Annotated in this window: 50 protein-coding genes; 16 read left to right on the top strand and 34 right to left on the bottom strand. The window is 73.0% G+C overall.

What is annotated here, in order from left to right; all coding sequences use genetic code 11:
- Positions 1-129 precede the first annotated feature (129 nt).
- From BBK14_RS23090 to BBK14_RS23065, 6 genes are all read right to left on the bottom strand, one after another.
- Complete coding sequence (locus BBK14_RS23090; RefSeq protein WP_241831776.1) at positions 130-2,085, bottom strand: putative bifunctional diguanylate cyclase/phosphodiesterase; 1,956 nt, start codon at positions 2,083-2,085, stop codon at positions 130-132.
- 802 nt (positions 2,086-2,887) lie between these two features.
- The gene (locus BBK14_RS23085; protein ID WP_071065354.1) at positions 2,888-3,988 is read right to left on the bottom strand and encodes a class E sortase; all 1,101 of its coding nucleotides are present in this window, start codon (positions 3,986-3,988) and stop codon (positions 2,888-2,890) included.
- 9 nt (positions 3,989-3,997) lie between these two features.
- Positions 3,998-4,753 (bottom strand): energy-coupling factor ABC transporter ATP-binding protein, encoded by a 756-nt coding sequence (locus BBK14_RS23080; protein ID WP_071065353.1) that lies wholly within the window; start codon positions 4,751-4,753, stop codon positions 3,998-4,000.
- Positions 4,750-5,532, bottom strand: a complete 783-nt coding sequence (cbiQ, locus tag BBK14_RS23075; protein ID WP_071065352.1) for a cobalt ECF transporter T component CbiQ — start codon at positions 5,530-5,532, stop codon at positions 4,750-4,752. The genes BBK14_RS23080 and cbiQ overlap by 4 nt, the downstream gene beginning before the upstream one ends.
- 26 nt (positions 5,533-5,558) lie before the next feature.
- The gene (locus tag BBK14_RS23070) at positions 5,559-5,990 is read right to left on the bottom strand and encodes a PDGLE domain-containing protein (RefSeq protein WP_071065351.1); all 432 of its coding nucleotides are present in this window, start codon (positions 5,988-5,990) and stop codon (positions 5,559-5,561) included.
- A complete protein-coding gene (locus BBK14_RS23065) occupies positions 5,987-6,775 on the bottom strand; it encodes an energy-coupling factor ABC transporter permease (protein WP_071065350.1) in 789 nt (262 codons plus the stop codon). The genes BBK14_RS23070 and BBK14_RS23065 overlap by 4 nt, the downstream gene beginning before the upstream one ends.
- Positions 6,776-7,086: 311 nt before the next feature.
- On the opposite strand from BBK14_RS23065, the gene BBK14_RS23060 reads away from it, so the two are divergent.
- A complete protein-coding gene (locus tag BBK14_RS23060) occupies positions 7,087-7,983 on the top strand; it encodes a glycosyltransferase family 2 protein (RefSeq protein WP_071065349.1) in 897 nt (298 codons plus the stop codon).
- Here the strand turns inward: BBK14_RS23060 and BBK14_RS23055 are convergent.
- Entirely contained in the window at positions 7,958-8,725 is a 768-nt protein-coding gene (locus tag BBK14_RS23055; RefSeq protein ID WP_241831775.1) for a class I SAM-dependent methyltransferase, read from the bottom strand. The two genes, BBK14_RS23060 and BBK14_RS23055, sit on opposite strands and share 26 nt — an antisense overlap.
- A 238-nt stretch (positions 8,726-8,963) precedes the next feature.
- Between BBK14_RS23055 and BBK14_RS23050 the strand changes: the two genes are divergently transcribed.
- Positions 8,964-10,178, top strand: coding sequence for a glycosyltransferase family 4 protein (locus BBK14_RS23050; RefSeq protein WP_241831774.1), 1,215 nt, complete (start codon positions 8,964-8,966; stop codon positions 10,176-10,178).
- Between the two features lie 45 nt (positions 10,179-10,223).
- On the opposite strand, the gene BBK14_RS23045 is transcribed toward BBK14_RS23050, so the two are convergent.
- The 4 genes from BBK14_RS23045 to BBK14_RS23030 form a co-directional block, all read right to left on the bottom strand.
- Positions 10,224-11,141 (bottom strand): class I SAM-dependent methyltransferase, encoded by a 918-nt coding sequence (locus BBK14_RS23045; protein ID WP_241831773.1) that lies wholly within the window; start codon positions 11,139-11,141, stop codon positions 10,224-10,226.
- A 151-nt stretch (positions 11,142-11,292) separates the two neighbouring features.
- Positions 11,293-12,471 (bottom strand): RNA polymerase sigma factor, encoded by a 1,179-nt coding sequence (locus tag BBK14_RS23040; protein WP_071065347.1) that lies wholly within the window; start codon positions 12,469-12,471, stop codon positions 11,293-11,295.
- 40 nt (positions 12,472-12,511) lie between these two features.
- Complete coding sequence (gene dnaG, locus BBK14_RS23035) at positions 12,512-14,386, bottom strand: DNA primase (RefSeq protein ID WP_071065346.1); 1,875 nt, start codon at positions 14,384-14,386, stop codon at positions 12,512-12,514.
- Positions 14,387-14,886: 500 nt separating this feature from the next.
- Positions 14,887-16,188, bottom strand: a complete 1,302-nt coding sequence (locus BBK14_RS23030; RefSeq protein ID WP_083391186.1) for a deoxyguanosinetriphosphate triphosphohydrolase — start codon at positions 16,186-16,188, stop codon at positions 14,887-14,889.
- Between the two features lie 71 nt (positions 16,189-16,259).
- On the opposite strand from BBK14_RS23030, the gene BBK14_RS39075 reads away from it, so the two are divergent.
- From BBK14_RS39075 to BBK14_RS22995, 8 genes are all read left to right on the top strand, one after another.
- On the top strand, positions 16,260-16,415 hold the full coding sequence (locus tag BBK14_RS39075; protein ID WP_198541402.1) for a hypothetical protein: 156 nt from the start codon (positions 16,260-16,262) through the stop codon (positions 16,413-16,415).
- A 40-nt stretch (positions 16,416-16,455) separates the two neighbouring features.
- A complete protein-coding gene (locus BBK14_RS23025; protein WP_020459727.1) occupies positions 16,456-16,995 on the top strand; it encodes a PH domain-containing protein in 540 nt (179 codons plus the stop codon).
- Positions 16,996-17,306: 311 nt separating this feature from the next.
- Positions 17,307-20,111, top strand: coding sequence for a non-ribosomal peptide synthetase (locus tag BBK14_RS23020; RefSeq protein ID WP_071065345.1), 2,805 nt, complete (start codon positions 17,307-17,309; stop codon positions 20,109-20,111).
- A 40-nt stretch (positions 20,112-20,151) separates the two neighbouring features.
- Entirely contained in the window at positions 20,152-20,649 is a 498-nt protein-coding gene (locus BBK14_RS23015) for a BlaI/MecI/CopY family transcriptional regulator (protein WP_241831772.1), read from the top strand.
- Entirely contained in the window at positions 20,642-21,658 is a 1,017-nt protein-coding gene (locus BBK14_RS23010; RefSeq protein WP_071065344.1) for a M48 family metalloprotease, read from the top strand. Before BBK14_RS23015 ends, BBK14_RS23010 begins: the two co-directional genes overlap by 8 nt.
- Before the next feature lie 204 nt (positions 21,659-21,862).
- Positions 21,863-22,984, top strand: a complete 1,122-nt coding sequence (locus tag BBK14_RS23005; RefSeq protein ID WP_241831771.1) for an iron ABC transporter substrate-binding protein — start codon at positions 21,863-21,865, stop codon at positions 22,982-22,984.
- A 5-nt stretch (positions 22,985-22,989) separates the two neighbouring features.
- Positions 22,990-24,561 carry an ABC transporter permease gene (locus BBK14_RS41390; protein WP_275078508.1) on the top strand — a complete coding sequence of 524 codons (1,572 nt, stop codon included), beginning with the start codon at positions 22,990-22,992 and terminating at the stop codon, positions 24,559-24,561.
- The gene (locus tag BBK14_RS22995) at positions 24,558-25,757 is read left to right on the top strand and encodes an ABC transporter ATP-binding protein (RefSeq protein WP_071065343.1); all 1,200 of its coding nucleotides are present in this window, start codon (positions 24,558-24,560) and stop codon (positions 25,755-25,757) included. The genes BBK14_RS41390 and BBK14_RS22995 overlap by 4 nt, the downstream gene beginning before the upstream one ends.
- Before the next feature lie 75 nt (positions 25,758-25,832).
- Here the strand turns inward: BBK14_RS22995 and BBK14_RS22990 are convergent, their stop codons facing one another.
- The 6 genes from BBK14_RS22990 to recO form a co-directional block, all read right to left on the bottom strand.
- Complete coding sequence (locus tag BBK14_RS22990) at positions 25,833-27,716, bottom strand: transketolase (RefSeq protein ID WP_071065342.1); 1,884 nt, start codon at positions 27,714-27,716, stop codon at positions 25,833-25,835.
- A gap of 358 nt (positions 27,717-28,074) precedes the next feature.
- The gene (locus BBK14_RS22985) at positions 28,075-28,761 is read right to left on the bottom strand and encodes a YdcF family protein (RefSeq protein WP_071065341.1); all 687 of its coding nucleotides are present in this window, start codon (positions 28,759-28,761) and stop codon (positions 28,075-28,077) included.
- A 71-nt stretch (positions 28,762-28,832) separates the two neighbouring features.
- Positions 28,833-31,892, bottom strand: a complete 3,060-nt coding sequence (locus BBK14_RS22980; RefSeq protein WP_071065359.1) for a glycine--tRNA ligase — start codon at positions 31,890-31,892, stop codon at positions 28,833-28,835.
- 113 nt (positions 31,893-32,005) lie between these two features.
- The gene (locus BBK14_RS22975; RefSeq protein WP_071065340.1) at positions 32,006-32,404 is read right to left on the bottom strand and encodes an antibiotic biosynthesis monooxygenase family protein; all 399 of its coding nucleotides are present in this window, start codon (positions 32,402-32,404) and stop codon (positions 32,006-32,008) included.
- Complete coding sequence (locus tag BBK14_RS22970; protein ID WP_071065339.1) at positions 32,397-33,194, bottom strand: isoprenyl transferase; 798 nt, start codon at positions 33,192-33,194, stop codon at positions 32,397-32,399. The genes BBK14_RS22975 and BBK14_RS22970 overlap by 8 nt, the downstream gene beginning before the upstream one ends.
- 234 nt (positions 33,195-33,428) lie before the next feature.
- Positions 33,429-34,154 carry a DNA repair protein RecO gene (recO, locus tag BBK14_RS22965; RefSeq protein WP_071065338.1) on the bottom strand — a complete coding sequence of 242 codons (726 nt, stop codon included), beginning with the start codon at positions 34,152-34,154 and terminating at the stop codon, positions 33,429-33,431.
- A 154-nt stretch (positions 34,155-34,308) separates the two neighbouring features.
- On the opposite strand from recO, the gene BBK14_RS22960 reads away from it, so the two are divergent.
- Positions 34,309-34,971 (top strand): NUDIX domain-containing protein, encoded by a 663-nt coding sequence (locus tag BBK14_RS22960; RefSeq protein ID WP_241831770.1) that lies wholly within the window; start codon positions 34,309-34,311, stop codon positions 34,969-34,971.
- A gap of 33 nt (positions 34,972-35,004) precedes the next feature.
- Here BBK14_RS22960 and era read toward each other — a convergent pair whose 3' ends face one another.
- The 9 genes from era to hemW all read right to left on the bottom strand — a co-directional run bounded on the left by era (position 35,005) and on the right by hemW (position 43,882).
- Positions 35,005-35,937: a GTPase Era gene (gene era / locus BBK14_RS22955; RefSeq protein ID WP_020459718.1), complete on the bottom strand. Its 933-nt coding sequence runs from the start codon at positions 35,935-35,937 to the stop codon at positions 35,005-35,007.
- Entirely contained in the window at positions 35,937-36,320 is a 384-nt protein-coding gene (locus BBK14_RS22950; protein WP_071065336.1) for a cytidine deaminase, read from the bottom strand. Before BBK14_RS22950 ends, era begins: the two co-directional genes overlap by 1 nt.
- Entirely contained in the window at positions 36,317-37,645 is a 1,329-nt protein-coding gene (locus BBK14_RS22945) for a hemolysin family protein (protein WP_071065335.1), read from the bottom strand. Before BBK14_RS22945 ends, BBK14_RS22950 begins: the two co-directional genes overlap by 4 nt.
- Positions 37,646-37,660: 15 nt before the next feature.
- Positions 37,661-38,140: an rRNA maturation RNase YbeY gene (gene ybeY / locus BBK14_RS22940; RefSeq protein WP_020459715.1), complete on the bottom strand. Its 480-nt coding sequence runs from the start codon at positions 38,138-38,140 to the stop codon at positions 37,661-37,663.
- 58 nt (positions 38,141-38,198) lie between these two features.
- On the bottom strand, positions 38,199-39,236 hold the full coding sequence (locus tag BBK14_RS22935) for a PhoH family protein (RefSeq protein WP_071065358.1): 1,038 nt from the start codon (positions 39,234-39,236) through the stop codon (positions 38,199-38,201).
- Between the two features lie 235 nt (positions 39,237-39,471).
- A complete protein-coding gene (locus BBK14_RS22930) occupies positions 39,472-40,251 on the bottom strand; it encodes a 16S rRNA (uracil(1498)-N(3))-methyltransferase (protein WP_083391184.1) in 780 nt (259 codons plus the stop codon).
- Positions 40,248-41,390 carry a molecular chaperone DnaJ gene (gene dnaJ / locus BBK14_RS22925; RefSeq protein WP_071065333.1) on the bottom strand — a complete coding sequence of 381 codons (1,143 nt, stop codon included), beginning with the start codon at positions 41,388-41,390 and terminating at the stop codon, positions 40,248-40,250. The genes BBK14_RS22930 and dnaJ overlap by 4 nt, the downstream gene beginning before the upstream one ends.
- A complete protein-coding gene (gene hrcA / locus BBK14_RS22920; protein WP_020459711.1) occupies positions 41,390-42,409 on the bottom strand; it encodes a heat-inducible transcriptional repressor HrcA in 1,020 nt (339 codons plus the stop codon). The genes dnaJ and hrcA overlap by 1 nt, the downstream gene beginning before the upstream one ends.
- Positions 42,410-42,652: 243 nt before the next feature.
- Positions 42,653-43,882, bottom strand: a complete 1,230-nt coding sequence (gene hemW, locus BBK14_RS22915; protein ID WP_071065332.1) for a radical SAM family heme chaperone HemW — start codon at positions 43,880-43,882, stop codon at positions 42,653-42,655.
- A 278-nt stretch (positions 43,883-44,160) separates the two neighbouring features.
- Here hemW and BBK14_RS39070 point away from each other — a divergent pair, with 278 nt between their 5' ends.
- Positions 44,161-44,328, top strand: coding sequence for a hypothetical protein (locus BBK14_RS39070; RefSeq protein ID WP_198541400.1), 168 nt, complete (start codon positions 44,161-44,163; stop codon positions 44,326-44,328).
- 79 nt (positions 44,329-44,407) lie between these two features.
- Here BBK14_RS39070 and lepA read toward each other — a convergent pair whose 3' ends face one another.
- The gene (gene lepA, locus BBK14_RS22910) at positions 44,408-46,267 is read right to left on the bottom strand and encodes a translation elongation factor 4 (RefSeq protein ID WP_071065331.1); all 1,860 of its coding nucleotides are present in this window, start codon (positions 46,265-46,267) and stop codon (positions 44,408-44,410) included.
- Between the two features lie 245 nt (positions 46,268-46,512).
- On the opposite strand from lepA, the gene rpsT reads away from it, so the two are divergent.
- Complete coding sequence (gene rpsT, locus BBK14_RS22905; protein ID WP_071065330.1) at positions 46,513-46,782, top strand: 30S ribosomal protein S20; 270 nt, start codon at positions 46,513-46,515, stop codon at positions 46,780-46,782.
- 139 nt (positions 46,783-46,921) lie between these two features.
- Here rpsT and BBK14_RS22900 read toward each other — a convergent pair whose 3' ends face one another.
- The 4 genes from BBK14_RS22900 to BBK14_RS22885 are packed head-to-tail and all read right to left on the bottom strand — an operon-like array spanning position 46,922 to position 51,606.
- Positions 46,922-47,224: a hypothetical protein gene (locus tag BBK14_RS22900; protein WP_071065329.1), complete on the bottom strand. Its 303-nt coding sequence runs from the start codon at positions 47,222-47,224 to the stop codon at positions 46,922-46,924.
- Positions 47,221-48,222 (bottom strand): DNA polymerase III subunit delta, encoded by a 1,002-nt coding sequence (gene holA, locus BBK14_RS22895; protein WP_071065357.1) that lies wholly within the window; start codon positions 48,220-48,222, stop codon positions 47,221-47,223. Before holA ends, BBK14_RS22900 begins: the two co-directional genes overlap by 4 nt.
- Position 48,223: 1 nt before the next feature.
- Positions 48,224-50,662, bottom strand: a complete 2,439-nt coding sequence (locus BBK14_RS22890; RefSeq protein ID WP_071065328.1) for a ComEC/Rec2 family competence protein — start codon at positions 50,660-50,662, stop codon at positions 48,224-48,226.
- Positions 50,662-51,606 carry a ComEA family DNA-binding protein gene (locus BBK14_RS22885; protein WP_071065327.1) on the bottom strand — a complete coding sequence of 315 codons (945 nt, stop codon included), beginning with the start codon at positions 51,604-51,606 and terminating at the stop codon, positions 50,662-50,664. The genes BBK14_RS22890 and BBK14_RS22885 overlap by 1 nt, the downstream gene beginning before the upstream one ends.
- Before the next feature lie 198 nt (positions 51,607-51,804).
- Here BBK14_RS22885 and BBK14_RS22880 point away from each other — a divergent pair, with 198 nt between their 5' ends.
- Complete coding sequence (locus BBK14_RS22880; RefSeq protein ID WP_041253962.1) at positions 51,805-52,368, top strand: YceI family protein; 564 nt, start codon at positions 51,805-51,807, stop codon at positions 52,366-52,368.
- A gap of 40 nt (positions 52,369-52,408) precedes the next feature.
- Here BBK14_RS22880 and BBK14_RS22875 read toward each other — a convergent pair whose 3' ends face one another.
- From BBK14_RS22875 to BBK14_RS22865, 3 genes are all read right to left on the bottom strand, one after another.
- Positions 52,409-53,254 (bottom strand): transglutaminase family protein, encoded by an 846-nt coding sequence (locus BBK14_RS22875; protein WP_071065326.1) that lies wholly within the window; start codon positions 53,252-53,254, stop codon positions 52,409-52,411.
- 67 nt (positions 53,255-53,321) lie between these two features.
- On the bottom strand, positions 53,322-54,266 hold the full coding sequence (locus BBK14_RS22870) for an alpha-E domain-containing protein (protein WP_071065325.1): 945 nt from the start codon (positions 54,264-54,266) through the stop codon (positions 53,322-53,324).
- Complete coding sequence (locus BBK14_RS22865; RefSeq protein WP_071065324.1) at positions 54,260-55,855, bottom strand: circularly permuted type 2 ATP-grasp protein; 1,596 nt, start codon at positions 55,853-55,855, stop codon at positions 54,260-54,262. The genes BBK14_RS22870 and BBK14_RS22865 overlap by 7 nt, the downstream gene beginning before the upstream one ends.
- Positions 55,856-55,994: 139 nt before the next feature.
- Here BBK14_RS22865 and rfbB point away from each other — a divergent pair, with 139 nt between their 5' ends.
- A complete protein-coding gene (rfbB, locus tag BBK14_RS22860) occupies positions 55,995-56,999 on the top strand; it encodes a dTDP-glucose 4,6-dehydratase (protein ID WP_071065323.1) in 1,005 nt (334 codons plus the stop codon).
- Between the two features lie 281 nt (positions 57,000-57,280).
- Positions 57,281-57,671 (top strand): transposase domain-containing protein (locus BBK14_RS22855; protein WP_198541399.1); only part of this gene is annotated, 391 nt, incomplete at its 3' end.

Below are 57,671 nucleotides of genomic sequence, written 5' to 3'. Positions count from 1 at the left end.
CTCGCCGCACCTACGACACCAACTACCGACAGTGCCCGAACGGATACTAGTCAAGCGGGATCGGTCCGCTGCGCGCACCGCCGGCGAAGCGCGTGACCAGATGGCGAGGGCCGGAAACGATCACCTCGGCTAACCCGCCATGCGTCCGTCCTGAACGGGCTGGGACGGCCGTCGCAGGCTCCCGCGCTCGCCACGCGATGACGGCGGCAGGAGACCTGCCTGCCACGACGGGCCGGTAGCGGACGGGGCTGCCACCGGCCGCGCCGACGTGACGGGCTGCGTGGCACCYAGCGCCGCTCGCGCTCCGCGCCGAGGCGTTGATCGCCTCCCGCCCGCCGTGGCGGCGCCGTTCCCGATCGGCGCAATGGCTCCCGATCCGGCTGTCGATCCTGATCCTGCTGCCAGCGCGGCGGGCCCGCGGGCGACGGAGCCCTGGGTAACGGACCCGACGTTGATCGGGCCCGTCGCGGGAGCCTCTCCCAGGGAGGGCAGCCGCCGGAACCGGTCGCCCCACTCTCGCAGCCAGCTCAGCACCCGCTCACCGACCAGCGGCCGCGAGATGAAGTACCCCTGGACCTCGTCGCACTGCCAGGCCGCGAGATAGTTCCAGGACTGCGACGTCTCGACCCCCTCGGCGACGATGCGCAGCCGCAGCGCGTGCGCGAGCGAGACCGTGGAGCGCACGATCGCAGCCGCGGACGTGTCCCGGTCGATGTCGCGCAGGAACCGCTGGTCGAGCTTCACCTCGTCGGCGGGCAGTTCCCGGAGGTACGCKAGGGAGCAGAGACCGGTGCCGTAGTCGTCGAGGCTGACCCGCACGCCGTGGTCACGCAGACCGGCAAGGGTTCGCTGCGCCTTCTCCAGGACCGTGATCAGCCCGTCCTCCGTGACCTCGACGACGAGCACCGCCGCGGGCAGGCCGTGACGTTCCAGCGACCCGCGGACCAGGTCGACGAAACCGGGATCGACGATGACCGACGCCGGCACGTTCACCGAGACCGCCAGCTCGGCGCCGGCGCGATGCCAGCGGGCACAGTCCGCCAGCGCGATGTCCAGCACCCGCTGGGTCAGCCGGCCCATCAGGCCGGCGCGTTCCATCTCGGGCAGGAACATGTCCGGCGGGCGCAGCCCGTCGATCGGATGGCGCCAGCGCACGAGCGCCTCGACGCCGCTGATCCGACCACTGCGCATGTCGGCCTTGGGCTGGTACCGCAGCTCGATCTGGCCGTCTTCCAAGGCCTCCCGCAGGTCGGCCCGCAGCCCGAGGCGGGTGCGGTTACCAAGCTGGCAGTCGGGGCTGTAGACGCGCTGGCCGCTGTGGGAACGCTTGGCCTCGTACATCGCGGCCTCGGCCCGCCCCATGAGCTCCTGCACGCTCCGGCCGTGCTCGGGCGCGTGCGCGATGCCGATGCTGACATCGGCCGGGACCGGCAGGTCGTCCAGCTGGACGGGCAGCCGGAGCGCGTCGCGGATCCGCCGGACGACCGCCTCAGCGCCGGGGAGGTCTGTCCCCCGCAGCAACAGCGCGAACTCGTCGCCGTCGACCCGCGCGAGCAGGTCGGTCGGGCGGATCACCGAAGACAGCCGAGCACTGACGCTCGCGAGCATCCGGTCTCCGTGCTCGTGACCGAGAGCCCCGTTGATGTCCCGCAGGCGGTCGAGATCGATCAGGATGAGCGCCGCGGACGCCGGGCCGCCGGCCCGATGGCCACCGCCGAGCCACCGGGAGGCGGTCCGCATGAAGCACCGGCGGCCCGGCAGGCCGGTGAGGCCGTCCGTGCCGTTGCGGTGGCGTCGGCCGAGCGCGACGGCCCGCCCGCCGAGCCCGAACGCCGGCAGCCACGCCACCGCGGCCGCCGCCAGCGACATCGTCACCGCGGCGGTCGGCACCAGCGCCCGGCTGGCGAGGTACCAGACGACGAGCATCGTGAGGACGGCGACGGCGCCGCGGCCCGGCGTCCCGGCCCACCACCCGGCGGCCTGCGAGGCCGGATACGGCGCCGGGTCCTGGTCCGGGTGCTGCGCCGAGGCCGGCGTCGGCGCTACCGGGTACACCGCCCGGTTCGGCAGGTGTATCCGACCCACCCACGGGCCTGCCGGGGCTGTCCCCTCCCGTGAATCCGGGATCGCACCGGAAGTGCGGCGGGGCTTTCCCTCAGTGCCGGCCGGTTTGTCGATTCCACCGCCGCGGGGCACCGCCGCCGCCGTGGCGGATGCCCACCACGGCGACACGGTGCGCGGCGCGGTGAGGCGCCGGAGCCGGCCCACACGCACCGACGTCGTCACGGGCCCTCACCCGCCGGACCAACCAGAGAACTGATTTGCCTGACCATACGATTTGCCCCCGAAGTCGAACCTGTTCCGCCCGGAACGAAGCTCCCCTTCGCTTTGGCCGCTGCCCGATCGATGGGCGGCAGCCGGCGCATGGTTCGTTCGTCCCCGCGGTGTGCGAGCGTAACCCACACGAGTAGGCAGATTATCCGACGCCCGGCATTTCCGGACCCGGCGGAACCGGACCAGGCCGCGTGCTTCTCCTCGGAGGAACACCTCGCCGGCCGAATTCCGAACCAGCGGCCGTCGTTCGGCGGCACAACGCCATGACATTGGCGTTTCGTGGTCTACATGTGGCCTGCATGTGGCCTGCCCAGAGCAAAGGGGCGCCGGGGTAGCGGACCACCCCCATGCCACAGGGAGCAACGCCGCCGCACCTTCCGCGGCTAGTCGCCGACCGTTACTCTCGTAGCAGGCAGATGTGGCTCGACCGCCGGAAATACGACGAACAACAGGAACGCGACGGTCAGMAGCAGCAGGAGCCCGGCGAGCGGGATCCGAACCCTCCCGGGCCCTGGCAGGTGTCGGTAGATCCAGCCGTACATTCTCGTTCCCCCTACTCGTCCGCGAGCGCCGGAGGTGGTCCGTCGGTCTTGTCCGTGGTCTCGTCGAGCTCGGCGAAGACGATAAGTCTGCTCCGCGCCGAGAATCGCGGATGACAGGTCGTCAGCGTCATAATTGCGCTGGTGGGCGCAATACCGGGGTGTTCCGGAACTGGATAGGTCACGTCCAGCCGATGTGGGTCGACGACCTCCGACCGGGTCACCCGATAGGTGAAATACCGATCGGCGACCTCCACCACGATCGGATCGCCCACCCGCAGCTCGTCCACCCGGCTGAACGGCTTTCCGTACGTCGTGCGATGGCCGGAAACGACGAAGTTCCCCACCTCGCCGGGCATCGCCGTCCCGGGGAAATGCCCTGGTCCGCGGCGCAGCGCGTCCGCTGACACGCCTTCGACGATGACCGGCGCGTAGTCCGCGCCGAAGCGCGGCACCCGTAGCACCGCGAGCCCCTCACCGAGGTCGACGGGCGGCACGGCCCGCGGCGGGTCGGTCTCACCGGTGGGCGCGGGGGGCGGGGGCCTGTGCGCCCAGGCGGTGGTCAGGTCCTGGCGGAGGTCACTCTGCGTCCGGGCCGCCAGGATGTCGGTGATCCAGAGCTGGTAGACGAGAAAGAGCACCACGACCACACCCGCCGTGATCATGATCTCGCCGAGGCCACGGGTGACCCGTCCGCCGACCGGACGAGCCGCCAGCGCCGCCGACGGGTACCGCCGCCGCGGGCGGCCGGGCCCGCCGGGGCCGCCGGGGCCGGGCGGGCCCGGCCGCACGGCCTGGTCCGGCTGTCGTCCGCGGCGTGCCCTGGCGGGCAGCCGGCCGCCGGGGTCGTGGTGCGGGTCCACAGCCTGCCGGGCCCGCGGCACGACCGATGGGCCAGCGGGCCGCCGCGTCGGCCGGGCGTCCGCCGGCCGGTCCACGGCGACGTCGGTCGGCAGGTCTGTTGGCGGGTCGACCGGCGGCGGAACCGTCGGCGGGTCAGCGGGCGGCAGTTCGGTCGGCGGGTCCGGCAGTGGTAGGAGCGTGAGCGGATCAGGCGCAGGCAGGACGACTCCCTTGCCCTCTTCGTGTCCCGCGGCCGTCGACCCACCACCCATGCCATCACCCTAAGGCATCAGACCAGTACTCTTTGCAATTGAGTAGCGAGGGTCGAAGCCGAACGGCAGCTCCAGCCGATGGGCGGCCAGCAGTGCCTCGTCGGCGAGCAGGTCCACCGTCGCGCCGTCGACGGCGATCACCCCCCCGTCGAGGATCACCGACCGGGGGCACAGCTGCAGCGCGTAGGGAAGATCGTGGGTGACCATGAGGAGGGTGAGGTCGAGGCCGGTGAGGACCTCGGCGAGCTCCCGCCGGCCGGCCGGGTCGAGGTTGGCCGACGGCTCGTCCAGGACGAGCACGTCGGGTCGCATGGCGAGCACCGTCGCCACCGCCGCACGGCGCCGTTCCCCCAGGCTGAGATGGTGGGGAGCCCGGTCCGCGAACTCGTCGAGGCCGACGGCGGCAAGCGCCTCGCGGACCCGCTCGGCGAGGTCCGCCCCGCGCACGCCGAGGTTCGCCGGGCCGAAGGCGACGTCCTGCCCGACGGTGGGCATGAAGAGCTGGTCGTCGGGATCCTGGAACACCAGGCCCACCCGGCGGCGGACATCCCGCATGTTCGGGGCCGTGACGGGGACGCCGTCGACCCGCACCGAGCCGGCCCCGGGGGTCAGGATGCCGTTGAGATGGAGCATCAGGGTCGTCTTGCCCGCGCCGTTCGGTCCCAGGACGGCGACCCGCTCGCCGCGCGCGATCGCGAGGTCGACCCCGAAGAGCACCTGGCGGCCGTCCGGGTAGGCGAAGGCCAGCCCCTCGACCTCGATCACGCCGGCGCGCCCAGGTCGAGGCGCCGGCCCAGTACGGCGATGGCCGCACCGAGGATGACCAGGCACAGCGCCGCGCCCCACTGCGCCCGCCGCGGCGCCGGGCCGGGCAGCGCACCGGGCAGCGCGCCGGTGTAGCCACGGGCCAGCATCGCCAGGTGCACCCGCTCGCCCCGCTCGTAGGAGCGGATGAACAGCGTTCCCAGCGACGCCGCCAGCGCCCGGGTGGCGAGCAGCGACCGGGGCTCGTGCGCGCGTGAGCGGCGCGCGACGCTCATCCGGCCCATCTGGTCGATGACGATACCGGCATACCGGATCATGAAGGAGGCCACGGCGACGATCACCGGAGGCATCCGCAGCCGCTCCAGACCGACGAGCAGCTCCCGCGCCGGGGTGGTCGCGGCGAGCACGATGACCGTCATCAGCCCCAGGGTAGCCCGCGCGACCAGCCCGAACGCCTGTTCCAGGCCGGGCCTGGAGAGTGCCACGCCGAGCACCTCCGTCCGCTCCCCCGGCACGACGAACGGCAGGGCAACCGCGAACGCGACGAAGGGCAGCTCGACCGCGAGCCTGCGCAGGACGAGTCCGGGCGGAAGGCGGGCGAGCGCGCACAGCCCGCCGACGACGGCCAGATGCGCCCCGAACGCCCAGCCCGCGGTGATGGGCGTGAGCACGACGCACACGACGTACCCGAACGTCGCCACGATCTTGCACTGGGCGGGCAGGCGGTGCAGAACACTCCCGCCCGGATGGTAGGGATCAAGGACATGGGCGCCACCCATGACGTGACCGTTCCCGGCCGGCGAGGTCAGGCGGCGGGTGCCGCGCCGGCACCCGCCGCATCCGTCCCCACACCGCCGGGACCACCAGGACCCGGATCATCCGGCCCGCGGTCACCGGTCGGAGCCGACGCGCGGCCGGGCCCGCGGGACCGCAGCCGGACCGCCCCGAAGACGAGCAGGCCACCGACGACGAAGGCGATCGACACTCCGATGACGCCCGCGACGCCGCCGGCGAGGCGCTCGTTGCCGATGCCGGAGACGGCGTAGTCGGCGAGCGGCCAGTTCGCGAAGGCGTGGTCGTCGGCCTGGCCGAGGAAACCCTTCTCCTCGGCGACCTTCTCCAGGCCGTCCGGGTGCGAGCTCGCGTAGCCGGACACGAATCCGGCGAGCACGAACGCCACGAACAGCCCCGCGACAACGAAACGCGTGTTGCCGCGACGTGCCCCGCCGGCGGTCATGCCTCGCTCCCCGAAGCCGCCCGGCGGCCGGTCACCGATGTCGCGGTGGGCTCGAGGCCGCCGGCGGCGGCACCGGTGCCGCCGCCGTGGCCGGTGGGCACGGCCGCGGCCGGCGGGCGGATCTCCAGCCGCCGGGCGTCGAGAAGATCCCGAGCGCCGTACACGAGGTCGGGCCGGGTGCTCATGACCAGGCTCACCGTCGCCGCCGTGATGACAGCCTCCCCTATTCCGATCAACACGTGCACTCCCAGCATCGCGCCGACGACGCCGCCGAGCGGCAGGTCCACCGTCCCACCGAGGGCGAACTCGATCACGAACGCCCCGGCGGCCAGCGGCACGGTGATCAGCGCGGCCACGGCCGAGGCGGCGGCGACCGACGGCGCGCGGGCCGGCAGGAGCCGCAGAACCAGCGCGAACAGGGCGTACCCGCCGAGCGCGCCGACCAGGGCCATGTTCGTGATGTTGAGGCCGAGCGCTGTCAGCCCGCCGTCCGCGAACAGCGACTGGACCCCGAGCACCACGGCGATGGCGATCGCCCCCAGCCAGGGCCCGACCAGTACCGCCGCCAGCACACCGCCGAGCAGGTGGCCGCTGGTGCCCATGGCCACCGGGAAGTTGAGCATCTGGGCCGCGAAGACGAAGGCGGCGCACAGCCCGGCGAGCGGGACCACCTGGTCCGAGGCCTCATCGCCCGCGCGTTTCACCGCGTACCCGACGCCCGCGACGGCGACCGCCCCGAACGCGGCCGACGTCGGTGCGTCCACGAATCCGTCCGGGATATGCATGATCTCTCCTCGACCGCGGTGCCCGAACCAGGCGGCGACGCCCGACCGGCCCTCGGTCGCTAAGGATACGCAGCTGCGAATAGTTTGCAGTACCAAACGCCTGACTCCGCCGAGTCCGGGCGACCAGCTGGTGCGCCACGCGCCCACACCATCACCCGCCAGCCAGCACTTTCAGTAATCTCTTCGCTACTCTTAGCCCGAAGGTGTGGGGCTGCCGCCCGGGCGCCACCGGAGTCGGCACCCCGCGCCCGGGCCAGCACGCACCACGGCCCATCCACACCAGCCCGCGCAGGTCCGCACGAGGTGAGTCCATGAAGACCGTCGCGGTGATAGTCCACTGGGGAGCACCCGATCCGACGACCGGGCTCGCGACCCGACTGGACGCCTCCGCCCAGATCGACCAGGTCGCCGTCGTCGCGAACGACCAGTCCCCGCGGCCGGCCCAGCTCCCGCCGGGGGTCAGCTGGCTCCTCCCCCCACGCGATCTCGGGGTCGGGGGCGGCTTCCGGCACGCGGCGGACGCCTTCCCCGCCGCGTCGGCCTACCTGCTGGTCACCAACGACGTGGCGATCGCCGAGGACACCATCGCGACCTGCCTCGACCTGCTGACCGGCACCAACATCGGCGTCGTCGCGCCGACCCTCGTCGTGGCCGACGGCGTGCGGGCGGCCGCGGCCCGGCTCACCAGGTTCCTCGTCGCGTCAAAGGTGCTGGGACGGGCCCCGGCCAGCCGCCCGAGCGAGGCCGACTGGGTCTCCGGCGCGGCGATGTTCATCAAGGCCGAGTGCCACCGGCGGGTCCCGATGGACGGCCGCTTCTTCCTCGGCTTCGAGGACATCGACTTCTGTCACCGGGCCCGCAGCGCCGGCTGGAGCGTGGTGGTCAGCCCCGCGCGCGCCTGGCGTGCCAGTGGTGGCCTCACCTCGCCGGCCCACCACGACTACTACTACTGCTACTACGAGGTGCGGAACCGACTGTGGTTCACCCGCGTCCGCCGCTGGCACGGGCGCACAGCTCTCGTGACGGCGTGGACGATTCTGGTGACGCTGCCCCGTGCCACCGTCCTGGGCCTGTTCCGCGGCGGCGCGCCGCGCGCGGGCTCGACCCTCGTCCTGCACGGGCTGGTGGACGGGCTCGGTGCGCTCCCGCCGAGCGGTGATCCCAGCCCGGACGAGCCACGTGTCACCCGCTGGACGGCCCCGGGCTGACCCGGCCGGGCGGGGCGGCCGGCACCGGCCGGGCCGACTCCTCGGTGTGCCGCCGGCTCCGCTGCTCGACGACAGGTACCGGCCCGCCCGTCGGGACGGTGAGGAACACCGCCTGCCAGGCGAAGAGGTTCGGCCGGTTCGCCAGGGCCCAGCGGTCGGCGCGCGCGACCAGCTCTCGCGGGAGCAGCCGCCGGCTGTGCCACCAGGGCAGGCCGCCACTGGCGTCGGAGGCGAGGATGGCCAGGCCGTTCGTCTCCAGCAGCCGGCGGGCGGTCTCGACGGTGAAGAACCGGACGTGGGTGGAGTCCATCACGCCGGTCTCGGTGTACTCGAACCGGCCGAGGAGATGCAGGGCCCGCTGCCGGAAGTGCGCGACGTTCGGCAGGGCGATCGCGATGCGCCCCCCGGGCGCGAGGACCCGGCGCGCCTCCGCGATCAGCGCGGCGGGATCGACCAGGTGCTCCAGGATGTGCGACAGCAGGACCAGGTCGAACGACCCGTCGGCCGCGAACGGCAGCCCGGCGGACAGGTCGGCGAGCTCGGTGGCGACGCACTCCGCGGTGGCCGCCACCAGCTCCGCCGGATCGAGCGTCACCCCGGTGACCTGCCAGCCCTGTTGCCGCAGCAGTCGCGCGTTGTCACCGGCGCCACAGCCACAGTCGAGGACCCGGCCGGGTGGGATGTCGAGCAGGTCGAGCAGGGCCCGATTCCCCGGATTGCGGTATTGGAGGTCCATGGGCATCGACGGCTCCCTGTGGTTCACGCTCGGAAATACGCCAGTCAACTACACCAAGAGATTGTCTCACTACAAACAGTAGCAGTAGTAGTCGGTGACATCGCGCAAGGCACCGCCCGCCACACGGAGCCACACCGGGCCGGGCGTAACGCGATAACTACCAGGAGACTCACTAGTATCACTCTCCGTGTCACACTTTCGCAGATCACCCCGTCCGCCGGCCCAGGGTGCGGGCGGCCCGCGAGTGCTCCTGCTCAGCCCGTCACCGGACCGCCAGGACCCGGACGCGGCGCGCGACCTCGCGGTGATCGCGGCGCGGCTGCGCGCCGGCGGTGCCGAGCTCCTGCGGATCGAGCCATCCGAGACGCCCGCCCTCACCGGCGCCCAGCCCACCACCACCGCCACCACCGGCGGCGCCGCCGCCGCCGACCAACCCGTCGCCGCCCGGCTCACCGGCGCCAGGCTCACCGACTTCGGCCGCTCGCTGTGGCACACCGCCCTCGGCACGAGGGCACTCGGCGTGCTTGACTGCGTCGTCGTCGGGCGGGCCGATCTCATCCCGGTGGGCATGCTGGCGGCACACCTCACCGGCGCACGGCGGGTCCCCGTCCTGTTCCACGGCACGGACATGTGGACGATGCGACCCCACCTGCGCTGGCTGCTTCGCCGCGATCCCCTGCTCTACCCGGTGACGACGAGCTCGTTCGGCGCCGGCGCGCTCTGCGCGGTCAGCGTGGGGGCGGTCCTCGCCCCGGGCCTCGAGCAGCGGTGGCGGGACACGCTGCTCGCCGAGGCCGGCCGGCGGCGCCCGCTGCCGCCGGTGCCCACCGTGCTCAGCGTGTTCCGCCTGGACGAATGGGAGGCCAAGGGCCTGCCCGCCCTCGTCGAGGCCGTGGCCGAGGCCCGCCGCGTTCTGGGCGCGGTGCGCCTGGTGGTCGCCGGGCCGGGGCCCGCGCCCGGCGCCCTGCACGAGCTCGTCGCCGCCAGCGAGCACACCGAGCTGCATGAGAACCCCGGCGACGAGGCGCTGGCACGGCTCTACGCGACGGCGGACCTGTTCGCCCTGTGCACCCGGACCAGGACGTCACCGCCGGTGAGCGGCGAGGCGTACGGCCTCGCCCTGCTCGAGGCCCAGCTCGCCGGGTGCGCGGTGATCGGCCCGGCGCGGGGCGGCGCCCGCGACGCCTACCGCAACGGCGACACCGGGTGGACGCCGTCCGACGAGTCCCCGCAGGCGCTCGCGCGCGTCCTGCTGGATCTGCTGGCCGATCGGGCCCGGCTGGCCCGCGCCGGCCGCCAGGCCGCGGAGTGGGCGAGCGCCTGCACCGACCCGCGGGCCCACACCCGCGCCGTGTTCAACACCCTGTTGGGCTGCGAGCCCGTCGTGCCGGCCCCCGCCGAGGACGTGCTTGCGGCGAGCCAGCCGCCCCGGACGACCGGAACCCCGGCCGTGCGGTAGCGGAACGCGGACACCGCAAGCCGCCCGGGCCGCCAATCCGGGGTGTCAGGCGCTCGCCGCGCGTTCCTCGCAGGCATGCTCCAGGCCGGCACCCTGATGGCCGGCCGGCGCGCCGAGCGGGCGCCGCGCCACCAGGAGCCGCCGGACCACGCCGTCGCCGTCCAGGCGCCCAGTGCCTTCCAGGGTCTCGGCGCTCTCGGGGTTCTCGACCTGGGGCACCGCGGCCGTGATGATCTTTACGTGGGTGAAGCCTGCCCACTCGACCAGCCGCGCCGCCCGCGCCCTGGTCCGGACGGTGCGGTGCGGCCCGGAGCGGCGCCGCGTGCCCGGGCCCGGCCGTGCCGGTGCGCCACCGCGCATCCGCGAGCCACCCTCGCCGCGCGCGCCCGGCCCGGCGGCGAGCCCGTCGTCCGGCTCGTCGACCGCCACCTGCATGAGCAGGTGACCCCCGGGCCGCAGGACGGCCCGCACCGAGGTCAGCATGGCAGACAGGTCATGGTCGTCGAGCTGCTCGGCGAGTGCGAGGCACACGGCGACGTCCACCCGGCGGCCGGACTCGAAGAACTGCCGGGGCGTCCGGTAGTCGATGTTGAGTGCCGGGTTGAGCACCCGTGCGCAGGCGAGAGCGCCCCGGGACACGTCGATCGCCGACACCGACCACACCCGCCCGGCCACCGCCCGGGCCAGGTATCCGGGGCCGCAGCCGACGTCGAGCAGGTCCTGCTCGGGCGCCAGGTAGGGAGCGAGCACGTCGCGGACGAAGACCTCGCGGGAGCGGCGGCTACGCCACGCGCCGTCGTCCCGCCCGTCGGGGCCGCTCGGGCCCGGCCCGAGCAGCCACAGCGCCATGCCCGGCCGCCGGGCCTGCGGTGTCGCGGCGAGCAGCGCCCGAGCGCAGATCGCCCCGAGGCCGTTGCGCGCGCCAGCGGATCCGGACGGTACGACGCGCGCCCGGTGTTCCAACGCCGGAACCGGCACCGAACCGTCAGGGAGTCCGGGAGCCGCAGATCCTTCCGGACTGCCTGATCGCTGCGTCACAGTGTCCGACCCTGACAGGACGGACACACTTAGTCAACGAACCACTACAGCGAGTCCAACTACTCGCCGAGTACGACTACTCCAGGTAGTCGCGCAGCTTCTGGGATCGGGACGGGTGGCGCAGCTTCGACAGCGTCTTCGACTCGATCTGCCGGATACGCTCCCGGGTGACCCCGAACTCGCGGCCGACCTCCTCCAGCGTGCKCGGATGGCCGTCGGTGAGGCCGAAGCGCAGCTGGATCACCTTCTTCTCGCGGTCGGACAGCGTGTGCAGCACGGAGTCGAGCTGCTCCTGCAGGAGGATGAAGCTGGCGGCGTCCACCGGGACGACCGCGTCGCAGTCCTCGATGAAGTCGCCGAGGTGGGAGTCCTCCTCCTCACCGATCGGCGTCTCCAGGGAGACCGGCTCCTGCGACACCTTGAGGRTCTCCCGCACCTTGTCGGGCGTGAGGTCCATCTCCTTGGCGATCTCCTCCGGGCTCGGCTCCCGGCCGAGGTCCTGCAGGAGCTGGCGCTGGATGCGGATCAGCTTGTTGATCGTCTCGACCATGTGCACCGGGATGCGGATCGTCCGGGCCTGGTCCGCGATGGCGCGGGTGATGGCCTGCCGGATCCACCAGGTGGCGTAGGTGGAGAACTTGTAGCCCTTGGTGTAGTCGAACTTCTCGACCGCGCGGATGAGGCCGAGGTTGCCCTCCTGAATGAGGTCCAGGAAGAGCATCCCGCGCCCCACGTAGCGCTTGGCGATCGAGACGACGAGCCGCAGGTTCGCCTCGACGAGCTTCCGCTTGGCGATCTGACCGTCCCGCTCGATGGCCTCGAGATCCCGCCGCATCTGCGGGGAGGTCTTCTTCGTCGCCACCGCGAGCTTCTCGGAGGCGAACAGGCCCGCCTCGATCCGCTTGGCGAGGTCGACCTCCTCCTCCGCGGTGAGCAGCGGTACCTTGCCGATCTCCTTGAGGTACATCCGCACCGGGTCGGAGGTCGGCGCCTTGAGCGCGAGCTCCTCCTCCTCGCGGCGGCGACGGGCCAGCAGATCCGCCTCGTCGGCGTTCTCCCCCCCGGCCTCGAGGACCTCGATGCCCTCGTCGTTGAGCACCTGCAGGACGGTCTCGGCCTGCTCGGGGGGCAGCTCGGCCGCCTGGATCGCGACCGTGACGTCCTCGGTGGTGAGGAAACCGATCTCCTTGCCACGGGTGATGAGGTCCTTGACCTCGTCCACCTGGGCCTCGCGGGGTAGGACGGTAGGACTCATGGGCGGAATCTCGTCACTTCCTTCTCGGGATCGACCCAGGTTACGCGGCACCTACGCCCCGCTCCCGGAGTTGGCGACTGCGCTCTTCCAAGGCAATCAGCTCACCGAACGCACGGTTGTAGGCCTCCGTGTCGGATGCCGGGTTCAGTCGCTGCACCCGCGACTTGAGTTCCCGGATCCGACGGGTCACATGCAGTTCCTGCACACGCGACATCTGATCGTCGACGTAGCGGTCGTCCACATCGTGGTCGCACAGCACCCCCTCGACAGCGAGCGCGAGGACGAACCGCCGGAGCTCCTCGTCCGGCGTCGCGTCCACCACCGCCGCAACCCAGCCGGACGGGTCACCGGCCGCGTACAGACCCGCGCACACCCCGCCCGCCACGGCGATCGCCTCCCGGACGGCACGGTGCGCGGGAACAGTGAACAGCTCTGTGGACAGCGTGTCGAACATCGGTCCGGCCAGCCCCGGATGTTGCAGGGCGAGCTTGAGGGTCTCCCGTTCGACGATGGCGGTCGCATCGTCCGGCGCCGGGTCCAGCCGCCGGCGCGCGCCGACGCCCTCGGCCGCCCCGGCCTGCGGCCGGTGCTGCCCCACCCGCTCGACCACGAACCGCTCGTCGAGGAAGCCGAGCCAGCGGTCGAGGTTCACCGCGTACCGGTGCCGCATGCCGGCGTCCTTGAGCCGGTTCACCAGCGGGGCTGCCGCGTCCAGCGCGGCGATGCGGCCCTCGGTGGTGTTGAGGTCGTAGCGGTCGATCACGCCGCGGATGGCGAACTCGAACAGCGGCTGGCGACTGGCCACCAGGTCGCGCACGGCCGCGTCACCGTGCTGCGTCCACAGGTCGCAGGGGTCGAGGCCGTCCGGCTGCACCGCGACGAAGGTCTGGGTGACGAAGCGGTCCTCGTACTCGAAGGCCCGCAGGGCGGCGGCCTGGCCCGCCTTGTCTCCGTCGAAGGTGAAGATGACCTCGCCGGTGCGGGCGTCGGAGTCCATCAGCAGCCGGCGGACGATCGCGACGTGGTCGGCGCCGAAGGAGGTTCCGCAGCTCGCGACCGCCGTCGGCACCCCGGCCAGGTGGCACGCCATGACGTCGGTGTAGCCCTCGACGACGACAACCTGGTAGCGGCGCGCGATCTCGCGGCGGGCCAGGTCGGCGCCGTAGAGGAGCTTCGCCTTCTTGAACAGCGGCGTCTCGGCGGTGTTGAGGTACTTGGGACCGGCATCGGGGCCCTCGGCGAGGCGCCGGCCGCCGAAACCGACGACCTCGCCGCCGAGGTCGCGGATCGGCCACAGCAGGCGGTGGTGGAACCGGTCGATGAGGCCGCCGCGGCCGCCCCGCTTCGCCAGCCCGCCCAGCTCCAGCTCCTCGGCGGTGAACCGGCGGGCGAGCAGGTGCCTGGTCAGCGCGTCCCAGGACGACGGCGCGTAGCCGAGACCGAACTGTTCCGCCGCCGCCCGGTCGAAGCCGCGCGAGGCCAGGAATTCCCAGCCGGCCCGGGCGTCCGGGGAGGAGTGGAGCTGTTCGACGTAGAACTCGGCGGCCAGCCGGTGGGCGTCCAGCAGCCGCTGACGCTGGCTCGTCACCGCGCGGCTGGTGGTGCCCCCGCCCTCGTAGGTCAGCGTGATGCCGGCCCGCCGGGCGAGCCGCTCGACGGCCTCCGGGAAGGTCAACCCGTCGATCTTGCGGATGAAGGCGTAGACGTCCCCGCCCTCGTTGCAGCCAAAGCAGTGGAAGAACCCGACCGAGGGCCGCACGTTGAACGACGGTGACTTCTCGTCGTGGAACGGGCACAGGCCGACCAGGCTGCCACCGCCGACCGGACGGAGCTGCACGTGGTCACCGATGACGTCCGCGATGGGTGAGCGCTCCCGTACGAGAGCGATGTCAGCGTCGCGGATGCGTCCGGCCACCGATACCCTCCCTGCTCACGTCCGGCGGACCCACCAGCGGCGGGCTCCGAGGTCACTGGTCCGAGTCACTGGATAGACGGCGCGCCCCGGTCGGGGGTTGCGCGTCGCGGGTTACTTGTGTCCGGTCACCTGATACGACGCTGCCGGTGGTACGGCCGACCGCCGGGGCTACTATGCCGCCGGCCGGACGGTGCCACCGATGACGCCGGTGTCAACGGTCCTTTAGCGTGATGGTACTTGTCATCCGGCCGACAGTGCCGATCTTGCCGGCAGGAACTCCGTGGGCGACCGATCGACGACCCCACGGACCGCCACGGCGACGTCACCGCACGCGCACACTCGACCACACCGAGCGGCGCGCTCCGGCCGAACCATGATGCGCCACGAACCACAACGGACGCGCCCGACGGACCACCCGGATCACTCCAGCATCGCGCCACGGTCACATCCCATCCCAAACGCTGTCGGCAGCGATCACAGCGTACGTCGTTTTTCGCTGGTCACAGCGCCCTCGGCAGCGGGCGGCCCGTCAGTGCCGCGTGCCGGCGCCCGGCGCTGGCGTCGGTGAGCCGGGCGACCTGGTCGATGACCACCCGCAGCCGGGCCGCGTCGTCGGCCGCGTGCCGGTAGGAGTCGGCCAGCGGCGCGTCCAGCGACGCCGGTGCGCTGGCCGCGAGCAGGTCGACCAGCTCGGCGATCAGCTCGCGCTGCCGGGCCCGCCGCTCGGCGGCGCCGGGCCGGCCCATCACGTACCACGCGGTGACGCCCTTGAGCGCCGCGCACTCGGCGAGCGTCTCCACCGGCACGACCAGGTCGGCCCGGTAGCGGCGCAGCGGCTCATCTCCGTGCCACTCGCGGGTCGCCCGCACCGCGGCCATCGAGAACCGGGCGACGAGTTCGCTGGTCATCGCGCGCAGCGCGGCCAGGCCGGCGACGGACCCGACCTCCTCCCGGATCCACCACGGCTGGGCGCGCAGCCGGTCGAGCCCGGCCGCCGCGGCGGGCGCGTCGACGTCCGGGTACCAGGCCGCCGTCCGGGCGGCCAGCTCGGCACGCAGCTCGGGGTCACGCAGCGCGGCGAGGTCGATGTGCCCGGCGACGACGCCGTCCTCCAGGTCGTGCACGGAGTAGGCCACGTCGTCCGCCCAGTCCATGAGCTGGGCCTCGAAGCTGCGCCGCGCGCCGGGGGCGTCGCGGCGCACCCAGGAGAGGATGCCGGCGTCGTCGGCGTAGGCCCCGAACTTCGGCGTGCCGGCGCGGCGCAGCCACGGGTACTTCACGGCGGCGTCCAGGGTCGCCCGGGTCAGGTTCAGCCCCGCGCCGCCGCCGGCCGCGCCGCCACCGGTCTCCCCGGCGGGCGCGACGATCTTCACCTCGAGCCGGGTCAGCTCGCGCAGGCTCTGGGCGTTGCCCTCGAACCCGCCGCAGGCGTGCGCCGCCTGGTCGAGCGCCACCTCTCCGTTGTGACCGAACGGGGGATGCCCGATGTCGTGGGCGAGGCAGGCGGCGTCCACCAGGTCGGGATCGGCGCCCAGCGAGCGGGCCAGACCGCGCCCGATCTGCGCCGTCTCGAGCGAGTGGGTCAGCCGGGTGCGCGGGAAGTCGTCGTCGAGCGGGCCCACGACCTGGGTTTTTCCGGCAAGTCGCCGCAAGGCGCTCGAATGGAGCACCCGGGCACGATCCCGCTCGAACGGGGTGCGTTCGCCCGGTGTAGCCTTGTCCTGCTCTGTGACCTGTCGTGCCAGGTCGGCAGCGTCATACCACTCACTGACCACGTAGCCGAGCGTATCGGCGCGATTCACGTACCTACGTCGATCGCAACGACGATACTTTGGGCGCACCCCGTTCCCCCAACTCGGCCCGGAGGCCCGCCGTGGACAAGATCGTCAAGTACGGTGCGATCGCATTCCTTCTCTTCTTCGTCGTCACCGCACCGGACAGCGCCGCGAGCATCATCGACCGGGTGTTCGGCTGGCTCGAGGACATCGGGAACGGAGTGTCGGAGTTCGTGACAGACACGGCCCTGTGATGCGGTCCCGGCGGGGCCTGATGTCTGCGACACTTCGTCCGTGGTGAGACTCCAGCTTCCCGACCCTGCGCTGCGGGACACCAAGTACCTGGCCTCCCAGGAACGCCTGGTGATGATGGTTCGGCTGCACTGGGCCATCATGCTGCCGGTCCTTCTGCAGACGCTGGGTGCCGTCATGCTCGCGCTCGTCGTGAACATCCTCTTCGCGGCGCAGGGCATCGACACCGGGCCGATCACCACTGTGCTGTGGTACTTCGCCCTGTTCATGATCCTCCGGATGCTCTGGAAGATCGCGGACTGGCACTTCGACCACCTGATGATCACCGACAAGCGGTTGCTGAAGGTGTCCGGCATCGTCTTCCGGAAGGTTCAGACGATGCCGCTGTCGAAGATCACGGATCTCACCTACAACCGGGACCCGCTCGGGCGGCTCCTCGGCTACGGCGAGTTCGTGGTCGAGTCCGCGGGGCAGGACCAGGCCCTCTCGAAGATCAATTTTTTGCCGCGGCCGGACCGCCTCTACCTCACCCTGGTCGACATGACCTTCGGTGGCGGTCCGTCCCCGGCCGGCGACGACTGATCCCCCTCGACTCACCCCGAGGGGACGTCCCACCCTCACCACGCGGCTGCCCATACCCGCCGGCGTCTCCCGTCACACTGCCGCCTCGCCGACCTGCCGCCTCGCCGACATCGCGCCGTTCACCCTGCCTGCCGAACGAAGGACCCGGTTCTGGCGTTCCAGGGAAAGGTGAGCTTAAGCTAAGCGCCTTCCACCTGGGTGGATGACATGGGCATGTATGGGGACTGGCCCTGACACGGGCCCATCTCCAGTCCGCCGTCATCCACCCGGTGTCGTCGTCCGCTTTGTGCGAGGGTCGGGGCCTGCCAGAGATGCGTGCCAGCGTTGGCGTCCCGTTCGCGCGCGGACTACGCGTCTTCGGTGACCGGCTCGCCACCGTCGGTGCCGACGGATCAACGCTCACCTACCGCCAGCTCGCGGACCGGGTGGACCAGGCCGTCACGAGGTTGGGCCCGACGCGGCGGCTGGTGATGATCCTGGGGGCCGCCGAGCTGTCTGACGACCCCGAGCCGCTCGTGGTCTACCTCGCCGCGCTCGCCGCCGGGCATCCCGTGCTGCTCGTCGGCCCCGACGACGAGCAGGCTCGGGAACTCACCGCGGTGTACCGCCCGGACGTCGTCCTGGCGCGCGCGCCGGAGGGCTGGCGGATGCGCGAGCACCACACCGGGCCGACCCGGGACCTGCACCCCGACCTTGCCCTGCTGCTGTCGACCTCGGGCTCGACCGGATCCGCGAAACTCGTCCGGCTCTCGGCCGACGGCGTCCAGGCGAACGCCGAGGCGATCGCGTCGTACCTGGATATCCGGGACAGCGACCGCGCACCGGTCCAGCTGCCGATCCACTACTGCTATGGCCTTTCGGTCGTGAACAGCAACCTCGCGCGCGGCGCCGGGCTGCTGCTCCCCGAGGGCTCGGTCACCGCCGAGCGGTTCTGGACGATGTTCCGCGAGTGGGGCGCGACCAGCCTGCACGGGGTGCCGTACACGTTCGACCTGCTGCGGCGGATCGGCTTCGAGGACATGGATCTGCCGCTCCTGCGGTATGTCACCCAGGCCGGCGGTGCCCTGGCGCCACAGCGGATCCGTGAACTCGCACGGCTCGGCCGGTGCCGCGGCTGGCGGTTCTTCGCGATGTACGGCCAGACCGAGGCGACCGCGAGGATGGCGTACCTGCCGCCGGACCTCGCCATGACCCGCCCGGAGTCGATCGGACGACCGATCCCCGGCGGATCGTTCGAGATCGTCCCCGACCCCGACCAGCCCTCGCAGGGCGAGCTGGTCTACCGGGGACCGAACGTGATGATGGGATACGCCGAGAACGCGGCGGACCTCGCGGCGGGCCGCACGGTGGAGGCTCTGACGACCGGTGACATCGCGCGCCGCGCACCGGACGGGCTGTACGAGATCGTCGGACGGGCCTCGCGCTTCGTCAAGCTGTTCGGTCTGCGCATAGACCTCGACCGCACCGAGCGCATCCTCGCCGAGCGCGGCCTGAGCGCGGCGTGCGTCGGAACGGACGAACAGCTGACCGTGTTGGTGACGGCACCCGGGACCGATCAGGCGGCCGCCGTCCTGGCCACCCGGCTGCGCCTGCCACCGGCCCATGTCCGGGTACTGGCCGTCGAGGCGATCCCCCGCCGACCCAACGGCAAGATCGACTATCCGGCCGTCCGCGCATGGGCCGACGCGCACCCCTCCGGGGCCGAGACGTCCGGCGCGCACCCGTCCGGCCCGCCTGCAGCCCTGTCTCCCGCGGCGACGTCGGTCGTTCGCGCGCGGTTCGCCCGGATCCTGGGCCACGCCGACGTACCGGATGACGCCACCTTCGTCGGGCTCTGCGGCGACTCCCTGACCTATGTGCGGATGTCGTTGGAGATCGAGCGCGTGCTCGGTCATCTCCCGACCGCCTGGCCCACGATGCCCGTGGCCGAACTCGAACGCCTCGCCGCCCAGCGCGACGGGTACACGCGACGACCCGGACGGCGGCGCGCACGCGGCCGGGACGGCGGCGGCACCCTCCCGGCCCGCACGACCGGAACCGGAACCGGTCTCATCCGGACCGTCGAGGTCAACGTCGTGCTGCGGGCGGTGGCCGTGGTGCTCATCGTCGCCAACCATGTCGGGCTGTTCCATCTGCTCGGCGGGGCGCATCTCCTCCTCGTCGTCGCCGGGTGGAGTTTCGCGCGGTTCTGCCTGACGCCCGGCGGCCCCGGCGGCACCGGGCGGGGGGCGGCGACGAGCCGCCGGATCCTGCGCGCCGCCGGGCGCATCGCGGTCCCGTCCATGCTMTGGCTGGCCTGGCGGGCGGCCAGGGCCTCGGACGTGGGCCTGTCCAACGTGGCACTGATCGACAACTACCTGCGCCGCGGGGTGCCCGGGTACTGGTTCGTCGAGGTCCTCGTCCAGGTGCTGGTCCTGCTGGCCGCGCTGTTCGCGATCCCCTCGGTCCGGCGCTGGGAACAACGGAACGGATTCGTCTTCGCCCTCGTGCTGCTGGGGCTCGCGCTGCTGGTCAACATCCCGACGGACGGCGTCGGGACCTTCCCCAGCGCGTTCTACGTCACGCATGGCGCGGCGTGGTTCTTCATGCTCGGCTGGCTCGCCTGCCGGGCGACGGGCACCGCCGGGCGTCTCACGGTGCTGGGGATCGCGGCCGCGACGGTACCGGGCTATTTCGGCAATCCGACACGGGAGACGGTGGTGCTGGTGGGCCTGGCCGCGCTCATGTTCGTCCCACGGGTGCCGCTTCCCGGGGCTGTCGTCGCGCTCGCCGGGGGGATCGCGGGCGCGTCCCTGTACACCTATCTCACGCACTACGCGGTGTACGAGATCGCGCTTCCCTCGCTGGGGCCGCTGCCGGTGCTCCTGCTCTGCCTGGCGATCGGGACAGGCACGGCGGCCGCTGCCGAACGGGCGCGGCTGAGCCGACCGCGGGCGGAGCACCTCGCGGCCGCGCTCTGGCGGGGCGCGGTCCGGGTGGGCGAGCGGACGGCGCGGGGCCGGCGGTGGGCTGTGGCCCCGCCGTTGCGGGCCGCCTCGGTCGGGTCGCTGGCGGGGCCCATCCTGCTCGGGCAGCCGCTGACCCACGCGTTCGGCCGCCTGAACCGACCCGGCTGAGACCGCCCGGACCGTGCCGACCCACTCGTAAGGTGGGCCTATGAGCCCCGACGAGGCGATGCCGTCCGGCGAGCGGCGCGGCCCCGACGGTGCCTCGGCCGAGAACACCGAGAACACCGAGAACGGCGGGCCCGCCGGCGCGGACGCCGAGCGGGTCGACTCGACGGGTCGGTCCGCGACGGGTCGCCGGGCACGGGGTTCCCTCGAAACGGAGATCGTCGACATCCTGGCCCAGTCCGGCGGCGCGCTGTCGCCCGCCCAGGTACGCGCGCGGCTTCCCGGGTCGATCCCGCTCTCCTACAGCACCGTTGTCACGATCCTGACCAGGTTGCACGCCAAAGGCCTGGTCACGCGACACCGCGACGGCCGTGCGTACCGCTACGCCGCGGGCGACCCGGCCGCCGCCGCCGCCCGGCGGATGACACGGCTGCTGGACGACCAGGCCGATCACCGGGTGGCCCTGGCTCACTTCCTCGCCGCCCTCTCCCCCGGCGACGAGGCGTTGCTGCGATCCCTGATCACCGAGTCCGATGAGTGATCATCTCCTCGGGTCGGTGCTCGTCGCCCCCCTGCTGACAATGCTGGTCATCCGCGCGCTGGTGGATCTGCTGTGGCCGCGGACGGCGGTCGTCGCCTGCACCGTCGCGGCGGTGCTGGTCGCCGCGGCCAGCATGATCAGTCTCGCGGCGCTCGCGGCTCCGGCCGCGGTCGAGCTCTGGGCCCTGGTGGTCGGCACCGGGCCGGTGACCGACGCCTGGCGGACCGCCGTCACTCCCCGGTGGCTGTCCTGGGCGTCGCTCGTCGCGTTCTGCGCGCAGGTCGGCGCGGTCGGGGCGACGGTACGCCGGCAACGGCTCGGGCTTCGGTCGGCACGCGCGCAGGCCGCGGCGCTGCCCGGTGCCGCCGAGGTCGTCGTGGTGCCCGACGACCGGGTGGACGCGTTCGCCCTACCCGGATCACCGGGTCGGATCGTCGTGACCAGCGGCATGATGTCGGCGCTCACCGCCGAGCAACGAGAGATCGTCATCGCGCACGAACGCGCCCACCTGGCAGCCCGCCATCACCGTTTCAGCTTCGCCGCGCGGCTCGCCGCCGCCGCGCATCCGGGCCTGCGCGCGGTCGCGCCGACCCTCGAGTACGCCGTCGAACGCTGGGCGGACGAGGACGCCGCCCGGGTGGTCCGGGACCGCCGCGTCGTGGCCCGCGCGATCAGCACAGCCGCGTTGCTGACGACCTCACCCCACGCCGTGTGCGGCACGACCACCCTGCACATCGGCAGTTTCCGCCGCGATCCCGGCCGCCGCCGCCGAGTCGTCGGCGGCCGGTACGGGGCACCGGTCAGCGCCCGACGACGACGGCTGCCGTCCGGGTCCGGCCCGGTCCCGCGCCGCGTGGCCGCGCTGCTGGTGCCGCCGCCCGGGAACCGGCTCAACCGGATTGCGCTGTCCGTGCTCCCGGCGGCGCTTGCCGCCGCGTCCTGCGGTCTGGCGATCGAGGCGCTGGTCGACCTTCCCCTCCCGTTCGCCTTCACGAACAGGGACTGCTGACCCTCACCCACCCCGGGCCGCGGCCGGTTGCCGCCCGTGAACGCGCTGGTCAGCGGGGCCCAGGCGAGCCTTTGCGTGGCATATGTGAACCGCGCCACAGTCATCAGGTTTAAGGTAAGGCTCCGCTAAGTTCTACAAACATCGTAGAAGTTGCGCCGGGCCCGGTCGCGCTGCCAGCACGTCTCACAGAGAGGGACTTCCGCCGTGCCTGATGTCCGCGCGAGCACCCCCGACGACGCGCCGCACGCCCACCGGCACCCGCGGCGGCGCGCACGCCACGCACGCCACGCACGCCGCAGAGCGCAGTCCGGGTTCGCACTGGCGGCGCTCGTCACCGCCCTCACCGTCCTCACCGCCTGCGGCGACGACGGCGGCTCCGCGGCCGAGGGCTCCCTCACCCTGTACAGCGGCCGGAACGAGGATCTGATCGCGCCGCTGCTCGAGCGGTTCACCGCCGACACCGGCATCGACGTCGAGGCCCGGTACGGCAACACCGCGCAGATGGCGGCCCAGCTCCTGGAGGAGGGCGACCGGTCACCAGCCGACGTCTTCCTCGCCCAGGATGCCGGCGCGCTCGGCGCGGTGGCCAAGGAGGGCCTGTTCACGCGGCTGCCCGCGGCAAGCCTGGACGCGGTGCCGGCGGGCTTCCGATCCGCGGGCGGCGAATGGGTGGGGGTGACCGCGCGATCCCGGGTCCTCGTCTACAACGCGGACGCGGTGGCCGAGACGGACCTGCCGGCGTCGGTGTTCGAGCTCACCGAGCCCCGGTGGAGCGGGCGGGTCGGCGTGGTGCCGACCAACGCCTCGTTCCAGGCTTTCGTCACCGCGATGACCGTTGTGGACGGCGAGGAGCGCACCCGCGAGTTCCTCGCCGGGCTCGCGGACAACGAGCCACAGATCCGCGACAGCAACCTCGCGGTTCTCGAGGAGGTCGACGCCGGCACGCTCGACGTCGGCCTGATCAACCACTACTACGTGGGCGAGCTGGCGGCCGAGCGCGGCGTCGCGCCGGACAGGCTCGACGCCCGGCTGCACTTCTTCCCCGGCGGTGACATCGGCGCGCTGGTCAACGTCGCCGGGGTCGGGGTCCTCACCACCGCCGCCGACGACCCCGAGGCGCAGGCGTTCGTCGACTACCTGCTCGGCCCGGACGCCCAGACGTACTTCGCCGAGCAGACCTTCGAGTACCCCGTGGTCGACGGGGTGGCCGGCCCGTCCGGGCTGCCCGCGCTGGCCGAGCTGACCACGCCGGACGTCGACCTCAACGACCTCGATGGTCTCGAGGGCACGATCGCCCTCATCCAGGCGTCGGGGTTGACACCCTGAGCGCCGTGTCGCGGGCCCTCCCGCTGTCCCGGTTGTCGCCGCCCCGTCGTCCGCTGCTGTCGCTGGCGGCCCTCGGCGCCGCGGCGGTCACCGCCATACCGCTCTGCTACCTGCTGGTCCGGGCGCTCACGCCGGGCTGGGCGGGGTGGGCCGAGACGGTGCTGACCACACGCGTCGCGGAGCTGACCGCACGCAGCCTGGCACTGGCCGCGGTGGTCACCGCCGCCTGCGTGGTACTCGGGGTCGGCTCGGGCTTCGCCGTCACGCGCACGGACCTCCCCGCCAGGCGGGCGTTCGCCGTCCTGGCGGCGCTCCCGCTCGCGGTGCCGACCTACATCGCCGCCTTCACCTGGGTGTCGACGTTCCGGGGGATGGAGGGTTTCTGGCCGGCGGCGCTCGTGCTGACACTCTGCTGTTACCCGTATGTGTTCCTGCCGGTGACCGCGGCGCTGGTCGGGGCGGACCCGGCGCAGGAGGAGGTGTCGGCGTCGCTCGGACGCGGACCGCTGCGCACCGGTGTCGCGGTGACACTCGGGCAGATCCGCCCGGCGATCGGCGCCGGCGCGCTGCTGGTGGCACTGTATGTGCTCTCCGACTTCGGGGCCGTGTCCATCCTGCGGACCGACACGTTCACCCGCGCGGTGTTCGTGACGTTCGACCTCGGCTTCGACCGGACCGGCGCCGTGCTGCTCTCCACGGCCCTCGTCCTGCTGACCGTGGTCGTCCTGTCGGCGGAGAGCGTGACGCGCACGAGGCACGCCCGCTACACCCGGCTCGGGTCGGGGGCCCGGCGGCCGCACCCGCGGCTGCGCCTGGGCCGGGCCCGGCTCCCGGTCGCCGCCGCGATGGCCGGGCTCTGCGCACTCTCGCTGGGTCTGCCGGCGGTGAATCTCGCCCGGCGCCTGGCGGCCGGCGTGTCGGAGCCGGGCACGCTCGGTGAGGTCGCCCGCGCGACGGGGGCGACGCTGTGGCTGGCCGGCACGGGCGCCGCGCTGACCACCGTTCTCGCGCTGCCGGTCGGTCTCCTCGCGGTCCGCTCACCCGGGCGGCTGGCGGCCCTGCTCGAACGGCTGACCTACCTCTCGCACGCGCTGCCCGGCGTCGTGATCGGCCTCTCCCTGGTCTTCTTCGGGATCAACGTCGCCTACCCGCTGTACCAGAGCACGTGGCTGCTCGCCCTCGGCTATGCGGCCCTGTTCATGCCGCTCGCCGTCGCGGGGATCGCCGCGGCGGCCGCGCAGGCCCCGGCGGTCCTCGAGGAGGTCGCCTCCTCGCTGGGCAGACGCCCGCTTGGCGTCCTACGGACGGTGACGCTGCCCCTGATGATCCCCGGGGTGGCGTCGGGCGCCGCCCTGGTGTTCATCGCCTGCGTCAAGGAGCTGCCGGCGACGCTGCTCCTGCGGCCCACCGGCATGGACACCCTGGCCACCGAGCTGTGGACGCAGGCAAGCGTCGCCGCCTACGCCGCGGCGACCCCGTACGCGGCGTTGCTGCTGGTGGTCTCCGCCGGTCCGGCATGGCTGCTCGCCCGCCGCACCGGAGTACTGGCCGAGTCCGGCGCACAGGTGTCCCGGTGAGCCGCGCGGGGACGGGCGGGGACCCGCCCGCGCTGCTGGTGCGGGGCGCGGTGCGCAGCTTCGGATCGGTCCGCGCACTCGACGGCCTCGATCTCGTCGTGCCGGCGGGCTCGCTGCTCGCGGTACTCGGCCCGTCCGGCTGCGGGAAGACGACGCTGCTGAGGGCCGTCGCCGGCTTCGAACGCCTCGACGCGGGCGAGATCAGCGTGCGGGGCCGGACCGTCGCCGGACCCGGCGTCCACGAGCCGCCACACCACCGGCGCGCCGCCGTCGTGCCCCAGGAGGGAGCCCTGTTCCCGCACCTCGACGTGGCGCGGAACGTGGGATACGGCCTGGACCACGCCACCCGCCGGTCCGGACGGGTCGCCGAGGTGCTGGCGCTGGTGGGGCTCGAGGGCTACGGCCACCGCATGCCGCACCAGCTCTCCGGCGGGCAGCAGCAGCGGGTCGCGATCGCCCGCGCCCTCGCCCCCCGGCCGGCGCTGATCCTGCTGGACGAACCGTTCACGGCGTTGGACGCGGGTCTGCGGGCGACGCTGCGCCGCGAGGTCCGGGAGGCGCTGCTCGCCGACGGCACCACCGCCATCCTGGTGACCCACGATCAGGACGAGGCGCTCAGCATGGCCGACCTGGTGGCGGTGCAGCGGGCGGGGCGGATCGTCCAGGTCGACGCGCCGCACCGGGTCTACTCGATGCCGGCCGACCCGTGGGTGGCGGGCTTCGTGGGCGAGGCCGCGCTGGTCCGGGGCTGGCTCGGCGACGGCGAGGTCCGCACACCCCTGGGCACGGTGCCCGTCACCGGGACGGACGTCGACCTCACCGACCCCGCTCCTGGGCCGGTGCCGGTGACAGTGCTCGTCCGGCCCGAGCAGATCGAACTCGTGCCCGCGGACGCTCACTGCCGGATGACACCGCCCGGCACGGGCGGCGGACAGGAGTCGGGCCGCCTCGCCCGCGTCGTCGCGCGGGACTACCACGGCCACGAGGTGCTGGTCACCCTCGCCGTGCGGGACGAGGACGCCGCCCTCGCGGCCAACGTCCCCGGCCCGGGGGCAGGCAGCGGCACCACCGTCAGCGGCACGGAGCTGCGTGCCCGGGCCCGGGTGGCCGGCGACCGGCCCGCCCTCGAGATCGGAGACCAGGTGATCGCCCGGCTCCGGAACGCCGCGAAGGTCTGGTACGACCCCTCGCGGTGACGATCCGCGGCCGCCCGGCCAGGGGGACGGGCGGCCGCGGATCCCGCGCCGGACGAGCCGGCGCGGGAGGTGGTCTCAGCGCAGCAGGCCGCGCGCCGCCTCGACGATGTGCGGCGTGGAGATGCCGGCGAAGTCCAGCAGCTCGTCCGGGGTACCGGAACCGGGAAGCTCACCGACGGCAAGATGCGCCAGCCGCAGCGAGACGCTGCCGTCGCGCAGGACGCCCGCGAGGCCCTCGAGCACCGCGCCGCCGAGGCCGCCCTCGGCGTAGTGGTCCTCCGCGACGACGAGGCGGCCACCGGTCGCCCGCGCCGCCTCCGCCAGGGTCGCGGTGTCCACCGGCTTGACCGAGTACAGGTCGATCACCCGTGCCGAGACTCCCTCGGCCGCGAGCACGTCGGCCGCGGCCAGGCAGTGGTGCAGGGTGACCCCGGCGCCGATCAGCGTCACGGTGTCGGCGTCGGAGCTGCGCAGCACCTTGGAACCGCCCGGCGCGAACGTCTCGTCCGGGCCGTAGAGCACCGGGTAGGCACCGCGGGTCGTCCGCATGTAGCTGACACCGGAGATCCCGACCATCGCCTCGATCAGCTTGGCCGCGGAGGTCGCGTCGCTCGGGTAGAGCACCGTCGAGCCGCCCACGGCCCGCATCATCGCGAGATCCTCGAGCGCCATCTGGGACGGGCCGTCCGCACCGATCTCCACCCCGGCGTGCGATCCGGCCAGGCGGATGTCGACCTGCGAGATGGCCGCCATCCGGATGAAGTCGTAGGCGCGGGAGAAGAACGCGGCGAACGTGGAGGCGAACGGGACGTACCCGCGCACCGACAGGCCGACCGCGGCCGCGACGAGCTGCTGCTCGGCGATGAAGATCTCGAAGAACCGCTCGGGGTGCGCCTTGGCGAAGTCCTCGGCGTAGGTCGAGTTGCTCACCTCGGCGTCGAGGGCGACGACGTCGGTGTGCGCGCCGACCGCGGCCAGCGCCTGGCCGTAGGCCCGCCTGGTCGCGACCTTGGCGCCCAGCTCGTAGGTGGGGAGCTTGATCGCCGGCTTCTGTGCCGGGGCCGGGCGCGCCATGTCCGCCGGGGGAACCGGGCCGCGCACGCGCAGGTTCCGCTCGCCGCCCAGCTCCGCGATCGCCCGGGCGGCCATGTCCTCGGGCAGCGGCTTGCCGTGCCAGCCGTCGGCGTCGGCGACCTCGGAGAAGCCCTCGCCCTTGCGGGTGCGGGCCAGGATCACCGTGGGCCGGGAGGCGTCCTCGGCGTCGGCGAGCGCGGCGTCGATCGCGCCCAGGTCGTGGCCGTCGATCACGACCGCGCGGGCGCCGAACGCCTCGACCCGGCGGGCGTAGGCGTCCATGTCCCAGCCGAACTCGGTGGGACCGCGCTGGCCGAGACGGTTGACGTCCACGATCGCGATCAGGTTGGACAGGCCGTAGTAGGCGGCCTTGTCCAGCGCCTCCCACATCGAGCCCTCGGCCATCTCGCTGTCGCCGCAGACCACCCAGACCCGGTACGGAACCTTGTCCAGGAACTTGCCGGCCAGCGCGACCCCGACGGCGTCGGGCAGGCCCTGGCCGAGCGATCCGGTCGCCACGTCGACCCAGGGCAGGACCGGGGTCGGGTGGCCCTGCAGGCGGTGCCCGAACCGGCGGTAACCGGTCATGAGCTCGTCGTCGGTGACGACGCCGACCGCCTTGAACATCGAGTAGATCAGGGGCGACGCGTGCCCCTTGGAGAAGATCAGGTGGTCGTTCGCCGGGTCGTCCGGGGTGTCCCAGTCGTAGCGCAGGTGGCGCGTCAGCAGCACCGCCATGACGTCCGCGGCGGACATGGAGGAGGTCGGGTGACCGGATCCGGCCGAGGTGCTGCTGCGCACCGAGTCGACCCGCAGCTGCTGTGCGAGTTCCCGAACCGTCTCCAGGTCGGCGACACCGACCACTTCGGACACGGGAGTTGCCACACCAGCCTCCTTAGTCAGGATTGTGCTGCGCAGATCGGTTGCACGGATGTGTCAAGGGCCGGCCGGCCCGAGCGTTCCGTCGCCTGCCGAAGTACCCTGTCACTCCGCGATCCGAACCGTACCAGCACCTACGGCCCGCCACGCCTGGCGCAATCGCGCCTTCGTCACACCTTCCCGCTCGTCACCCGGCCCGCACGGCCCCGCCGCCACCTGGCGATCGGCCGGGACGCAGGGACTACTGGGCGTGGTCCGCGACGTCCACCCGTCCTGGGCCGACACCACACCGTGGTGATCATCACGCGGCGGGCGCGTCCCGCCGCCCCCCGGTGGGGCACCCGCCCGGGGATCCCCGGGCGGGTCAGACGGCGGGTGTGTGGGCCGCGGACGGCGAGGCCCGATGGAACAGCTGATAGAAGCGGTACCCGATCCCCTCGCGCAGGATGTACCGCATCTGGGTGCCGAACCCGCGGTTGGCCGGGCCCGCCGTCGCCGGCGACGTCACCGCGTCGACGCCGAGGTCGTCGGCGATCGCCCGGGAGCGCAGGCTGTGCCAGCGGTCGGTCACCACCACCGCGGACCGCCACTGCCGGCTGTCCATCAGCCCGGCCACAGCGGTCAGCGACGACAGTGTGTCGACGCCCTGGGGCACCACCAGCACGGCGCTGGACGGGACGCCGTGGTCACGCAGGTAGGACCCGGCGGCCTCGGCCTCGGTGAAGCGGTCCCCCGGCTGGTTGCCGCCCACCGTGATGACCCGTGGCGCGACGCCGGACCGGTAGAGCTCGAGGGCGTGGTCGAGCCGGGCGGCCAGGATGGCGGACGGCCGGCCGTCGTACTGCGAGGCGCCCAGGACGATCAGCGCGTCGGAGGCCCGCCGGTCGTCACCGCGCCCGACCCACCACACCTGCCCGAAGGTCATCACGGACCCGAGCAGCACGATCCCGACGATGATCGCGACGATTCGGGCCGCCCAGCGCCACCAGGGCACCCTGAACCAGGACGCCGAGGGCGGACGGGGCACAAGCCGCCGGAGGGACAGGTCCACGCGATGTCACGTTAGCCGTCCGGGACCAGCCCAAACCTCCCGGGCRCACCTGGGTGCTCCGCAACGCGTACTCAGGTGCCGGTGGGGCCGTCGGCGCCGCCCGGCGCGGCCGGCAGYGGGCCGAGCGCGTCCCAGTCCAGCACCTCGGCGGCGACGTCGCGGATCTCCGCCAGCAGCCCGAGCCGGGCCGCGCGCAGCGCGGGATCGTCGGCCATCACCAGCACCGCGTCGAAGAAGCCGTCGACCGCGTCCGGGAGCTGCCCGGCGGCGGCCACGAAGTCGTCGAGCCCGGGCAGGCGGCCGGCGGTGCGCGCCGCCAGCTGGCGGGACAGCTCGGTGACGGCCTGAGCGAGGCGGTGGTCGGCGGGGTCGACGAGGGCGCTGATCTCGATGCCCGGCGCGACGTCGGCCGGGACGATCCGGCGGACCCGCCCCAGCGCGGCGGCCAGCCGCGCGAACGACGCGGTCTCCACCAGCGGGCGCAGTGCCTGCAGGGTCACCATCGCCTGGCCGGGCCGGCCGGTCAGCGGGCGCAGCGCGCCGACCAGCCGGTGGTCGACGCCGGTGTCGAGCAGGTACTGGGCGAACCGGCCGCGCACGAACGCGTCGGCCTGCTCCAGGGCCGCCTCCGGAACCGGCACCGGGACGAGCTTCGCGGCCTCGGCCAGCATGTCGGCCACGGTGATCCCGGCCAGCTCCGGCCGCTCGGCCAGGATCGCGGTGACGCCCAGCGCGGCGCGGCGCAGACCGAACGGGTCGGAGCTGCCGGTGGGCGCCGCGTCGAGCGCGAACAGCCCGGCAAGCAGGTCGATCCGGTCGGCCAGGGCGAGCAGCGCGCCGGGGACCGTGGCCGGCAGCGTCCCGCCGGCCCGGCGCGGCAGCTCCATCTCGTGGAGCGCGACGGCGACCGCCTCCGGCTCGCCGGCGCGGCGGGCGTACTCGCGGGCCATCGTCCCGGCCAGGCTGGACAGCTCGATCACCATCTGGGTGGCGAGGTCGAACTTGGCCAGCTCGCCGGCGCGGTCCAACGTCCGCCGCTCCGCCGAGGACAGCGCGCCCGCGTCGGAGGTGGCGAGCCGGTCCGCGAACAGGCCGGCCAGCCGCGCGATGCGCTCCGCGCGGTCGGCCACCGACCCGAGCCGCTGCTCGAAGGTCAGCTTCGCCAGCCCCGCGCGGAACGTCTCCAGCGGGACCTTGAGGTCGGCGTCGAAGAAGAACGCCGYGTCCTCGAACCGGGCCCGCACCACCGCCTCGTTGCCCGCGCGGACCAGCGGCACGTCCACCGCGCCGTCCGCGACCGTGACGAAGCAGGGCAGCAGCGCCCCGGCCGTGTCCCGCACCGCCAGGTAGCGCTGGTGCTTGTGCATGACGGTGGTGAGGATCTCGGCAGGCAGGTCGAGGTAACGCGGCTCGAAGGAGCCGAGCACCGGACGCGGGAACTCGACCAGGTTGGTCACCTCGTCGAGGACGTCGGCCTCGGTGTCGAGGTCGATCGTGCCCGCGTGCTCGGCCGCCAGCTTCGCGGCCTCGTCGACGATCAGTTCGCGGCGCGCGGCCGGGTCGAGCAGGACGGAGTTCTCGGCGAGCAGCTCCGGGTAGCCGACGGCGCCGGTCACCTCGATCGGCGGGGACCCGGCACGCCGGTGCCCGCGGGTGGTGGAGCCCGCGGCCAGCGTCGACACCGCGACCGGGACCACCGCCCCGCCCAGCAGCGCCACCACCCAGCGCACCGGACGGCTGAAGGACAGCTCCGGGTCGTTCCAGCGCATGTTCCGCTCGGCGCGCAGCCCGCCCAGGACGGCGCCGAGGACCTCGGCGAGCACCTCCGTCGCGGGACGGCCGGTGTCGGTGCGCACCAGGGCGACGTGCTCCACCCCGCGGTGCTCGACGACCGTCAGGTCCGCCACGTCGCCGCCCTGCCCGCGCACGAAACCCGTCGCGGCCTTCGTCGGCGCGCCCTGGTCGTCGTAGGCGGCGGAGCGGCGCGGGCCGCGCACGACCCGCTCGACGTCGGGCTCACGCGGCGCGACGTCGTCGACGATCGCGACGATGCGCCGCGGGGTGCCCTGCACCCGCAGCTCGCCGTAGGTGAGCCGGGTCGCCGCGAGCCGCTCGACGAGGGCCGCGCGGACGGCGGCCGTCTGGCGGGTCACCTCGGCGGCGGGCAGTTCCTCGGTGCCGATCTCGAACAGCAGGGTGGCCGGCCCCGCCGGCACGGCGGCCGGGTCGACCGGCCGGGCGACGGCCGGGGCCAGGCGCGGCGCCTCCCCCAGCGGGTCGCCGAGCTCGTCGCGCCTGTCCCGCCAGAGCTGGGCGACCTCGCGCGACATGCCGCGCATCTGGGCGAAGGAGGTGGCCCGCTCGGTGGTGGAGACCGCGCCGCGCGAGTCCAGGATGTTGAACGCGTGCGAGCACTTCAGCACGTAAATGTGCGCGGGCACCGGCAGCCGGGCGTCGATGAGGCGGCGCGCCTCTGCGGCGCAGTCGGCGTACATGCGGCGCACCGTGTCGATGTCGGCCTCGTCGAGGTAGTACCGCGACATCTCGTACTCGGCCTGGCCGAACACCTCGCCGTAGGAGACCCCCGGCGCGTAGGCGATCTCGGTGAAGTGCCGGACCTCCTGCAGCACCATCAGGATCCGCTCGATCCCGTAGGTGATCTCGACGCTCACCGGGTCCAGGCTCTGGCCGCCGGCCTGCTGGAAGTAGGTGAACTGGGTGATCTCCTGCCCGTCCAGCCACACCTCCCAGCCCAGCCCCCAGGCGCCGAGCGCCGGCGAGGCCCAGTTGTCCTCCACGAAGCGGACGTCGTGCGCCGCGGTGTCGATGCCCAGGGCCTGCAGGCTGCCCAGGTAGAGCTCCTGCGGGTTGCCCGGGTCGGGCTTGAGGACGACCTGGAACTGGGTGTGGGTCTGCAGCCGGTTCGGGTTGAAGCCGTAGCGGGAGTCGTCCGGGCGCACCGAGGGCTCGACGTAGGCCACCCGCCACGGCTCGCCGCCGAGCACCCGCAGGATGGTCGCCGGGTTGTGCGTACCGGCGCCGACCTCGGTGTTGAACGGCTGCACGATCATGCAGCCGCGCTCGGTCCAGTAGCGGGTCAACGTCAGCAGGGCGTCCTGCATGGTCAGCATCGGGTTCAGCCTCGGCAGCTCGGTTTCGGCGACTCGGTCTCGGCCACTCACAGCCGAGGCTACCGGGTGGCGGCGCCGCTACCCGTAGCCCGCGTGGCGTGCGCCGGGCGTGGTTAGCCCTCCCGGCGCCCGCCGGGCGCAGCTACGGCGGCGTCCGGCGCCAGCGCGGACCCGTGCGAGCGCGCCGCGCCGTCGGCCTCCCGTTCGTGCAGCACCTCGAAGGCGCCGGGCGCGTCCTGAGCCCAGGCCAGCAGCGGTGTCAGCTCGCACCGCACGGCGAAGGCGGACAGCGCCCGCCGCCAGGCCCCGGGCCCCGCCCACTCCGTCACCAGCAGCCAGGCCACCGGCTCGTCGACGGCGCGGCCGAGCCGGGCCGAGCGGAACCCGCGCTGGCCGGCGAGCGCCGCCACCACCCGCTCCCCGGCCGCGGCGAAGTCGACCTGGGCCGGCTCGGGCACCTCGAAGCGCAGGACCGCCACCACCGGAGCCCCCGTCTGGTCGCGGTCAGGCACGGTTGGTGATGATCCCGCCGTAGCGCCGGTCACGACGGGCGTACTCCTCACAGGCCAGCCACAGATCCCGGCGGTCGAAGTCAGGCCACAGAGTGGGCACGAAGGAGAACTCGGCGTACGCGGCCTGCCAGAGCAGGAAGTTACTCAGCCGCTGCTCGCCGGACGTCCGGATGAGCAGGTCRACGTCCGGCATGTCGGGCTCGTCGAGATACCGGGCGACGGTCTCCTCGTTGACGCGCTCCGGGCGCAGCAGGCCGGCCCGCACGTCCCGGGCGATCGCCGCCGCGGCGTCCGCCAGCTCGGCCCGCCCGCCGTAGTTCACGCACATCACGAGCGTGAGCCGGTCGTTGTCCCGGGTGCGCTGCTCCGCCGACTCCAGCCGCCGGATCACGTTGCCCCACAGCCGGGGACGGCGGCCCGCCCAGYGGACCCGGACTCCGAGCTCGTCCATGTCGTCGATACGGCGACCGAACACGCCGTCGGTGAACCGCATCAGGAACGCGACCTCGTCCGGCGAGCGCTTCCAGTTCTCCGTGGAGAACGCGTACACCGACAGCCAGCGCACCCCCATCTCGATGGCGCCCTCGACGCAGTCGAACAGCGCCTCCTCACCCGCCTCGTGCCCCTTGGTACGGGGCAGGCCGCGCAGCTTCGCCCAGCGCCCGTTTCCGTCCATGACGATCCCGACATGCTGCGGGACCAGGGCCGGCGGCAACGGCGGTGGCTGCGCTCCGGACGGATGAGGACGCGGATCGCGGAACCGCCGGCCCACCTCTTCACGCAGGCTCACAGCCGACATCCTCTCGTTCGGGCCGACGGCACGGCGACCGACCTCCGCCCCGGTGGGGCGCTCACCCCCATGGTCCGAACCGGCTGGCCCGCGCACACCCGGACCGCCGGTCTCGCAGCACACATCCCGTCCCCGCTCCTCACACGGTCCCCTCACGCCCGCCGCGCACTGCCGTGCCCGGCCAGGGCCCCCGCCCTCGGCCACGTGTCCTCCGGCCGCCCATGCCCGTGGCCCTCACGTCCGTTCGAGATGCGGAAGGGCGCGCAGCGCCCGCTCGAGATGCCACTGCAGGTAGGCGGCCACGATGCCGCCGGCCTCCCGCCGGACGCGGGCATCGCTCGCCTCGGCGCCGTCCCAGTCACCGTGCAGGAGGTCGGCAAGCAGCCGCACCGCGGCCGGAGACGTCGACGCCGCACCCCGCGGTCGACATTCCGGGCACACTACGCCGCCGCCGGGAACGGACAGCGAGTGGTGCGGCCCCGGCTCCCCACACAGGGCGCACTCGTCGAGGGCCATGCCGTACCCCGAGACCGCCAGGGAACGCAGCAGGAAGGCGTCCAGGACCAGCGACGGCGGACGCTCACCGCCCGCCAGGGTACGCAGGCCGCCGACGAGCAGCAGGAACAGCCGTAGGGCAGGCTGGCGTTCTTCGCTGGTCAGGCGCTCGGCCGTCTCCAGCATCACCGCGGCCGCCGTGTACCGCGCGTATTCCTGCGCGATCGTCGCACCGTAGGCACCGAGAATGTCCGCCTGGGTCACCGTGTCCAGCGACCGACCCTCGTGCAGTTGGAGGTCGACGTGGGTGCCGGGCTCCAGCCGGGCACCGAACCGCGAGGACGTCCGCCGCACCCCCCGGGCCACCGCGCGGACCCGGCCGTTACGCCGGGTGAGCATCGTGACGACGCGGTCGGCCTCGGCGAAGGGCGCCGTCCTCAGGACGACGCCTTCATCGCGATACACCGGCACGTTCCCATGGTTGCACGCCCGTCCCCCCGAACAGGTGGGCCGCCGCCCGCAGGGCACGACGAGACGGACCCGGCGGCGGCAGACCGCTGGCGCGGCGTTGGGCGGGGATTCCGGCGACCACCGCCGCCGCGATCGCCATCATGTGTGGGTGCGGGTTGTTCGGCGGACGGCGCGAGGCATCATCATTGACGAGAACGGGCGGCTGGTGCTGTTCCGCAGAACCTTCCCCAAGCGCAAGCCGTACTGGTCCACCCCGGGCGGCGGCGTGGACCCCGAGGACGCCTCGGTGGAGGACGCGCTGCACCGCGAACTCGCCGAGGAGCTCGGCGCCGTGGTGGACCGGGTCCAGCAGGTCTACGTGACCGCCGCGCCCCGCGGCGAGGGGATGAACCTGCAGCACTTCTTCGTCTGCCGGCTCGTCTCGATGGACCTGGACCGGCGTACCGGCGCCGAGTTCGGCAACCCGGCCAAGGGCCGCTACGCCGTCGAGCGGATCGACCTGCGCGGCAAGAAGCTCGCCCGCTACGACCTCCAGCCGGCCGCGGTGAAGGACTACATCGTGGCCAACAGACAGGCCCTGCTGGCCACCGCGCTCAGCGGTGACGACCCGCCGCTGATGCGGGCCGACGCGCCGGCGCCGGAGCCGGAGCCGGAGCCGGAGCCGGAGCCCGCCCGGCCGTCGATGCCGCCCATCCTCGAGATCGTGGACGGCGAGATCGTCGGCGCCCCGGCGGGCCGGACCACCGACGAGCGGTCGCCGGCCCGGCGCTGGTGGGACCGCCTGCGGCGCCGGCTGCCGACACCGTCGTGACACCCACGGCCATGACGCTCCGCGCAGTGACGCTCAGAAGCCCAGCCGGCGCAGCTGCTTCGGGTCCCGCTGCCAGTCCTTGGCAACCTTGACGTGCAGGTCCAGGTAGATCGGGGTGCCCAGCAGCGCCTCGATCTGCGTCCGGGCCCGGGTGCCGACGTCGCGCAGCCGGGAGCCGCCGGCGCCGATGACGATCGCCTTCTGGCTCGGCCGCTCCACGTACACGTTCACGTGGACGTCGAGCAGCGGCCTGTCCTCCGGGCGGTTCTCCCGCGGGATCATCTCCTCGACCACCACGGCCAGTGAGTGCGGCAGCTCGTCACGCACCCCCTCCAGCGCCGCCTCGCGGATCAGCTCGGCGACCATGACCTGCTCGGGCTCGTCGGTCAGCTCCCCGTCGGGGTAGAGCCGCGGGCCCTCGGGCAGACGGGAGACGAGCACGTCGGCCAGCGTGCCGACCTGGAAGGACGACACCGCGCTCACCGGCACGATGTCGGCGAAGTCGCCGAGCCCGGAGACCTCGAGCAGCCGGGCGCCGACGCGGTCCGGGTCGCCGACCGCGTCGACCTTGGTCAGGATCGCCACCACCGGGGTGCGCCCCGCCATCCGGCCCAGCTCGTCGGCGATGAAGCGGTCGCCGCGGCCGAGGGGCTCGTCGGCGGGCATGCAGAAGCCGATCACGTCGACCTCGGACAGCGTCGTGCGGACGACGTCGTTGAGCCGCTGGCCGAGCAGGGTGCGCGGACGGTGCAACCCCGGGGTGTCGACCAGGATGAGCTGCGCGTCGGGGCGGTTGATGATGCCCCGGATGGCGTGGCGGGTCGTCTGCGGCCGCCCGGAGGTGATCGCCACCTTCGTCCCCACCAGGGCGTTCGTCAGCGTCGACTTGCCCGCGTTGGGCCGCCCCACCAGGCAGGCGAACCCCGACCGGAAGTCCGTCGCCGGGTCGGCGAGCTCGATGTCCACTAGCTCGTCACCCGGCTGTGAGCGACGCCGTCGGGACCGGCGAGGTAGACGGGCACCCCGGCGCCGAACTCGGCGAGCATCGCCAAGTCGTCGCCGGCGGCCTCGCCCGCCTCGGTCACCACGGCCGCGGCCTCGAAGCGGCGGGCGCCGCTGGAGGCCGCCGCCACGACCGCGGCACGCAGCGCCGACGTGGCCAGCTCGGGCCGGGTGTGGGAGACAGTCGCGGCGGCGTACGTCCGGCCGTCGGTGTCGCGCACCGCCGCGCCCTCGGCCGGCTGGCCCGCGGACGTGTACGCGCGCAGCCGGGCGGACCGAGCCAGCACCACCAGCTTCGCGTCCTCGGCCTCAAGGACGAGGCCGGCCGGCGGGGTGGGAGACGTCACGATGTCACCTTTCTGCTCGCTGGGCCCGGCGGGTCGCCCCGCTCCGCGCCGGTGCGCGGTGCCGGGGACAGCCGGTGGACGACGACGGTGCCGATCTGGTTGCGCCGCCCGGCCGCGCGCTCCGCCGACAGCCGCAGGCCGGCGACGTCCGCCGTCGCGCCGGGGATGGGCACCCGGCCCAGCGCGTTCGCGAGCAGCCCGCCGACGGTCTCGACGTCCTGCGCTCCGGGCAGCTCCTCAACGCCGAACAGGTCCGCGAGGTCGTCGACGTCGAGCCGCGCCGTCACCCGGGCGGTGTCGTCGTCGAGCCACTCGACCGGCGGCGCGGCGCTGTCGTACTCGTCCGTGATCTCACCGACGATCTCCTCGAGGACGTCCTCGATGGTCACCAGGCCGGCCGTGCCGCCGTACTCGTCGATGACGACGGCCATGTGGGTGCGCGACGCCTGCATCTCGCGCAGCAGGTCGTCGGCGGGCTTGCTCTCCGGGACGAGCACGGGTGGGCGCATGACCTCCGCGACCCGGCTGCTCTCCCGGCCCTCCCGCTCCCAGCCGACCATGTCCTTGAGGAAGCCGATGCCGACGACGTCGTCGATGCTCTCGCCGATCACCGGGATGCGGGAGAAGCCGCTGCGCAGCGCCAGCGAGATCGCCTGCCGGACGGTCTTGTCGGACTCGATGAAGACCATGTCGGGCCGCGGCACCATCACCTCGCGGACGAGCGTGTCACCCAGCTCGAACACCGAGGCGATCATGTCGCGCTCCTCGGGCTCGATGACCTCGTTCTCCTCGGCGAGGTCGACGAGGTCGCGCAGCTCCGCCTCCGAGGCGAACGGGCCGTCCCGGTAGCCGGGGCCGGGCGTCACCGCGTTGCCGAAGGCGATCAGCAGGCGGGGCAGCGGGCCGAAGACCTTCGCGAGCCGGATGGTCAGCCCGGCGGTGGCCAGCGACACCGCCGGGGCGTGCTGGCGGCCGAGCGTCCGGAACATCACGCCGACGAGGATGTAGGCGACGAGCGTCGACACCAGGGCCCCCAGCCCGACGGCGGCGAACCCGGAGCCGTAGGCGTGCACGGCCAGGACGGTGATGCAGGCCGCCGCGGCCATCTCGCCGGCGATCCGCAGCAGCAGCAACAACGCCAGGTAGCGCCCGGGGTCGGCGACGACCCGGGCGAGGTTCGCCGCCCCCGCCTTGCCCTGCCGGGCGAACTCGTCGACGCTGACCCGGGAGACCCTGGTCAGCGCCGCGTCCACCGCGCCCAGGCCCGCTGCGGCGAGCGCGGTCACCGCGGCGATGAAGACGAGGAGAAGATCACCGGAGTCCATGGCGGCCCGGCCCCGTCAGGAGGCGCCGGTGCCGGCCGCGGTGTCCCAGGAGGCCAGCAGGCTGTTCTGGAGCTTCCACATCTCCCGTTCCTCCTCCGGCTCCGCGTGGTCGTAGCCGAGCAGGTGCAGGATGCCGTGGGTGCAGAGGATGTGCAGCTCGCGCTCCATCCCGTGGCCGGCCTGCGCGGCCTGCCGCCGGGCCACCTCGGGGCACAGGACGACGTCGCCGAGCAGGGTCGTCGGGTCCTCCTCGGGCGACTCCGACCACGACGGCTCGAACGCCTCGTCCTGCGGGAAGGCGAGCACGTCGGTCGGGCCCTCCTCGGCCATGTAGCGCACGTGCAGGTCGGTCATCGCGTCGATCTCGACGAGCATGACCGAGAGCTCCGCCAACGGGTTGACCTTCATCGTGTCGAGCACGAAACGGGCGAGCGCGGCCAGCGTGACCTCGTCGAAGTCCGTCACGCCCGACTCGTTGGCGACGAAGACGGCCATCAGAGAACCCTTCCCGCCGCCGGGGCGGGAGCCACGGCGCCAGYGCCGGCACCGGCGCTCATCGGCGGTCCCGGCGGGCCGCCCGCGTGGGGCGCGCGTCCGTGCTCGGTGCCGGGCTCGCCGCGTCCCAGCGCGCGTAGGCGTCGACGATGTCGCTGACCAGCCGGTGCCGGACGACGTCCGTGCTGGTCAGGGTCGCGAAGTGGACGTCGGCGACGCCGTCCAGGATCTCGCGGACCACTCGCAGGCCACTCTGCGTGCCACTGGGCAKGTCGACCTGGGTGACGTCACCGGTCACCACGATCTTGGACCCGAAGCCGAGGCGGGTCAGGAACATCTTCATCTGCTCGGCCGAGGTGTTCTGCGCCTCGTCCAGGATGATGAAGGCGTCGTTGAGCGTACGGCCACGCATGTACGCCAGCGGCGCGACCTCGATGGTGCCGCTCTGCATGAGCCGCGGGATCGAGTCGGGGTCGATCATGTCGTGCAGCGCGTCGTAGAGCGGACGCAGGTACGGGTCGATCTTCTCGTAGAGCGTCCCGGGCAGGAAGCCGAGCCGCTCACCCGCCTCGACCGCCGGCCGGGTGAGGATGATCCGGTTGACCTTCTTCGCCTGCAGCGCCTGCACGGCCTTGGCCATCGCCAGGTAGGTCTTGCCGGTGCCCGCCGGGCCGATCCCGAACACGATCGTGTGCTGGTCGATCGCGTCCACGTACCGCTTCTGGTTCAGCGTCTTGGGACGGATCGTCCGACCACGGTTGGACAGGATGTTGAGGGTGAGCACCTCGGCAGGCCGCTCCCCCGCGCCGCTGCGCAGCATCGCCACCGAGTGGTCGACGTGCTGCGGGCTGATCTCGGTGCCGGCGTCGAGCAGCGCGACGAGCTCGGAGAACAACCTGGCGGCCAGCTCGTTCTCCGCCGGGTCACCCGTGATCGTGATCTCGTTGCCGCGGACGTGGATGTCAGAGGAGAAGGCCTTCTCGATCACACGCAGGAGCTGGTCCTGGTGCCCGAGCAGGCTCACCATGCTGTGCCCGTCGGGGACGACGATGCGTGTGGTGACCCGGGAGCCGGGTGGGGTGTCGGATTCGGGCATGTAGTACGGCCGCCTGGGCCGGAGCACCTCTCGCTTCAACCTGGGACGAAGGTCGCCCTCAGAAGGCGGTAACGCCGCGGGACCGTCGGATCCATGCCTCGGCCACCGAGGACCAGGTCGAAACTGCGAACAAGCCACGCTGTGCCACGCCAGCCATGCTGTGCCACACCAACCACGCCACCGGCCAGCTGTGCCACCCGGGGCGGGGCCGACACGTTACCGGCCGATCTCGAGTCTATCCGCCCAGCCGACCGATGTCGGCGAGTACCACGGCCGCCGCGACCACGCCTGCCGTGGACGTCCGCAGCACCGTCGGGCCGAGCCTGCCAGCCACCGCGCCGGCGGCCGTGAACGCCTCGAGCTCACCCTCGGCCACACCGCCCTCCGGGCCCACGACCAGCAGAATCTCGCCGATCTCCGGCTCGACCGCGGGCACCGGCTCGACCGCGAACGCCGGCTGCAGGGCACGCGCGAGCCCGGCCAGCGGCGTCGTCGCCGTCTCGTGCAGCACGACGGCGAGCGCCGCCCGGCGCGCGCGCTCGGCGAGCGCCGCGGTGCCCGCCAACGGGCCGACCAGCGGCCAGGCGTGCCGGCGCGACTGCTTGGCCGCCTCCTGGGCGGTGCGGGTCCACCTGGCGCGCGACCGCTCGCCGCGTTCCCCGTCCCAGCGGACGACGCAGCGCGAGGCCGCCCAGGGCACGATCTCGTCGACCCCGATCTCGGTGAGCATCTCGACCGCCAGCTCCCCACGGTCGCCCTTGGCCAGGGCCTGCGCCACCACCAGCCGGGGCCCGGCCGCGGCCGGCGACCGCCGGCGCAGGACGACGCATTCGAGCTCGTCGCGGCCAACCGACCGGACCTCGCACTCCAGCGCGGCACCGGCGCCGTCGGTGACGTCCAGGCGCTCGCCCACCCGCAGCCGGCGCACCGTCGCGGCGTGCCGGCCCTCGGGGCCGCCCAGCACGAAGACATCGGCCGACGGCAGCGGGTCCAGGCGGAAGACGGGCGCGGTCAGCGGTTGCGCCGACCGCCACGGCGCCGGGAGAACAGGCCGGACCCGCCGGAGGACCCGCCGACCACCGCCGGCGTCTCCTCCTCACGCAGCTTCGCCAGCTCCCGCAGGAGGCGTTCCTGCTCGGCGTCGAGCTTCGTCGGCGTCTCGACGACGATGTGGATGTGCAGGTGCCCGCGCCCCACCGCGCGCAGGTGCGGAACACCGCGCCCGGCGAGCCTGAGCACCTCGCCGGGCTGGGTGCCCGGCTTCACCGTGATCGTCTCGGAACCGTCGAGGGTCTCCAGCGTCGCCATCGTGCCCAGGGCCGCGGCGGTCATCGGCAGGCGAAGGTCGCAGTGGAGGTCGTCGCCCTCCCGGCTGAAGACCGCGTGCTGACGCTCGGAGACCTCGACGTACAGGTCGCCGGGCGGCCCGCCGCCGGGGCCGACCTCACCCTCGCCGGACAGCCGGATGCGCATGCCGTCCTCGACGCCCGAGGGGATCTTCACCGTCAGGGTCCGGCGCTTGCGGACGCGGCCGTCACCGGAGCAGTCCCGGCAGGGGTGCTCGATGACCGTTCCGGTGCCGGAGCAGCGCGGGCAGGGCCGTGAGGTCACCATCTGGCCGAGGAACGAGCGGGTCACCTGCTGGACCTCGCCACGGCCGTGGCAGGTCGAGCAGGTCGACGGCTGCGTGCCGGGCGCGGCGCCCGCGCCGGTACAGGTCGCGCACACCACGGCCGTGTCGACGGTGATGTCCCGGGTGGCGCCGAACGCGGTCTCGGCCAGGTCGAGCTCGAGCCGCAGCAGCGCGTCGTTCCCACGGCGCACCCTCGAGCGCGGGCCGCGGCTGGCCCCACCACCGAAGAAGGCGTCCATGATGTCGCCGAGGCCGCCGAAACCGGCGCCGAACGGCGAACCGGCGCCGGCCGCGCCACCACCGGGCGCGAGCGGGTCACCACCGAGGTCGACGATCTGCCGCTTCTCGGGGTCCGAGAGGACCTCGTAGGCGTTCGTCACGTTCCTGAACCGCTGCTGCGCCTCCGGGTCCGGATTGACGTCCGGATGCAGCTCCCGGGCCAGCTTGCGGTAGGCCCGCTTGATCTCGTCACCGGTGGCGTCACGCCGCACACCGAGCGTCGCGTAATAATCCACTGCCATCAGTCGGCACCCAAGAGTTCACCCACGTACTTGGCGACGGCTCGTACGGCCGCCATCGTTCCCGGATAGTCCATCCGCATCGGGCCGACGACTCCCATTCCGCCCAGCACCGCTGGGCCGAGACCGTACCCGGTGGCGATTACCGACGTTGAGCGGAGGGCGTCCACATCCGTCTCACGCCCGATGCGCACCGTCACAGTACCGGTCTCCCGGGCTGAACCGATCAGTTTGAGGAGCACGACCTGCTCCTCGAGTGCCTCCAGAATGAACCGCAGCGAGTCGGCGAAGTCGACCGAGGAGCGTGTGAGGTTGGCGGTACCGGCCAGCGCGACCCGCTCCTCCTGCCGCTCCAGGAGGGCCTCGAGCACCACGGTGGTGAGCGTCGTCAGGTGCGGACGCAGATCCGGCCGGACGGTCTCGGGCAGGTCCGCCGCGACCTCTGTGGCGTCGACCACACGGCGGCCCCGCAGCGAGCCGTTCAGCAGGCCGCGCAGCTCGCCGACCACGCCGTCGTCGACCGGGGTGGGAATGTCCACCACCCGCTGCTCAACCCGGCCTGTGTCCGTGATCAGTACCAGGAGCAGGCGGTTCGGGTTGAGCGTGACGATCTCGATGTGTCGGACGCTGCTGGACGAGAGTGAGGGGTACTGGACCACAGCCACCTGACGTGTGAGTTGCGCGAGCAGGCGCACCGACCGCCGCACCACGTCGTCGAGGTCGACCGCGCCCTCCAGGAAGCTCTGGATGGCCCGGCGCTCGGCGCGTGACAGCGGCTTGACGCCGGAGAGCCGGTCGACGAAGAGGCGATAGCCTTTGTCTGTCGGGATGCGGCCCGCGCTGGTGTGCGGCTGCGTGATGTAGCCCTCTTCCTCGAGGGCCGACATGTCGTTGCGCACCGTGGCGGGCGACACGCCCAGAGCGTGCCGCTCGGCCAACGTCTTGGATCCCACCGGCTCGTTGCTGAGCACGAAATCCTCGACGATCGCCCGCAGCACCTCCAGCCGCCGTTCCTCCAACACGTGGCCACACCCCCTTCGCCGGTTTCGGTAAGCCAGGCGGGGCTGGCGGCGCGCGYCGGACCGGTCACCCTGTGCTACTGGTCACCCTGTCCCACTGGTAACCCGGTCCTGGCACTCGGCCGCCGTGAGTGCCAAGTGTAGCTTCCCACCCAGGTCGGGGCAGCCATCGTGAGCAGACCCGCGTCCGAGGACACACGGAGATCCTCCGACCGCGGGTCACCGCCCGGGTGGGCGGCGGGACGCTCAGTCGGGCAACAGGGCGCGGACGACCGTGTCGGTCAGCAGTCGGCCACGACGGGTGAGCGCCACCCGACCCTGCGCGAGGACGTCCGCGACGATGAGGCCGTCCGCCGCAAGCTCGGCGGCGACGTCCAACGCCTGCTCGCCCAGCGCGTCGAGGCCCAGCCCCTCGACGAGGCGGACCCCCAGCATGACCCGCTCGACCCGGCGGGCCTGGGCGTCCAGCACCTCGCGGCCGGCGGCCGGGCTGTGGCCGGCACCGACCCGGGTGGCGTACTCGGTCGGGTGGCGGACGTTCCACCAGCGGACGCCGCCCACGTGGCTGTGGGCGCCCGGCCCCAGCCCCCACCAGTCGTCGCCCCGCCAGTAGCCCATGTTGTGGCGGCACCAGGAGGACTGGTCGCGCGCCCAGTTGCTGACCTCGTAGTTGGTCAGGCCGGCGGCGGCGAGCGCCTCGTCGGCCTGCAGGTAGCGATCGGCGAGCAGGTCGTCGTCCGGCTCCAGCAGCTCGCCGCGGCGCACCCGGCGGGAGAGCTTGGTGCCCTCCTCCACGGTCAGGGCGTAGGCGCTGACGTGGTCGGGCACGAGCTCGATCACCGTGTCCAGGCTCGCCGCCCAGTCGCTCTCGGACTCCCCCGGCGCGCCGTAGATGAGGTCGAGGCTGAGCTGGCGGAACCCGGCGGACCGCGCCCATCCGACCACCTCGGGCACCCGGCCGGGGGTGTGCCGCCGGTCCAGCGCCGCGAGCACGTGCGGGCGGGCGCTCTGCATGCCGAACGAGATCCGCGTGTACCCACTTGCCCGGAGCTGTTCGAGAGTCTCCCGGTCGACGGACTCCGGGTTGGCCTCGGTGGTGACCTCCGCGTCGCCGGCCAGGCCGAAGGTGTCGTCCAGGACCCGCAGGACCTTGGCCAGGTCGGCGGCCGGCAGCAGCGTCGGAGTGCCGCCGCCGACGAAGACTGTCGAGACCGTCAGGCCCCGCTCGCCCAGGACCGAGCGGGCCAGCCGGGCCTCGGTGGCCACCGAGTCGACGAACGAGGCGGCCCCACCCTGGCCGCCCGCGCCGAGCTCGGCCGGGGTATAGGTGTTGAAGTCGCAGTACCCGCAGCGTGCTGCGCAGTACGGCACGTGCACGTAGACACCGAACGGCCGGGTCCCGACCTCGGTGAGCGCGGCGTCGGGGAGTGCGCCGTCGACGGGTGCCGGCGCCCCCTCGAGAGGCTTGGATGGCATGTCCCCAGTGTGYCCCCAACGCGTGCCGAGACCGCAACGCTCTGTTTGTCAACGTGCCCGGAGACCGTCATTTTTGCCGGTCTCGGACGACATCGGGACCAGGAACGGACAAGACGCCCCGGCGCGCCGCCCTTACGGGCCATCACCGGGCCGACACCGGCGGCACGACGCCACCGACCGCCCAGAATCACCCAGTTTGTGGTCTGTTGACAATCGCAGGGTCAAATCGTGGGCGATTGGTCATGGATCAGTCGAGGTCGGTACGAAATGATTCGACCATGCAAGAGGAGCCCATCAGTGCCCTCGTGACCATCGAGGAACTTCTACCCCCACATACCACCGAGTACCGGTCGGGATCCGTCCTCGCCCTGGGCTTCGCCCAAGCCGAACCGGCCACCGAACCGATCCGGCTTCCCCGGATCGCCGCGGCTCCCGAGAACGTCTGACGGCCGCCCGCCCGCGCCCGGCCCGCGAAGGGCCGGCACGGGCCGCCGTGCCGCTCGCACGGTGCGGACCGCCGCGCCGCTACCGCCCGGTCTTGGGCGCCGGCGCCTTCGGGCTCTCGGTCGTGGACAGTGCCGCGATGAACGCCTCCTGCGGGACCTCCACCCGGCCGATGGTCTTCATCCGCTTCTTGCCCTCCTTCTGCTTCTCCAGCAGCTTCCGCTTACGGCTGATGTCACCGCCGTAGCACTTGGCGAGGACGTCCTTGCGGATGGCGCGGATGTTCTCCCGGGCGATGATCCGGCTACCGATGGCCGCCTGGATCGGCACCTCGAACTGCTGGCGGGGAATCAGCTCCCGCAGCTTCGAGGTCATCGCCACTCCGTAGGAGTAGGCCTTCTCCCGGTGCACGATCGCCGAGAACGCGTCCACCGCCTCGCCCTGCAGGAGGATGTCCACCTTGACCAGRTCCGAGGCCTGCTCGCCGGCGGGCTCGTAGTCGAGGCTGGCGTAGCCGCGGGTGCGCGACTTCAGCGCGTCGAAGAAGTCGAAGATGATCTCACCGAGCGGCAGCGTGTACTTCAGCTCCACCCGGTCGGTGGAGATGTAGTCCATCCCCTTGAGCACGCCGCGCCGGCCCTGACACAGCTCCATCACGGCGCCGACGAAGTCGGTGGGCAGCAGCAGCATCGCATCCACGACCGGCTCGTACACCTCGGCGATCTTGCCGCCGGGCCAGTCGCTGGGGTTGGTCACCGTGACCTCGGACGTGTCCTCCATGACGACCCGGTAGACCACGTTGGGGGCCGTCGAGATGAGCGTGAGGTCGAACTCCCGCTCCAGCCGCTCCCGGACGATCTCCAGATGGAGCAGCCCGAGGAAGCCACACCGGAAGCCGAACCCCAGCGCCGCCGACGTCTCCGGCTCGAAGGTGAGCGCCGCGTCGTTGAGCTGCAGCTTGTCCAGCGCCTCGCGCAGCGCCGGGTACTCGCTGCCGTCCAGGGGATACAGCCCCGAGTAGACCATCGGACGCGGGTCCCGGTAGCCGCCGAGCATCTCCGTGGCCGGGCGGCGCGCCGAGGTGATCGTGTCCCCGACACGGGCCTGGCGGACGTCCTTCACACCGGGGATGACATAGCCGACCTCACCTGCCGACAGCGACCCGGTCGGTTGGGGCTCCGGCGAGATGACACCGACCTCGAGGGTCTCGTGGCTGGTCCCGGTGGACATCATCAGGCAACGGTCACGGGTGCTGAGCGACCCGTCGACCACTCGGACATAGGTGATCACACCGCGGTAGATGTCGTACACGCTGTCGAAGATCATTGCCCGGAGCGGGCCGTCCGGGTCGCCACTCGGCGCCGGGATACGGCGGACGATCTCGTTGAGCAGCTCCGGGACGCCCTGGCCGGTCTTGCCGGAGACCTTGAGGACGTCGCCCGGGTCGCAGCCGATGATCGAGGAGATCTCCGCGGCGTACTTCTCCGGCTGCGCGGCCGGCAGGTCGATCTTGTTCAGCACCGGGATGATCGTCAGGTCGTTCTCGATCGCCAGGTAGAGGTTGGCGAGCGTCTGCGCCTCGATGCCCTGGGCCGCGTCGACCAGCAGCACCGCGCCCTCACAGGCCGCGAGCGACCGGCTCACCTCGTAGGTGAAGTCCACGTGGCCGGGCGTGTCGATGAGGTGCAGGACGTAGTCCTGACCGTCGTCGGCCCGCCAGGGCAGCCGGACGTTCTGCGCCTTGATCGTGATGCCGCGCTCGCGCTCGATGTCCATCCGGTCGAGGTACTGCGCGCGCATGTTGCGCGCCTCGACCACACCGGTCACGCCCAGCATGCGGTCGGCAAGCGTGGACTTGCCGTGGTCGATGTGGGCGATGATGCAGAAGTTGCGGATCGACGCGGGGTCGACGCCGGAGGCCTCGTGCGGGGCTTCGGACACGCGGGCTGGTCTCGTTTCGCTGCTCGTCGGTCTGTCGGGCACTCGGTCCGGCTGGCGCCGTGTGCACGGACTGTCATGTGCACGGGCTCGAGTCCTTCATCGTGCCAGGCCCCCATCGTGCCAGGCGCGCCGCGCCCGTCCGCGTGGCCGCGCCCGCACCACCGCCCCGGCACGCTGGTTTGATAACGTCGGTGCCTCCCGGCACTCTCGTACCATCCCGACTCGAAACTCAGAGGTTCTCCCGCGTGGCCAACATCAAGTCGCAGATCAAGCGCAACCTCACCAACGAGAAGCGACGGCTGCGCAACAAGGCCGTGAAGTCCGAGCTGAAGACGCACGTCCGTCGCTTCCGCGACGCCGTCGAGGCCGGGGACGTCGAGCGCGCCGAGAGCGCCCTCCGCATCGCCTCCAAGAAGCTCGACAAGGCCGCCAGCAAGGGTGTCATCCACCCCAACCAGGCCGCCAACCGCAAGTCGGCGCTCGCCAAGGCCAACGCGGAGATCGGCGCCTCCTGACCCGACCGCGGGCATCCGCGCCCGCGTCAGGTTCATCACAGACTTCGTTCGAAGACCGGGCAACCCGCCAGACGGGCCCCGGTCTTCGACGCGTCCCGGACGCGTCCGGGACGTCCCTACTCAACCAGTCCCCGAGTCGTCAGTCCTCGGGGTCAGCAGCCGGGCCCAGCACCCGTTCAAGGTTCTCGGCATACGCCACCAGCGCCGCGACGGTGGCCGGCAGCACCAGCAGCACCCAGGCGCTGGCCAGGTCCCCCATGGCGATCACCAGCGTCACCAGGGCGGTCACCGTGCCGAGCACGCCGCGCATCCAGCCCGCCGGGAGCACCCGCAGGCCGAGCATCCCCCCGGGCTGCACCTCGTAGTCGTCGTGGCCGTCGTGGCCGGGCTCGTCCCGCTCGCCGTGCCCTGGGCCGCCGTGCCGGCCCGCCGAGTCGTTCACCGCGCCCGCCCGGCGTACTCGCCCCGGCCTCGCGCCTGGGTGACCTCGTGGAGGAGCCGTTCCAGGGCGTACCCGGCGTCCACGGCGGCGCCCTTGACCCCGGCGTCGGCGACCGCGACCGCCCGGATCGCCCGGGCCAGCCCCGCGTCCGACCAGCTCCGGGCCGCGCGCTGGGCGCGCTCGACCTTCCAGTCCGGCATGCCGAGGGCCTTGGCGACGTCCCACTTGGACCCGCCGCCCACGGCGGACACCCGGGCGAGGTCACGCAGCCCGCCGGCGATGGCGCTGGTGACCAGGACGGGTGCCGTCCCGCCCTCGAGCGCCTGCCGCAGCAGGGTCAGCGCGCCGGCCAGATCGCCGGCGACGGCGGCGTCCGCGACCGCGAACCCGCTCGCCTCGGCCCGGCCCCGGTGGTAGCGGGCGACCGCCGACTCGTCGATCACCCCGGCGGTGTCGGCGACGAGCTGGTCGCACACCGCCGCGATCTCGCGCAGGTCACCGCCGACCGCGTCGAGCAGGGCACGGACCGCCTCGTCGGTCATCCGCCCGCCAAGCCGGCGGATCTCCGCGATCACGAAGTCGTGCCGGTCGCGCGGACGGGTGATCTTCGCCGCGGCCATGACCCGGGCGCCGGCCTTCTTCATCGTGTCAACGAGCTTGCGGTTCTTCACCACGCCGCTGTGGACCACAACGAGGACCACATCGTCGAGCGGGTGGGCCACGTAGGCCAACAGCGCGTCGCGCAGATCCTCCGCCAGGTCGGCAGCACCCCGAACCACCAGCACCCGGCCACCCCCGAACATCGAGGTGGCGCCGAGATCGATCATGTCGGCCTCGGTCAGCTCGCCGGGTGACCGGTCGACCACCTCGACCTCCGGATCACGGGCCCTTGCGGCGTCGAGCACCTCCCGGACGGCCCGTGCGACGAGGAGGTCCTCGTCGCCGCTCACGACGACCAGCGGTGGCGGGGCGGAGGGCGGCGGCACGTGGATCAGCATGTCACGAGCCGGCCCCGCCCCCTCGCGGGCCGGGCCGGCGAGCCACCGCCCGGACGCCACCGCCGGCCGTCTCGACGACAGCCACCGTGCCGTGCAGGTCGGTGCGGGCCACCGACATCCCGGCCGCGTGCAGGCCGGCCAGCGTGCTCGGCGCGGGATGCCCGTAGGTGTTGTCGACGCCGACGCTGATCAGCGCCACCTCGGCGCCGGTCCGGGTGAGGAACTCCGGCAGCTGGTCCTCGGAGCCGTGGTGAGCCACCTTGAGCACGTCGACGGGCCCGAGACCGCGCCGCGCCACCTGCCGCTGCTCCGGCGGCTCGGCATCCCCGGTGAGCAGTATCGTCACGCCGCCGACCGCCGCCAGGACCACAAGGCTGGCGTTGTTCGGATCGCTGGCCGTGCCCCGCAGGACCCGTTCCGGGCCGATCACCCGCCAGCGGACCGCTCCGGTCTCCCCCGCGGCGCCGGCGGTGACGGCCCGCACCGGCACGCCCGCCGCCCGCGCCGCGCGCTCGACCGCGTCCCACTGGTCGGCCGGCTCGGGCAGCGGGCTCACCACCAGTTCCCCCACCGGCAGCCGGCCCACCACCCCGCTGAGGCCGGCGGCGTGATCCGCGTGCAGATGGGTGAGCATGAGCAGCGGCACCTCGCGTACTCCGAGGTCATCCAGGCAGGCGGCGATCAGCGCCGGGTCGGGACCCACGTCGACCACGACCGCCGAGGCCGGCCCGGCGCGCAGGACCAGGCCGTCACCCTGGCCCACATCGCAGGCAACGAGCCGCCAGCCCGGCGGCGGCCAGCCCGCCAGCCTCGGCAGCAGGAGCACCCGGGCCGCCAGCAGGCCCACCACCGCCGACACCAGCAGCCAGCGGGTCGGGCGCCGGCGCGCCAGGGCCACCACCAGTACTACGCAGCCGAGCGCGGTGGCCGCCCCCGCGAGCCCCGCCGGCCAGCCGATCGTGGCCGCGGGGACGCCGGCGGCCACGTCCGCGACCAGCACGAGCCAGTGGCAGGCCAGCCCCGCGAGCCGCGCGAGCAGCGCGGCGACCGGGTCGTTGACGGCGGCGACGGCCATCGCCGACACGCCGAGCACGGTGGCGGGCGCGACCGCCGGCGCCGCCACCACGTTGGCCGGGATCGCGACAATGCTGATGCCCCCGCCGAGCCAGGCCAGCACCGGCGTACAGGCAAGCTGGGCGGCGGCGGCCACCGCCACGACCTCGCCGAGCCGGCCGACCGCGCGGCCGCGCTCCAGCGCGTCGCTCCAGCCGGGCCCCCACACGATCATCCCGGTCGTCGCGAGAACCGACAGGGCGAACCCGGCCGACAACGCGAACACCGGATCCGCCATCACGACGGCGATGACCGCGGTGGCCAGCGCCGCCAGCGCCGCGCGGGGCCGACCCGCGGCGAGCGCGACCAGGCCGACCAGGCCCATGGCTCCGGCCCGGACCACGCTGGCGGACGGCCGGGCCAGGATCACGAACCCGACGAGGACCAGGGCCGCGGCGACCGCCCTGGAGCGGGCCCCGAGCCGGAGCCGCCCGAGCAGGAACAGCACCGTCCCCGCGGTAATCGCCAGATTGGCGCCGGACACCGCGGTCAGATGGCTCATCCCGGCGGTGCGAAAGTCGTCCTTCAGCCCGGGATCAAGGCCCGAGGTGTCACCGACGACCAGTGCCGGCAGCAGCCCGCCGGCGGGCTGGGGCACCACGTCGGCGGCGTCCCGTAGGCCGGCCCGCAGCCACCCGGCGGCCCGTTGCACGGCGTCCGGGCGCCCCCGTGCCCGTGGCGGTGCCCGGACGAACAGAACCGTCGCGATCGTGTCGCCCGGACCCGCCGGCGCCAGCCCGGCGCGGACGCTGAGCCGCTGCCCCGGCAGGTAGTTCGCGAGATCCGAGCCACGCCCCACCAGGAGCACGGGCACGGAGGCCCGCAGCCGGCGGCCGGGCCCGGTCACGGCCTCGAGTCGAGCCCGGACGGTGACCGTCGGCCCCTCCCGCGGGCCCGAAGTGGCAGCCGGCGCCGCCGCCGCCGAGATCTTCGGATCGTCGCTCAGGACGACCTCGGCGTTGACGGTCCGGTGGGCCCGCGCCATCTCGGCGAGCGGGCCGGTGAACCGGGGCCGCGCGGCCGCCCCGCCCACGAGAACCCCGGCCGCGAGGAACGCCAGGGTGACGAACGCCACCAGCGCTCCCGGCCGGCCGAGCCGGCCGCCGGGACCCTGATGCAGCGCGATCAGCACCCCCACCGGGCACGCACACAGCACCATGCCGGCGACGCCGAGAAGCACCGGCCCGAAGCCCCAGTACCCCGCCGCGGCCGCCCCGCCCCAGACCGCGACGGCAGGACCGACCAGACGGAGGTCCAGCCGACCGCCGACCGCCGCATCGGAGCCGCTCGGCAGGCCGAGCCCGGTCTCCATCGCGACGGCGACCATCAGGCCGTCACCAGGGGCAGCAGGTCCGCCAGCCGCCGGTCACCGACACCGGAGACCTCACCGAGCTGGTCGGGCGAGGTGAAGGGCCCGTTCGCCGCCCGCCAGTCGATGATCCGCTGGGCCAGCACGGGACCCACCCCGGGCAGGGCGTCGAGCTGTTCCACCGTGGCGGTGTTCAGATTCAGCGGCCGGCCCGCCGAACCAACCGCGGAACCGCCGGCCGAACCGGCTGACGACCCGGAGGGCGAGCCGCCACCGGCCGCCTCCGGAGGCGGCGGGGCGGGACCCGGCCGCCCGTCGACGAGGACCTGCTCACCGTCCGTGAGGACCCTGGCCAGTGCCAGCCCCGTCGTGTCGGTGCCGGGCAGCACACCGCCGGCCCGCTCCACGGCGTCCACGACCCGGGATCCGGCCGGCAGGCGCACGACCCCGGGGCGCGCCACACGGCCGGCGACGTCCACGACGACCTCCGGCGCCGTGGTCGGCGTCGCCTCGCCCGCCGCCGGCTCCGCCGGGTTCCGGGCGAGCTCCGCGGCCGCGGTCGCGGACCCGCCTGGCCCGCGCGCGGCCTCACCGGGCCCCGAATCACCGACCGCCGCCGCGCTCGGCTGGAGGGCCACCGGCCGGTCGCGCCAGGTCAGCCAGCCGGCCACGGCCGCCGCCGCGACGGCGACCAACACCAGCACCAGCGCCGCCCGGGCCGTCGGGGCGAGCACCGCGTCGCGCAGCGTCGGCGGGAGGCGAGCGGCGACGGCCCGCCGCACCCGCGAGCCGCGAGTGTCCGCCCGACCCGCGTCCCGTTCCCCGTCGTCACCCCAGTCCCCGCCGTCCCAGGCCCCGCCGTCCTGGTCCCAGCCATCCGGGTCGCCGCCGTCCAGACCGGCCAGCGGCCAGTCGTCACCCCGGTCATCACCCCGGGACAGATGCGAGGAGCTTCGAGTCATGCACGCAAGGTAGGAGCTGGGAGGGTTCGTCCGAGCCGATGCGGAGCGGATGTGGACGACCGGTTCTCATCCACAGGCACGCGGGGCGCAGGGAGATGGAATGACCCGCCGTCCACGTTGGTTGCGCACGCAAGTAACGTGCACGACGGCACCACCCAGCAGCCCCGGTCTCAGCTCACACACTCCGAGGAGAACACGATGACCGCTCCCGCTCCCGTCCTGGCCGACCTCACCGGCACCTGGACCCTCGACCCCGCGCACACCCGGATCGGCTTCGCCGCACGCCACGCGATGGTCACGACGGTCCGCGGGCAGTTCACCTCCGTGCAGGGCACCCTGGAGCTCGACGGCGCGAACCCGACGGCGTCCACCGCGTCGGTGACCATTGACACCGCCAGCTTCGACACCGGCGTCGCCGACCGCGACGGGCACGTGAAGTCGCCCGACCTGCTCGACGTCGCGCAGTTCCCGACCATCACCTTCGTCAGCACCGGCGCGAAGCTCGGCAAGGACGAGGACAGTTACGTCCTCGCCGGCGACCTCACGATCCGCGGGGTGACCCGGCCGGTCGAGCTCGCGATCACCTTCGAGGGCAGCTCCAAGGACCCGTTCGGCAACGTCCGGGCGGGCTTCACCGGCACCACGAGCATCAGCCGCAAGGACTTCGGCCTCACGTACAACGCCGTTCTCGAGACGGGCGGCGTGCTCATCAGCGACAAGGTCAAGATCGAGCTGGACGTCTCGGCCATCAAGTCCTCCTGACCGCCCAGGTCCTCCCGACCGCCCGGCTCGCCAGGGGCGCTCAGCCCAGGCGGGTCACCGAGACGGTCACGCCCAGGGACGTCGAGGCACCACCGGAGTACACGCCGAACATCGGTGGGACGTCGTTGTAGTCCCGCCCGCGGGCGACCACTACGTGCTGCTCGCCCGCGGGCACGCCGTTGGTCGGGTCGAAGCCCCACCACTCACCCAGCCAGCCCTCGACCCAGGCATGGCTCTGCCCGCTGACGGTCTCGCCCACCGCGGCGTCCGCCGACGGGTGCTGGTAGCCCGACACGTAGCGGGCCGGCATGCCGGCGGCCCGCATCAGGACGAGCGCCAAGTGGGCGAAATCCTGGCACACGCCCACCCCCTGCTGCCACGCCTCGACGGCCGAGGTGCGCACCTCGGTCGTGCCAGGCTGGTAGCGCAGCTTCTCCCGCACCCAGTCACCGACCGCGGGCAGGAAGTCCGCGGGGGTGTTGGCGGCGGCGAGCTCGCGGGCGGCGGCCAGCAGCTCCGGGTGCTCCGGCGTCGAGACGGTGGGCCGGACGAACTCGACGAACCGGTCCGAGACGTGGTCATCGGTGAGGCCGTCCCAGCCGGGGACGTCCGTGGGCCGCGCCGGCGCGGGCGCTGTCTGCACGACCGAGCGCCCGGTGACGATCAGCTCGGTGTGCGGGGTGTGCAGGTCGAACGCGGTGACCTGGGTCCCCCAGTAGTCCCAGTAGCGGTAGGTGGACGAGGACGGCTCGGTGCGGACGGTGGCCTCGAGTGTGAGTTGCCGGTCCCCGGTCTGGGGGATGATCCGGGCCTCGTTGTACGAGGAGATCACCGGGCTGGCGTACCGGTAGCCCGTCGAGTGCTCGATCCGGATCTGCCAGCTCATCGTCGCCTGTCTCCCTCGTGTGCGGCGCCGCGCGCAGCCGTCGCCCGTTGTTGTTCCCCGCCCGCCGTCAGGCGGGCACCTCGCTCGCCCAGGTGCGCGGGCTGTCCCGGGCGAAGTACCGGGTGGTGACGGCCGCGCTGACCGCCGAGCAGGTCCGTTGCAGGGCGGCCAGCAGGTCGGGCATCTCGGCGACGAGCTCGTCGATGCTGCGGAACTCCAGCTCGGTGCGGGCCCGACCGACGGTGCGCCGGGCGGCGTCGTCCACGGTCGCCCGGACCAGGCCGCGGCTGGTGTCCAGCTCGGCGAGGATCTGCTCCGCGAGCGCCAGCGACCAGTAGATCGACCGCGGGAAGAGCCGGTCCAGCAGCAGGAACTCCGCGACCCGGGCCGCGTCCACCGCCCGCCGGTAGGTGCGCAGGTAGGCCTCGTGCGCGCCGCACGAACGCAGCAGGCTGACCCAGCTCTGCGAGCTCGGGTCGTCGCTGATGCTCGACGACAGCAGCCGGGCGGTCATGTCGACCCGCTCCAGGCTGCGCCCGAGCACCAGGAAGCRCCAGCCGTCGTCGCGCGCGAGGGTGGCGTCGACCAGTCCGGCCAGCATCGCCGTGCGTTCCCGCACGTAACGGAAGTACACGTGCGGGCCCATCCGGCGGGCGAGCTCCTCGGTGTGCGGCAGGTCGTTCCAGGTCGCGTTCAGGCACTCCCACACGTCACTGGAGACCACGACACGGGCACCGCGGGCGTTCTCCCGCGCCGCGGAGAGCGACCCGCGGATGCTGGAGGCGTTCGCGGCCTCGTAGGCGAGCACCTCGGTGACGTGCCGGGAGTCGGCGGGGCCGGACCGGTCGGCGACGCCCATCACGGCGAGCAGCTCGGCCCCGGCCGACGTCTCGTCCAGCCAAGGGTCCTCGAGCACCCGATGGACGTGGACGTCCAGGATGCGCGCGGTGCACTCGGCCCGCTCCGCGTAGCGGCCGATCCAGAACAGCGACTCCGCGATGCGGCTCAGCACAGCCCGTCCCCCTGCTGGTTCTGCTGCTCGGACTGCTGTTGCTGCTGCTCGTCGGACGAGTGCGGGCCGAGGTCGGGCCCGGCGGCGACCGCCGGCGTCAGGCCGGACCGCCGGCGCAGGAGCGCGGCCTCCTCCGGCGCGACCCGCTCGGGGGCGAGTACCCAGGTGTCCTTCGAACCGCCGCCCTGGCTGGAGTTCACGACCAGGCTGCCACGGGGCAGCGCGACCCGGGTCAGCCCGCCGGGCAGCACCCAGATCCGGTTCCCGTCGTTCACCGCGAACGGCCGCAGGTCGACGTGGCGCGGCCCGAGGCGGTCATCGGCCAGAGTCGGGGAGGTCGACAGCTTCACCACCCGCTGTGCGATCCACCCGCGCGGGTCGGCGAGCACCCGCGCGCGCAGCGCGACCAGCTCGGCCTCGGTCGCCTGCGGGCCGATCACGATCCCCTTGCCGCCGGAGCCGTCCACCGGCTTGACCACCAGGGACTCGAGGTTGTCCAGCACATGGGCGCGCTGGTCCGGGTCCTCCAGCCGGAAGGTGTCGACGTTGCCGAGCGCCGGCTCCTCACCGAGGTAGTAACGGATGAGGTCCGGGACGTAGGTGTACATCAGCTTGTCGTCGGCGACCCCGTTGCCGACGGCGTTCGCGATCGTCACGTTCCCGGCCCGGGCCGCGTTGAGCAGGCCCGCGCAGCCGACCATCGACTCGGGACGAAAGTGCAGCGGGTCGAGCCAGTCGTCGTCGACCCGCCGGTAGACGACGTGCACGGGCTGGTCGCCCTCGGTGGTGCGCATCGTGACCCGGTTGTTCCGGGCGGAGAGATCCCGGCCCTCGACCAGCTCGACGCCCATCTGGCGGGCCAGCAGCGCGTGCTCGAAGTAGGCGGAGTTGTACACGCCCGGGGTGAGGACCACGACGGTCGGGTCGGCGACCTCGGGTGGYGCCGCCGCGCGCAGCGCGTGCAGCAGGTGGGTGGCGTAGTCGGCGACCGGGCGCACCCGGTGGGTGGAGAACAGCTCCGGGAACACCCGGGTCATCGCGCGCCGGTTCTCGATGACGTAACTGACCCCGGACGGGACGCGGACGTTGTCCTCGAGCACCCGGAAGTCGCCGCGCTCGTCACGCACCAGGTCGATGCCGCTGACATGCGCGCGGACGCCGTTCGGCGGGTCGATGCCGTGCGCCGCACGGTGGAAGTGCGAGCTGGACAGCACCAGCCGGCGGGGCACGATGCCGTCCGCGAGGACGTCGGCGCGCCCGTACACGTCGTCGAGGAACGCCTCGAGCGCGCGCACCCGCTGGGTCACGCCCCGCTCGATGACGTCCCACTCATCGCAGGAGAGCAGCCTGGGCACCAGGTCCAGCGGGAACGGCCGCTCCTCGCCGAACAGGTTGAAGGTGATGCCGGCGTCCCGGAAGGCGCGGTCGAGCGCGATCTTGCGGGCCGCGAGGTCGGAGCTGCTCAGCGGCTGCAGCGCGTCGTGCAGGGCGGTGTACACCTCCCGGGGGCGATGCGCCGCGTCGAAGACCTCGTCCCAGGCGGCCGCTGCCGCGACCTCCACCGGATACCCCTCGAAAAGGTCCGCCACGCGGAGGAGCGTAGGTGCTCCGTGTTACCTGCGAATGTCGTCGTGACCGCGCCCCTGCCCCCGGTCCGCGCAGGCATGGGGAAGTATGTAGGCGCGACCGATGCGACGACGCACCGAACGACGCACCGAAAGGCGAACGATGACCACTCTGCTGGTGACCGGGGCCGCCGGTTTCATCGGGTCCAACTTCGTCAGGTACTGGCTGGGGACGCACCCCGGCGACCGCATGGTCGCGCTCGACGCGCTGACCTACGCGGGCTGCCGGGAGAACCTCGCCGACCTCGAGGACGGGATCACTTTCGTCCACGGCGACATCCGTGACCGTGAGCTCATCGAGTCCACGCTGCGCGAGCACCGTGTGGACGTCGTGGTCAACTTCGCCGCCGAGTCCCACAACAGCCTGGCGATCATCCGTCCCGGCGAGTTCTTCTCCACCAACGTCATGGGCACGCAGACCCTGCTGGAGGCGGCGCGGACCGTCGGGGTCGCGCGCTTCCACCAGATCTCCACCTGCGAGGTCTACGGCGACATGGACCTCGACGACCCCGGCGCCTTCACCGAGGACTCCCCCTACCTGCCCCGGACCCCGTACAACGCCGCCAAGGCCGGCTCGGACCACGCCGTCCGCTCCTACGGGTACACCTACGGCCTGCCGGTGACCATCACCAACTGCTCGAACAACTACGGTCCGTTCCAGTTCCCGGAGAAGGTCATCCCGCTGTTCGTGACGCGGGCGCTGCAGGGCCAGTCGCTGCCGCTCTACGCCTCCACGAAGAACCGGAGGGAATGGCTGCACGTGGTGGACCACTGCCGGGCCATCGAGGCGGTGCTCGAGCGCGGCGCTGTCGGTGAGACCTATCACGTCGGCTCCGGCATCGAGGCCGACATCGAGACCATCGCCGACCTCATCCTCGGCGAGCTGGGCCTGCCCGCCTCGCTGAAGACGATCGTGCCGGACCGTCCCTCCCACGACCGCCGCTACCTGCTGGACTCCGGCAAGCTGCGCACGACGCTCGGCTGGGAGCCGCGGATCAGCTTCGCGGACGGGATGAAGGCCACCATCGGGTGGTACCGGGACAACGAGGCGTGGTGGCGTCCCCTGCTCGGCCGCTCCCCCGTCTCGGAGACCGCCTGGCAGAGCTGACCCTCCCGAGCCGATCCGCACCACGGCGGTCTACCTCAGATCAATGGAGCGGGCCGGGAAGGCACTGCCGGCCGCGATCGGCGAGCTCACCCCGGACACGGTCGTCGACCTCTGGGTGCGTTACGTCACGGACTGGCGGTCCGGCTGTCGTGATCGCCTGGCACAGAGAACAGCGCGCGCCGCGGGTGCTGGCCGGCACCGGCTCGGTGTCCGACGATGTGGCGTGAACTGGCCTGGGCCCAATACCAGGAACTTAGTGCCTGATCGTGTAGGTTCGGTGGGTGCCGAGACGTGGTCAGGTCAAGGAGAAGCCCGAGGACCGGTTGGTGGACCGGGTCGGGTTGGGGGTGCTGGCGGCGCAGTTCCCGGACGCGCTGGTCGACCGGGTGGTCGCTGAGACCGGGCGGCGTGAGCGGCGGACGCGGGACCTGCCGGCGGCGTTGACCCTGCGGTATGTGGTGGCGTTGGCGTTGTTCCCGTCGGATGGCTACGACGAGGTGATGCGGCAGGTGAAGGTCGCCGACGACTGGCTGTCGGACAAGGCCGGGCCGGTGAAGGTGCCCGCGACCACGGCGATCACGAAGGCGCGGGACCGGCTCGGGGTGGAGCCGGTGAAGCTGCTGTTCGAGCGCACGGCGGTGCCGATGGCCCTGCCCCGGCGGACGGTGGGGG

Origin of the sequence: Parafrankia soli (genome assembly GCF_001854695.1) — a bacterium.
GTDB lineage: Bacteria > Actinomycetota > Actinomycetes > Frankiales > Frankiaceae > Parafrankia > Parafrankia soli.
This window is presented reverse-complemented; position numbering and strand designations above follow the sequence as displayed.

Excerpts from the sequence above, each read along its gene's own strand:
- BBK14_RS23085 (WP_071065354.1), bottom strand. The coding sequence starts at position 3,988 with ATGGGTGGTGGGTCGACGGCCGCGGGACACGAAGAGGGCAAGGGAGTC.
- cbiQ (WP_071065352.1), bottom strand. The coding sequence starts at position 5,532 with ATGGGTGGCGCCCATGTCCTTGATCCCTACCATCCGGGCGGGAGTGTT.
- BBK14_RS23070 (WP_071065351.1), bottom strand. The coding sequence starts at position 5,990 with ATGACCGCCGGCGGGGCACGTCGCGGCAACACGCGTTTCGTTGTCGCG.
- BBK14_RS23065 (WP_071065350.1), bottom strand. The coding sequence starts at position 6,775 with ATGCATATCCCGGACGGATTCGTGGACGCACCGACGTCGGCCGCGTTC.
- BBK14_RS23060 (WP_071065349.1), top strand. The coding sequence starts at position 7,087 with ATGAAGACCGTCGCGGTGATAGTCCACTGGGGAGCACCCGATCCGACG.
- BBK14_RS23055 (WP_241831775.1), bottom strand. The coding sequence starts at position 8,725 with ATGCCCATGGACCTCCAATACCGCAATCCGGGGAATCGGGCCCTGCTC.
- BBK14_RS23015 (WP_241831772.1), top strand. The coding sequence starts at position 20,152 with ATGAGCCCCGACGAGGCGATGCCGTCCGGCGAGCGGCGCGGCCCCGAC.
- BBK14_RS23010 (WP_071065344.1), top strand. The coding sequence starts at position 20,642 with ATGAGTGATCATCTCCTCGGGTCGGTGCTCGTCGCCCCCCTGCTGACA.
- BBK14_RS22945 (WP_071065335.1), bottom strand. The coding sequence starts at position 37,645 with ATGGACTCCGGTGATCTTCTCCTCGTCTTCATCGCCGCGGTGACCGCG.
- ybeY (WP_020459715.1), bottom strand. The coding sequence starts at position 38,140 with ATGGCCGTCTTCGTCGCCAACGAGTCGGGCGTGACGGACTTCGACGAG.
- dnaJ (WP_071065333.1), bottom strand. The coding sequence starts at position 41,390 with ATGGCAGTGGATTATTACGCGACGCTCGGTGTGCGGCGTGACGCCACC.
- hemW (WP_071065332.1), bottom strand. The coding sequence starts at position 43,882 with ATGCCATCCAAGCCTCTCGAGGGGGCGCCGGCACCCGTCGACGGCGCA.
- BBK14_RS39070 (WP_198541400.1), top strand. The coding sequence starts at position 44,161 with ATGCAAGAGGAGCCCATCAGTGCCCTCGTGACCATCGAGGAACTTCTA.
- holA (WP_071065357.1), bottom strand. The coding sequence starts at position 48,222 with ATGCTGATCCACGTGCCGCCGCCCTCCGCCCCGCCACCGCTGGTCGTC.
- BBK14_RS22890 (WP_071065328.1), bottom strand. The coding sequence starts at position 50,662 with ATGGTCGCCGTCGCGATGGAGACCGGGCTCGGCCTGCCGAGCGGCTCC.
- BBK14_RS22885 (WP_071065327.1), bottom strand. The coding sequence starts at position 51,606 with ATGACTCGAAGCTCCTCGCATCTGTCCCGGGGTGATGACCGGGGTGAC.
- BBK14_RS22880 (WP_041253962.1), top strand. The coding sequence starts at position 51,805 with ATGACCGCTCCCGCTCCCGTCCTGGCCGACCTCACCGGCACCTGGACC.
- BBK14_RS22875 (WP_071065326.1), bottom strand. The coding sequence starts at position 53,254 with ATGAGCTGGCAGATCCGGATCGAGCACTCGACGGGCTACCGGTACGCC.
- rfbB (WP_071065323.1), top strand. The coding sequence starts at position 55,995 with ATGACCACTCTGCTGGTGACCGGGGCCGCCGGTTTCATCGGGTCCAAC.